Raw genomic sequence first — 47,231 nt, 5'->3', positions numbered from 1 at the left:
GCTCAAAATTTTCTGCTAACACACAAATATACGCAACTCAGCGATGATTACAAGGAAAAACAAAGAAAGCTAGGTTATTCTAGCTAAAATCTTTAAAATCAATGCTTTTAAAAGACATGTCAAATGCGTATTTTATGTATCTTTATATAGTTTTATTGCGAAAAATAATATTTAAATATTTAAAATGCGCAGTTATGGATGTATCACAATATCAATTTTCATTCGGCACGCATCAAGGTCGAAACATCATTTGGATTCAGTTTAAATATCAGCTTAGTTTGAAAGACGCACTCCGCGAACGCTTTCCGTCAGCCCGTTATAGTAGTACACATAAAGCATGGTATTTACCTGACTTAGCTACCGTTCGTAAGGAGCTAAAACTACCTCTTAAAACTTTGGAAGAGCAAACTTTTAGTCATATTTCAGAAAATAATCGCCTGGCTGTAACTCAATATTGCAACCATTTAGATTTGCTGGCCTACAGTCCCCACACTAAGCGTACCTATCTGCAAGAGTTTATGCAATTATTGTCACTACTGGGGAACGTTTCTGTAAATTCTCTAACACCAGATAGATTGAAAGATTACTTTTTGTACTGTTTGCAAAAAAATGAACTTAAGGAGCAAAGTATGAACTCTAAAATTAATGCAATCAAATTTTATTTTGAAAAAGTCTTGCATCGCGAGCAAATGTTTTTTGATATTCCCAGACCCAAAAGCCCTTTAACATTACCCAAAATGTTATCCAAAAATGAAATTGTGAAATTATTCTCAGTTTTGGAAAATAAAAAGCATCGGCTTATTTTAAAATTATGTTACGGGATGGGACTACGCGTGGGTGAAATTGTTAATCTAAAAATAGAACATATTGATAGTCAGTCTATGCGGGTTTTGATTACAAATGCAAAAGGAAAAAAAGATCGTTATACGAATCTTCCTGAATCGGTTTTAGAAGACCTCCGAGCCTATTATTTAGAATATCGTCCTAAGACATGGTTATTTGAAGGGGCTTACGGTGGCGCTTATTCGATTCGTAGTATTCAGGCTGTTTTTAAAAGTGCTATGAAAAAGGCTAAGATTACCAAAACTATTGGAATACATGGATTGCGACATAGTTATGCTACGCATTTAATTGAAGGAGGGGCAGATATTCGTTTTTTGCAAAAGCTTTTAGGACATAGTAATCTTAAAACAACTCAAATTTACACGCATGTCACCGATGTGACACTTTCTAAAATAAAAAGTCCTCTAGATGGATTATCTTTGTGATACCATTTGAAAACCTTGAATTTTCTGGATTTTTTAATATATATTGCTACTTTGTGGTTTAGAATTGGTCGGATATAACTTTTGCTAATACTGACAATTCTATCTGGAACGTTTTTGCTCGTTTTGATTCCTTTTTTCTCTTTTTTGAATATTTATTGTATTGCTTACACTAATCTAAATATTTAGTTCTTGGTAGTTTTGTACCATTTAAACTTAAAATATACTGGATTAAAAAGTAAAGTTCTCGATACGTTTTTTTTCATTTTAAAAACAACTCGAACAAATTGTTGAGTATATAATTGAAATCATCGTTCGTTCGAGCGCGAAGCGCATCGAGAACCAACGCTAATTTTTGTTGCTTTTGTAGGATAGTGTCTAAATCAATATACAGTTTGTTACTCCTACGTAAGGAGGAGTCTCATAATCAGCGTTATGTGATTTCTCCCTTTGATCGACAAGATTGCGAAATTTTTGGACAGTCTCAAGGTTAAAAAAATAGTATTATGAGGAAATTTCAAAGTTTGAATAGTATAAAAACCAAAATAAAATAACTTCAAAAAAAAGAGGCGTTAAATGCCTCTTGTATATCCTTAAATTTTTACTTCGATATTCCCATAGTGGGCGGAAGTGTAAGCGGTTCCGTTCAACACGAGTTTACTTCACTTTGTTTTTATTTGTTTTTTTTTGTTCAGTGATTACAATTCATTGTTCGTGCTCCGCACGCAACGAAACCTTAGCTGTTGGCAGTAGCACCTTATTATAGTTTGTTGATTTCTTCTTTGGTTAAGCCTGTTGCCTGCGTAATTATTTCTACTGAAACACCTAATTTTTTTAAGGATTTAGCCGTTTCAATCTTTCCTTCAATCTTTCCTTCAATCTTCCCTTTTATTTCTCCTTCAATTAATCCTTCAATTAATCCTTCCATCTTTCCTTCATCGAAAGCAGTGTCGATAACGCCTTTTAGATCTCGGTAAACTTTAAGACTGCTCTCGTATTTGTCTAAATCCAATTGCCCTAAATTTGCCAATTCTGCTTTTTCAAAGGCTTGGGTAAATACTTCGTCCTTGAAAATTGTGGGAATACTTTGAAAATCTTCCAAGTTTTTGATAAAATACAACCATTTATCCAAACGGGAGCTTAATTCGTTTTCCTGTTTGTTAAAATTGGGCATTTCCAAGTAGATATAGGTCAGTTTATCGTAAAATACTTTTCCGTTTTGGTTTTTCAGCTTGATGGTATGCACTACCTCGCTTCTTTCGGGTTCGCTTTCGTAATCGTCGAAAGTAAAATCTAAAACACCTACGCAATAAACCGCTTTCAAATTATAGTTCCATTCTCCTTTTTCGGCTTGTTCTCTAATGGGAAATGTGGAGTAATAGATGGTTCTTTCTTTGAAGTAGTTTTGCTTGGCTTTTTGGAGTTCTACGATGAATTTTTCGCCTTTTTCGTTTTCGCAATAGATGTCGTAGATGGCTTTTCTGTCGAGGTCGGTCTGCCCGAGTTGTTCGGTGTTTTTAAAAGAAAGTTCTTTGATCTGGTCATATTCTGGCAACAAGGCATTGAGGAAGTCGATAAGCAGGTTTTTACTGGCTTCTTCCCCAAATATCTTCTTAAACCCAAAATCGGTAAAGGGATTGATGTATTTTGCCTTCATATTCTCAACTTGTTTTCTTGGTCAAATTTACAAAAAATAATCTTTGATGTTGATCTTAAATTTCGGAGGATTCTCGGTGGCGGTATTACAGGCAACGTTTTTTTGGAGGAGTGCACAAGACGTTTTGCCTTGCATGTACTCCCCAGAAACTTTTTTTAAAATAGCATTACGGATTTTTGAGTAGTAGGGGGGGCATAAGTGAAGGAAATCACTATAAAAAACACCTAAAGTAGACTTCAAAAAAAAGAGGCGTTAAATGCCTCTTGTATATCCTTAAATTTTTAGTTTGAAATCCCCATAGTGGGCGGAAGTGTAAGCGGTTCCGTTCAACACGGGTTTACTTCACTTTGTTTTTATTTGTTTTTTTGTGTTCAGTGATTACAATTCATTGTTGGTTCTTCGAGCCCAACGAAACCTTAGCTGTTGGCAGTAGCACCTTATTATAGTTTGTTGATTTCTTCTTTGGTTAAGCCTGTTGCCTGCGTAATTATTTCTACTGAAACACCTAATTTTTTTAAGGATTTAGCCGTTTCAATCTTTCCTTCAATCTTCCCTTTTATTTCTCCTTCAATTAATCCTTCAATTAACCCTTCCATCTTTCCTTCATCGAAAGCAGTGTCGATAACGCCTTTTAGATCTCGGTAAACTTTAAGACTGCTCTCGTATTTGTCTAAATCCAATTGCCCTAAATTTGCCAACTCTGCTTTTTCAAAGGCTTGGGTAAATACTTCGTCTTTGAAAATTGTGGGAATACTTTGAAAGTCTTCCAAGTTTTTGATAAAATACAACCATTTGTCCAAACGGGAGCTTAATTCGTTTTCCTGTTTGTTAAAATTGGGCATTTCCAAGTAGATATAGGTCAGTTTATCGTAAAATATTTTTCCGTTTTGGTTTTTCAGCTTGATGGTATGCACTACCTCGCTTCTTTCGGGTTCGCTTTCGTAATCGTCGAAAGTAAAATCCAAAACACCTACGCAATAAACCGCTTTCAAATTATAGTTCCATTCTCCTTTTTCGGCTTGTTCTCTAATGGGAAATGTGGAGTAATAGATGGTTCTTTCTTTGAAGTAGTTTTGCTTGGCTTTTTGGAGTTCTACGATGAATTTTTCGCCTTTTTCGTTTTCGCAATAGATGTCGTAGATGGCTTTTCTGTCGAGGTCACTCTGCCCGAGTTGTTCGGTGTTTTTAAAAGAAAGTTCTTTGATCTGGTCATATTCTGGCAACAAGGCATTGAGGAAGTCGATAAGCAGGTTTTTGCTGGCTTCTTCCCCAAATATCTTCTTAAACCCAAAATCGGTAAAGGGATTGATGTATTTTGCCTTCATATTCTCAACTTGTTTTCTTGGTCAAATTTACAAAAAATAATCTTTGATGTTGATCTTAAATTTCGGAGGATTCTCGGTGGCGGTATTACAGGCAACGTTTTTTTGGAGGAGTGCACAAGGCGTTTTGCCTTGCATGTACTCCCCAGAAACTTTTTTTAAAATAGCATTACGGATTTTTGAGTAGTACCTGGAAACGCAGTAAGTTGCCTGCTTTGCAGACTAAATTATAAGTAATACCATTTAAACTTAAAATATACTGGATTAAAAAGTGAAATTCTCGATCTGTTTTTTTTATTTTAAAACAACTCGAACAAACGGTTGAGTATATAATTGAAATCATCATTAGTTCGAGCGCGAAGCGCATCGAGAATCAACACTAATTTTTATTGCTTTTGTAGGATAGTGTCTAAATCAACATACAGTTTGTTACTCCTACGTAAGGAGGAGTCTCATAATCAATAGTATGTGATTTCTCCCTTTGGTCGAAATACAAGATTGCGAACTTTTTGGACAGTCTCAAGGTTAAAAAAATAGTATTATGAGGAAATTTCAAAGTTTAAATGGTATAAATTTAAAATAATCCTCCTCCTTGTGATTCTTCTTGATTTCTTTGTTTTCTATCTAGGGTTTTATTTTTGCCACTGCCAAAACGATAATTGAAATTAATATTTATAGTTTGGCTCTCCCACCTAAAGTTTCCGTTAATTTGAGCAGGTTCGTTACTATAAAAACGCGCTCTCATTGTATTAAAAATGTCATTGTATCGAATGCTTAAAGATCCTTTTCCATTTAATAAACTCAATCGAGCACCTAAGTCTGTTTTCCACATATCTTTATTAGAAAATTGTAAACCGTTTTGACCTGCTCTGTACATGGTAAACCAAATTAAGCGAAAGTCTTTAGTTAGTTTAAAAGTGTGATTTATTCTGCTATTAAATAGAATTGCATTGATGCTTTGTGTATATAAGTTGCCCTCTCTCTTTTCTATAATACCTGTTGAATGAGTAAAATAACTATCAGAACCAAAGTTTACACTCCACCATTTTTTTAAATCTAGGTTACCAGATAATTCAATTCCATATTCTGTATTGCGGTCAAAATTAGTAAAGGTTAATTGTTGTTTTGTTGGTTCATCAGGATTTGTAGTAATAATTTGACTAATTTGGTTCTGAATAAAACGTACAAAGGAACCTGATGTAAAAGATCCTGTTTTTAATTTTCGAGTGTAATTCAATTCAATAGAATTGGTAAATTGAGGTCTTAATTTAGAGTTTCCTACCTGCTGCATAGTAATGCCATTCCATTGTCTGATTTCATTAATCTGATCCATATTAGGTCTGTCAACTCTTCTAGAATAGTTAAGGTTAAATGAATTGTTTTCGGATGAATTATACGTTAAAAAAGTAGAGGGATATAGCGTAAAAATGTAATCTGAAAAAATTTTGTCTGTAGTTCCTATTTTTTGAAAATTGCCTTTTGCTTCATAACTTTCTAATCTAAGACCTATCTGATAATTCCATTTACCTAATTCTTTGCTGTAATTTCCATAAGCAGAATAAATATTTCTTTTAAAATTAAAATGAGCATCAAAAACAGAATTAACCTGAATTTTATTATTGGTATCATCTAATCGGCTTTCTACCCCGAGTTCTGTTTTAGAAGTTTCGTTTATAGGATTTACAAAATCAATATTGCCTATAAAGTTTGTACCGTTTTTTTGAACATTGTTTGTAAATTTGATATTGTTATTGAGGTCTTTAAAAAGACTATTTTCGGGATCATCATTTGTATTGTAATTTAACTCAATATCTAGTGTTTTATTTTCCTTATCAAATTTGTGTTTGTAAGCAAGATTATAGGTCTGATTTCTTTCTAAACCATTAGCTTCTTGTGTTTGTAAATCTTTAAGATTACTATCTAAATAATGGATACCGTTTTTAAATTCAACGGCTGGGTTGTCAAAATTTTGAATAGAATAAAATGAAAGTGTATTTTTATCATTAATATAAAAATCAGTTCCTATTTTAGTAAAATTATTTTTTCGGAAATGAACCACATCAATAGCAAGATCATAATCTTTTGTACTATTGTATTTGTTCCAATTTATAAGACCGTAATTTGTGTTTTTTCCATGATTTAAGGAATAAGTAGTATAGAAATTAAATTTATTAACCCGGTAGTTTAAATCTATAGAACCATTAAATTTAGGTTTAATAGCAAAACTAACAGCTGTAGTTATAGTTCCGTTAAAACCTAAATTTGAGTTTTTGTTGAGTATAATGTTTATAATACCACTCATTCCTTCAGGATTGTATTTTGCAGATGGATTGGTAATCAGTTCAATTTGTTTTATAGCAGTAGAGGGTATTTGTTGTAAGGCTTGAGCAGCAGAAAGATTAGAGGGTTTACCATCAATGAAAATTTTAACATTTTCATTTCCTCTTAAACTCACGGTATTATTTTGTACATCAACACTTACGGTAGGAATGTTATTCATTAATTCAGCAGCGGTAGCACCTGCTGTTTGTAAATCTTTGCCAATTGTAATTACTTTTCTGTCAATTTTTTGTTCAATTGATGATTTTTCTTTTGTAATGCTTACTTCATTTAATTGTTTCGATTCCTCTTCTAATACAATGTTTTTTAGATTGATGTTTTTATTCTCTGGGGTTAGTATTATCGTATTAATGTATTTTTTATACCCCATATAAATAATCTCTAGGACTAGATTTTTAAGAGGGAGATTGGTAATAGTAAATAATCCATTGTCCTTTGTAATAGCTCCGGATATTGTTTTTCCTTCGCTTTTTATTGTTACAGAAACATAAGGGAGAGGAGAATTGTTTTTTTTGTCGATTATTTTACCCGATAAAGATCCCGTAGTATTTGCATTAATCGTGTTATTATTACTAGTAGAAACTACTGGAGTTTGTGCTTGCATACAGGCCATAGCAGCTAGTAAGCAAACTAAAATTGCTTTTCTTTTCATTTTGATTGATAATTTTGATTGATGATGATTGAAACAATTTAAAGTAAAAGTGATATCGTGTAATACAAGGTACTTTTAGAATTAAATTTGATTCTGTAGAGTAAGACGTAATATGATTTTTTTTGTTACAGTTTAGATAAAAAAAATCCCGAAAAATTTTCGGGATTAAAATATTATCTTTTTAAACTAAAATGGGATTTGAAAATTTTTGTACTATTTTTTTCATTGTATTCTACTGTAAACCAATAGTCATCGGCTGGTAAAGGAATGCCCTGATAGGTCCCATCCCAACCTTTTGAATTAGGAGAAAAGCGTTGAATTAGTTTTTCATAACGATCAAAAATTTGAATAGAGGCTGTTGGATTGGATTGGATTAAATCAGGAATATTCCAATAATCATTATAACCATCATTATTAGGAGTGAAATATTTTGGATGGTTAATAATTGATATTGTAATAGGAGCAGGGCTACAATGCCCTGAATTATCTTTTGATGCAATGGTATGTTCTCCTGGGCTTACATTATAGAATAGATGGCTCTCTTGATAGTTACCATTATCTAGTTGATAGCTATAATTGCCTGAACCATTCCCCATAACATTAACCTTAATATAAGATGGTATTTCAAAAGCATCACTATATTCTAAGAGAATGTAAGGTTTGTATTTAATTACCTTTGTGGTGTAATTTTTTGTACAATTAGTGGTAGTGTTGGTTACCATTACAGAATAATTACCATCTTGTGAAACCGTGATTGAAGGGGTTTTCTCTGCCAAAGGAGTATGGTTATAAAACCATTGAAATTGATAATTTTGTAAGGATAAACCTGTATCTAAAATTGCTTGATTGTATAAAGTACCCGTTGCATAATCTTCACAAATAATATATTCTGGTTGTAAATTAGATTTGGGCAATGGCTCAATGATTAATTTTATTTCATTGCTTACATCAAAACAAGAATTGAGCTTACGGCTTGATAATCTGGCCCAAATAGATTGGTTAAAAGGGATATTATTGATGTATTTTATAGTTAGAGGGGTTGCATTTAAATCATTTGCTTCATTAAAACTTCTGAAATAGTCTACTTTTAAATCATTGGATGAAGTTGTATTTCCTAAAACAAGAGTATTAATTGTGCTTAAATCAAATTGAAAGATACCATCAAAAGGATCTTGAAACTCATCGCATACAGGAAGTGTGCTTATATTTTTAGGAGCAACAGGTTGAGATATAATTGTTAGTTTAAAACTTTTTTCATCTATACACTTAAGTTTGTTATTAGTACTCGTATATACATAAATAGGACTTATGACATTGGAAGTGTTATAGGTAGTTCCTGCTGGAATAATTGTACCAGGATGAGGTAATTCAGGATGGGCAGGATCCATAGGACTATCATAATATAGCATATTAACAGGCAGAGTAGGAAGGGTGTAAGAATTACAAACTACTAGATCTGTTTGTGGAGGAACCTCTAAACTATCAAACGTTATGGTAAAAGAACTTTGGCTGTAACAGTTAGATACCACAGGGTTTTGTGCATATATATAAATAGTTTTTACTCTAGTTGATTGTTCTATTCCAGGTCTTAGATCACTACTGTCTATGCTTAAATTAGTTATAAGGTTTTGACCATTAGGGTCTTGGTAATAATTTCCATTAGCTAAAGGAGTCAGATCGTATTTAAAGCAGGTAATTTGGTCCCCTCGGACATCAATAATAGGTTTGTTAAAAATAGTTATTTTCCAAGGGACTTCGTTAAAACATTTAGGGGTTAGGTTTCCTGGGGCTGTACTAGACTCTTTATAAATCCAGAGAGTTGTAGAGGTTTTTATTTCATTGTTAGGGAATAATTCAGTATTGCCAGGTGTATTAGGACCTCCTTGTAATGTAAAATACCTTCCTCCTTGGTTTTCTATTGGTAAAATATAATTTATACAAGATTTAGCCTCTTCAGGACTTACTAAAGAAGGTTGGTGAAAATTTATACTAAAAGAACTATTGTAAGTACAACTAGCATTTTCAATATAATGATAAATGGTTGTGTTTTGGGTAATCGTTTTAGGTGTTTTTATCAGGTTCCCACCTCCATTAGGAGCATCTCTAAATTCACCTATAACAGGTTGGGGTAAAATATAAAAATTACTACAAGAATCAATATTTTTTAACCCAATATCTCCTATATAAACCCAAAAATCGTAAATATTTGAGCGACAATTATTGTTTATAGCATAAGCATATACATGAGTTGTTTTACTAATAGGAAAACTTAATATACTATAGATACCAGTAGCATTATCATAGGTGTAGTAATCTGCGGTTCCAAGATCTGTAATCAAGATTGGTAAATTGGTTATAGGAATACAACTAAATAAATTAGTAAAAGTATTCTTTATAGTGGGGCTTTTTGAGATATTTATCTTAAAAGAGGTCGTAATAGGAGGACAATTAGGATCAGAAAACACATAACTTACATATAAAGTTGTTTCTCCAATTGTACTGATGCTAGTACCAGGAAGTATTTGTTGAGTTAATGCACTATCTAAAAAAAACTTTGATCCAGGAATACGAGGGCCAGGAATAATATAACTGTCACAACTTGTTAGGGTAGTAGGAATTAATTGGGTTGATTTTACAACATGTACGGTAAAAGCACTTTCTATATAACAATCACTAAGATTTCCACTACTTATATATTGATACACTAATGTTCCATCTATTGTTATGTTAGTTCCTGCAGGCCAATTAATGCCTGTTTGATTAGGGCCAGACCAATATTGAGCTCCATTAGGCTGTTCTGGTAAGGTGTATTGAACACAAACATATTGATCTTTTATAACTTCCAATGCAGGTCGTGGAATTACGATAACGTTAAAGGATTCCGTAACAAAGCAGCTTGTTTCCGTTTTTACAAATAATTGAATATAAATAGTCTTATTACCTGTTAAAAAAGGTTTATTCGTATCTATAGGAGAATCACTAAAATCAGGTTGTAAATGATAATTTATTTGATAAATAGAACTCGATAATCCGTTCAGTAACTTATTCGTTAGAATTGAAAATTCTTGTGTAGAAATAAAGGTTTCCCCACTTCCAAAAGTATTTTCACATTTTGTAATGTCTGTAGGTTTAATTAATGAAGGAGAAGGGGTCAGTTGTAAATCAAAAGATTTTGTATTATAACAACCATTTGCATTTTGAATTCTTGTCCAAATAATTTTAGGAAGCGCACTCGCTACAACGTTATAATTATTGCTTATAGAATTAATATTTTGTTGAGCATCTAACAATGTATCATGAAAACTAATTGTTAGAGCACCTGTTGGATTTAATAAAGATTGATTCGAGCTGAGATCAAAATCATAACTAGTTGAATTCGTATTGCATTTATATAAAACTTTAGGATTTACGCTAGATGGAGCACTCTGGTAACCAATCTTAATTTCGTCTTGTCCAGCAATACAAGGAGTTGACTTTATATAATAAATCAGACGATAACTTCCCGCTTGATTTAGAACTAAATTAGGAGCATTTGTACCAATAGAATTGTTATTTTGATTTCTCCATTCAAAATCATATAAGGTGCTATCTAGTCCTGATTGTAATGTATATGTTTCGTTTATACCCTCGTTATTACATAGGGTTAGATCAGGTCCCAAAGGAGAGGTGTCCAAAGAAAAGTTGGCTCTACCTAAAAAAATAGCAGAATCATCACTGGTTACATTTCTATCTCCAATAACAATTTTAAGATGATAAGTAGCCCCTTTTATTAAATTATCTTTAGTAGCATATAATAAAACTGTTTGCCCATTATAGTTAATAGGAGAAGTACTAGTGCTAATTCCTCCATTAAAACTACCAAAAAAGGTTGGATTAGCTGAATTACAACTAGAGTTGTATAAATTATTACGGATTGTTTCCACAGAAATAGGAAGATTTGTATTAGGGACTAAAGCAAGATTTTCCACCTTTCCATCAGGATGCGTTAGTAAAATAGCAATTCCATCATAGGTATTGCATTGATAAGTGCCATATTCCTCAGAAGTAAAAATAAAAGGGAGCTGAATATGAGAACTCAAAGAGCTAAAGTCAAATTCTAATTTCGTTGCATTTAAAAAAATTGGCGGAAAAGCAGGATCAGTTGTAAATACAGAAGTCAAATCACTATCACCAGGCCATGTATTGGTTCCGTCCTGTAACCTTGTGGTATTGGGCCCCGCAGATTTTAGGGCATTTCCTGTACTCAAAATGATCCCTTCACTAATAGGAAAAGCAGGATTTGTATTTTTAAAAGAACCAATGCCATTTGTAGATCCAAAGTTCGTTCCTGTAGAACTCTTGACATTAGAGACGTTTATGCAGACAGATTGTGTTAATACGTTGCGTACTAAATCATCAGGAGTTCGATTTGTTTCAACAGAAATAAATTGCGCATTAGAATAAAAGTCTATAAAAAAGACCAATAAGAGTAGGTATCTTTTGAGCATGGTACAATTCTTTAAAAATGAGACGACAAACTTATATTAAATATAGGAAAAAACTGATAAAAATATAAATAGGTTTATTTTAGATCCTTCAATTTGTTTTGGGGAGTTTTTTTAAAAAAAACTCCGAATTCTACTTGCTATATAAATTTAGTGAATTTCTATTTAAATAGTATCTTTGTATACTTTAAAAAATAATTAAATTATGACATTACAACAAATTCTTACGGAAAAGATTAAGATTGCAGTAGAGCAATTGTTTGAGGTTTCACTTGATAAAGTAGAATTTCAGGCTACCCGTAGGGAATTTGAAGGAGATATCACCATGGTCGTTTTTCCTTTATTAAAACTTATAAAAGGGAATCCTGTGGAAATAGGAAGTAAGATAGGTGATTATTTAGTTCAAAACGTAGCCGAAATTGAAAAGTTTAATGTGGTACAAGGGTTCTTAAATCTAGTAGTTGCCGACCGTTATTATGTAGATTTTTTTAATGCAGCTAGAACAATTGAACAATTTGGTTTTAAAGCACCTATAGAAGGAGACAAGGCCGTGATGGTAGAATATTCTTCGCCTAATACCAATAAACCTTTGCATTTAGGACATATTCGTAATAATTTATTAGGCCATGCCGTGGCTGAAATAGTAAAAGCATCAGGGAAAAAAGTTTATAAAACACAAATTATAAACGATCGTGGTATTCATATTTGCAAATCTATGTTAGCGTGGCAAAAGGAAGGGAAGAATCAAACACCAGAATCCACAGGCTTAAAAGGCGATAAATTAGTGGGGCATTTTTATGTTGAATTTGATAAACAATATAAAAATGAAATAAAAGAGCTAATAGCAGCGGGGCACACTGAAGAAGAAGCAAAAAAAATAGCACCATCTATTTTAGAAGCACAGGAAATGCTTCGCAAATGGGAAGCTGGTGATGCCGAGGTAGTTGCTCTTTGGAAAAAAATGAATCAATGGGTATACGATGGGTTTAGTGTTACCTATAAAAATTTAGGAGTTGATTTTGATTCGTATTATTATGAAAGTAATACCTACTTGTTAGGAAAAGATGTTATAGAAGAAGGATTACAAAAAGGAGTTTTTTATAAAAAAGAAGACGGATCTGTTTGGATCGATCTAACGTCTGAAGGATTAGATGAAAAATTAGTTTTACGTGCAGACGGAACATCTGTATATATAACACAAGATATAGGAACAGCTATTCAACGTGTAAAAGATACTCCAGATGTAGGAGGAATGGTGTATACAGTAGGAAATGAACAAGATTATCATTTTAAAGTATTGTTCCTAATTCTAAAAAAATTAGGATTTGATTGGGCTGAGCAATTGTATCATCTTTCTTATGGTATGGTTGAATTACCTTCAGGTAAAATGAAATCACGTGAAGGAACTGTAGTAGATGCAGATGATTTAATGGCAGAAATGACATCTACAGCACAATCTATTTCAGAAGAATTAGGAAAATTAGATGGGTATACGGATCAGGAAAAAGCAGATTTATACAAAATAATAGGTCTAGGAGCTCTTAAATACTATATGCTAAAAGTAGATCCTAAAAAAACAATGATGTTTAATCCTGAAGAATCCGTTGATTTTAATGGAAATACAGGACCATTTATTCAATACACTTATGCGCGTATTCAGTCTATTTTAAGAAAAGCAGATTTTGATTGTTCAGAGAACATTCTTTTAAAAGAATTACACGAAAAGGAAAAAGAACTCATCAAACAAATTGCTTTGTTCCCTGAAGCTATTCAAAATGCAGCGGTTAACCATAGTCCTGCGTTAGTAGCTAATTATACGTATGATTTAGTTAAAGAATTTAATTCGTTTTACCAAAATGTATCTATTTTAGGTGAAGAAAATACAGATAAAAAGATTTTTAGAGTTCAATTGGCTAAATTAGTGGGAGAAACAATTCAACGAGCATTTAGTTTACTAGGAATTCAAGTTCCTGAAAGAATGTAATAAGATAAGGCTGTCCAAAAAGTAATAAATCAACATGCAGTTTGTCACTCCGACGAAGGAGGAGTTTCATAATCAGGATTATGTGATTTCTCCCTTTGATCGATGACAAGATTGCAAACTTTTAGGACAGCCTCCTTTTTTTAAAAGCAATAACGAGCACTTACCCCTACGTTCGGACCAAATCCTCTATCGGTTATGTCTTTGTATTCAGAACTTATATAAAGCTCGGGTCTTAGATCTACTGCTAATCTTAACGGGAAATCAAAATTATATTCAATTCCTCCATTCCCAGCAACAATTAAATAAATTCCCGTTTTGTCCTCATACCTACCATTATTTGAATTATAGTAAGAAGAAGCAGACCAAGAACCTATTCCCGCACCAGGTCCAACAAACCATTTAAAACCGTCTTTTATGTCAAAAACCCAGTGGTATAAAGCGGTAAGTTTTATTTCACGTTGATCATACTTATAGTTGCCATATCTTGTATATCCTTGATTTTTGAAGCCAAGATTAGCTTCTATTCTATTGTCATCAGAGAGATCTCTTTGAAAAGTGATTTCAGCACCAAAACCGTTGTTTTCGTTAAGACGTATCCCTATAGCATTATCTTGAGCTATGCCTGTAGCCGTAATGCCCAATAAAGTAATGAATGTTAAAAAAGTTTTTTTCATTTTGTAATTTTTAGTTAGTTAACGGTATTAAATTAATAAATATTGTTCAAAAACAGATAATAGACAAAAAAGGAGCGTAATACAACTATTAAATTGTAAATAAATAAAAAAGAAAGATAGTTCACACTTCTTTTTTAAAAAAAGAATCTTAAATTTTATTGAAAAAATTAGTTTAACTTTTCTTGTAAAACTTTTATTTCGTCACGTAATTTTGCTGCTTGCATAAAATCTAAATCTTTAGCAGCTTTTTCCATTGCCTTTCGTTTTTCACGAATACGTTTTTCTATTTCAGGTTTAGTTAGATATTCCGTTTCAGGTTCTGCAGCTTTAGAAATAGAATGTTCATGATGGGAACTATTTGTTGAACTTTTAGATAAATGATTTTCAATAGATTTATTCAAAGCTCTTGGTACTAAATTATGTGCGGTATTAAAATTAATTTGTTTTTCACGACGATAATTCGTTTCATCAATCGTACGTTGCATAGAATCCGTTATTTTATCAGCATACATAATAGCTTTACCATTAATATTACGAGCGGCACGTCCTACAGTTTGTGTTAAAGAACGATGACTGCGTAAAAAACCTTCTTTATCAGCATCTAGGATAGCTACTAAAGAAACTTCTGGTAAATCCAATCCTTCACGAAGTAAGTTAACACCAATTAACACATCAAATAAACCCTTGCGTAAATCCTGCATGATTTGTACCCGCTCTAGTGTATCTACATCAGAATGTATATAACGACAGCGAATGGAAACTTTGGTTAAATATTTAGTCAATTCTTCCGCCATACGCTTGGTTAAAGTAGTTACTAAAACACGTTCATCTACTTCACAGCGTTGTTGGATTTCTTCTATTAAATCGTCTATTTGGTTGGTACTTGGACGTACTTCAATAATCGGGTCTAACAATCCTGTTGGACGAATAATTTGTTCTACATAAATACCCTCAGATTTTTGTAATTCATAATCAGCGGGTGTTGCAGATACATAAATGACTTGATTTTGTAGGGCTTCAAATTCTTCAAACTTAAGAGGACGGTTATCTAAAGCAGCAGGCAATCTAAAACCATATTCAACCAAGTTTTCCTTTCTACTTCTATCGCCACCATACATTGCATGTACTTGAGAAATAGTTACGTGACTTTCATCTACAACCATTAAAAAATCATCTGGAAAATAATCTAATAAACAGAAAGGACGAGTACCAGCTTCCCGACCATCTAAATAGCGAGAATAATTTTCAATTCCTGAGCAATACCCCAATTCACGGATCATTTCGAGGTCAAAATTCGTTCGTTCTTCTAACCGTTTTGCTTCTAAATGTTTGCCTGTTTCTTTAAAATAATCTACTTGTTTCACCAAGTCTTGTTGAATATTCCAAATAGCATTTTGTAAAACATCAGGAGAGGTAACAAACATATTAGCTGGGTAAATGTTTAGTTTTTCATAACGCTCTATTACTCTGGACGTTTTTACATCAAAAGCCTCAATTTCCTCAATTTCTTCGCCAAAAAAATGTATTCTAAAGGGATCGTCTGCATAACCAGGAAAGACTTCAACAGTGTCTCCTTTTATTCTAAAGTTACCGGGATTAAAATCTGCTTCAGTACGAGCATATAAACTTTGAACCAAACGATGTAAAAACTTTGTTCTTGAAATTTCTTGATTTCTTTCAATAGAAATAACATTTTTTTGAAACTCGACAGGATTTCCAATACCATATAGGCATGAAACAGAAGCGACCACTAATACATCTCTTCGACCGGAAAGTAGGGCAGAGGTAGTGCTTAAACGAAGTTTTTCTAATTCGTCATTAATTGATAAATCTTTTTCTATATAAGTCCCCGTTACAGGTATATATGCTTCGGGTTGGTAATAATCATAGTAAGATACAAAGTATTGTACTGAATTATTAGGGAAAAATTGTTTGAACTCTGAATATAATTGAGCAGCTAATGTTTTGTTATGTGCTAGGACTAAAGTAGGACGTTGTACTTCTTGTATTACATTGGCTACTGTAAAAGTCTTACCTGATCCTGTTACACCTAATAAAGTTTGATACTTTTCATCATTTTGGATTCCTTCGGCTAATTTTTTAATAGCTTGAGGCTGGTCTCCCATAGGAGAAAAATTAGATACAACTTGAAATTTCATTTAATACTAAAATTGGAAATGTAAAGTTAAAGTTTTATTGATCATATTAGCTACGCTAGTTTTAAGTGTTTTCATCATTGAAATAGATCAATCAAAGGATTCTATTAATAATAAATGTCCTTCTTTATGTTCAATGGTTACAATACCATCTTGTGTTGCAAAGTTGCTACTGCCTGTTTTAAAACCTAAAGTTAAGATGTCATTGTTTAAAGGATAAAATAAATTTTTAGAATGAATACCTTTGACTTCTCCAATTGGAATAAGTGAAAGCATACTGTTTTTAGGGTACCATTTTTCAAATTTTTGAGGCAGTAAATAAATTTTTGAATAATCATCTAGAATTACAATTTTTAATTCTTTTTTATAGCGAGCGATACTAGTAATGTTATTCAGAGTATGATCCGCTCGTTTGCCTGTAGCCCAAATAACATTTACGGCTTTATGTCCTTTATTAATCAAATAATCAAACGCTTTTTCTAAATCTGTTTTATCTTGGTCTGGAGTATGAACAATTTCAAGAGGGTATTGTCTTTCTTTATAAGATTCAGCATCAAATCCTCTATCAAAGTCGCCTAATAAAACATCTACTTTTATGCCTAAATTAAGAACTCTTTCTATAGCTGAATCTAAAACAATTACAAATGGGGACCATTCGAGTAATTGATCTAATAATTCGCGTGAGCATTCCGCTCCATTGGCAATTATTAATGCGGGTTCTTGGTTATCTCTAACAACGGAGTGTGAAGACATTTTTTCTACAAAAAAAAGAGGGTTAATACTAGGCTAAGTTTAATAAAAAATAGAAACACCATTTTGTTATTAAAAGTGTAATGACTATTTTCTAGAGTTTTACTTTTATATTATTTTAGAAATTGTCCAAAAAGAGGTATTGACATGTTTAGTTTGTTGCTCTAACTCAAGAAAGAATTATAAGGGGAGCAGCATCATTGCCTGATTCGTTTCAATCTTTTTCTTATTAGCTGATTAAAACGACGAAGGAACTGAACAGAATTAATACAATTACGACCTTTTGGACATTTTTTTTGTTATTTTACGATATAATCCTCTGATGATACTTCGCTTAAATTAAAATAGCCAAAAGGGAAACGATCATTATGGGTTTGATTAATAATGTTTCCTCGTAAAGTTGCAGGAGGGGTACTAAAAGGACCTCCCCCATTTTGTCCTGAGATACTGAGCAATTTACTCATATAATAAAAATGTCTTTCAGTAATACTTTGTATGCTGATTTTTATTTTATCATTAGATTCTATTTCATCATAAAAAAGACCAAACATAACATTTCCTTGAGAAAATTTATCATCTAGTAATCTATATTCAGGAAAAGCAATTTTGCTATTATCTATTTTAAATAAATAATAATTTTTTTCATTTCCATCATCTTTAAAAAAACCTTTAATTCGTATTTGATCTTTTCCATTTACCCCTTTTTGATTTTCTTGTTTGATTTCAATTATTTTAGGGGTAGCAAGCAAGGTATTACTAGCAGTATAAACATCGCCTTGGTAAATTATTTTTAGAGTATAGGTTTGACCTACTAAGGGAACAAAGTGGTTACAAACATAATCAGTAGTACCAGACACTTGATTAAAAGTATAAGTTTGATTAGTTGTATCCTGTATAGTTACTATAGCATTATTGGCAGGTAAAATATCGTTAGAATAAAAAGGGTTAGTAAGACTAAGTTTAATCGTTTGGTTTTGTCCTGTTGTATTGGGCATCCATTTTAGATTTGCATCAATTACAAGTTTAGGAGTAGCTGTTTCTAAGGGTATATCTACCACGTCTTCGCAATTTGCAAACAATAAAACAAGGATACAGCTATATAGAAATAAAGATATTTTTTTCATGTGGTGTAAATTTATGGGGCGTATATAAATGACTCTTATTCAGGTAAGTTCATTTGTAATCAATACGCGTTGATAGCAATTTTATATTATTTATAATGTATTTACTTTAAAATTTAAAATTATACGATACAGACGGAATCATGCCAAAAATGGATAATCTAACGGCTTCGTTAATTCCAGTGTCTTTATTTTGTCTAAAACTAATAGAGGCAGCATTTTTTCTATTGTATAAGTTATAGATACTAAAAACCCATTCTGCTTGCCATTTTCTATTTACATTTTTTCTAGGTTTTAGCGTAGCAGATACATCCAAACGATGATAAGTAGGTAGTCTGTTTTCATTTCTTAACCCATAACTAGGTACCACTAGGTCCTGGTATACATATTGGGCATTAGGATACGTAACGGGTTGTCCTGATTGAAGAGTAAAATTAGCTCCAAAACTCCATTTTTCATTTAATTTATAGGCTCCTGTAAATACGATATTATGAGGTTTATCATAAGCAGATCGGTACCAGTTTCCATCATTAATTCCTGTTTCTTGGTTGTTTCTTCCAGGAGTTTGCTGTTCAGAACGAGATAACGTATAGGATAACCATCCCGTTAAGTTTCCGCTATTTTTTCGGAGTAAAAGTTCTAAACCATACGAATGCATTTGCCCATTTAAAACAACCTGTTCAATGGCTTCATTGGCTATCAAATCTGCACCATCAATATAATCCATTCTATTCTGTATTTTTTTATAAAATGTTTCAACTTCTAAGGTGTATATGTCATTTTTGAAATTATTAAAATATCCCATGGCTACTTGATCTGCAACTTGTGGTTTAATATAATTATCACTAGGAGTCCAAACATCAAGAGGAGTAGGAGAAGTTGTATTAGAAACCAGCTGTAAGTATTGTACCATACGATTATAGCTTAGTTTTAAGGACTGTTCAGGAGTTAACTCGTATGCCATGGCAAAACGAGGTTCTAAATAATCATGAAAAGCTATTTTTTGAAATGAACCAAAGGTTTTTTGACCAATAGGAGTCGCTTTCCCATAAATTTTTGATTCCGAATCAAAAATTACAGGATTATCATTATCGTAGTAATTAATAGTAGAATTTCCCAAACGATAAAATTGACTATAACGCAACCCGTAGGAAATACCTATTTTTGAACCTATTTTTTGTTCAACATCTAGATAAAGGGCCGGTTCAAAAGCATACTTTTGATCTAACTTCTTATAGGTTATGGGGGATTTTTGATCCGTTGGTTCAATAATTCCAGGATTAAAATCACTATAAATGGCATTTAAACCATAGTTTAGCTTTAATTTGTCTACTATGTAATGTTTGAAATCATATTTGATATTGTAATTTTTGATACCAGAGTTCCAATTAAAGCCCACAAAATCTAACCTCAAACCATAATAATAATCACTATAAATTAAGGATAGATTAGAAAAAAGTTTATCTGAATATAAATGATTCCATCTTAAATTGAGTGTTGTATTGCCGTAAGTATTATAGAAGGTATTGCTAAATTCAAATACATCACGACCAAAATAACTTGATAAATATAGGTTGTTGTTGTTGTTTAGTTTATAATTTAATTTAGCGTTTAAATCATAAAAATAAGCTGCATTTTTATTATCACTTAATTTAAGAAATAGATGAGCATAAGAAGATCTCCCTCCAATCAAAAAAGAACCTCGCTCTTTTACAATAGGACCTTCTGCTAAAAACCGACTTGTAATAAGCCCAATACCACCATTGGCTGAAAAACGATTGCTATTGCCATCTTTTTGATAAATATCTAAAACAGACGAAGCTCTACCACCATATTTTGCGGGAATTCCTCCTTTATACAGTTTTAGATCCTTAATAGCATCCGGATTGAATACCGAAAAGAACCCAAAAACATGTGATGCGTTATATACTGTAGCTTCATCTAATAAAACTAAGTTTTGATCTGCTCCACCGCCTCGAACATTAAAACCCGATTGTCCTTCTCCCGCGTTAGTAACACCAGGTAATGATAAAAGGGATTTGATTATATCTACTTCCCCCAATACCGCTGGAATTTGTTTGATTGTTTGAATGTTTAATTTATGAACACTCATCTCAGGTTTGCGTATATTAGCCTTTTGTTTCGTGTCTGTTATTACAATCTCTTTTAACTGCTTATTTTCTTCTTCTAATCGAAAATTTAATTTAACATCTCCTTTTAGTTCCAGTTTTTGGCGTTCTGTTTTAAAACCAAAAGAACTTACAACTAAAGTATACGTTCCTTCAGGTAAAGTAATAGAAAAGAAACCATATTCATTAGTTGAAGAGGTTATTGAAGTACCCTCAATTTGTAAGTTGGCACCGATTACAGTTTCATTTGTTTTAGATTCAGAAATAATACCACTTAAGGTAAATTTTTGTTGACTAAAAAGAAATGAACTGTATAGAGTAAGAAATAACAGTAATATATTTTTTAAATTCATTGTATGTTTGTTTTTTAATTTTTTAAAGGGTTCGTTTTTTTGAATCTCATAACTTTTAGCTTTGTTAATAACAATTTTTTGAGTTCTTTTATATGAAAAAAATGCTTGTTTTCATTGCCTTTATTCTATTTAATAGACTCTAAAAGCGGTTTGTTTATTGTTTTTGTTGTCTTTAATAGCCTAAAATATCCTCATCTATTTACACTGCAAAAATAGTTTGAAAATTAAGTTATTGGTTACGTGTTTAATAAATAAAAAACATTTTTTTAAATAAAAAAAAACAGAGCTAAATTTACATCAAAAATATAAATATTAAATAAGTAAAATACGGAGTTAATACGATAGTAAGATTACTGATAAAATGTTCTAAGTAGTTTAAAGTCAATTTTTTAAATAAAATAAAAAACAGAAATACAAGTCTATTGTTTTTATTTATAGAATACTTTTTATCATTTATTTCATAAATTACGAATTTATACATGATTAAAAAAATAGTATTACTAATTTTGTCTGCTAAGGCTAATTCCTGATTTACTTTTTTATGAAAAGTGTATTTAATCTAAAATATCAAAATTTATCAATTGACAATAAAATTGTGGCTGGTTTAGATAAACTAGCTACAGTGCATCGTTATTTAATCTGGGAGCAATCTAAAAAATGGGCTTTAAGCCCTATTCAAATACAAATACTTATTTTTATAAAACATCACAATGAAAAATATTCAACGGTTAGTTATTTAGCAAAAGAATTTGGCGTTACCAAACCTACAATAAGTGATGCTGTAAAAACATTAGAGCAAAAAGGACTAATTGAAAAAATACAAGATCCTAATGATTCTAGAAGTTATTGTATGAAGTTGACAGCTAACGGACTTGAAATTGTTTTAAAATCAGAAGACTTTACTCAGCCTTTGCAAGTTTTTTTTGAAAAGCAAGAGATTTCAGATAAAGAAGTGATTTGGGAATTATTATCAAAATTGATTTTTAAATTATCTCAATCAAATATTGTTTCCGTACAACGGATGTGTTTTAGCTGCAAATTTTATTCAGACAAAAAAGATACCCATTTTTGTAATCTTATGCAAACACGTTTAGAAAAAACAGAGATTAGAATGGATTGTCCTGAACATATAAAAGCGTAAGAAAAAAGGACCAATAAAGAATATAGGCTAAAACTCTTTTACAGAATTAAAAGAGTTTTACTCAAAATAAAAGAAGAATCTCATATTGTGCATGAAATTCTTCCTTATGTTTAGAGTAATAAATAATCGGCGGACGATTCGTTTATATTCTGTATTCCAATTTTATTTTTTAGTATAATCTCCCGCTAAACTAGCACCACCACCACAGAAATGCATCAAATCAAAACGTTCATCAAATTTAGAAGTAAATACTTCTGCAATTTTAGTATCATCCTTAAATTGAATGGTCATGGTAGCTTTTAAGTTTTTTTTGATTTTATTTAAATCAAGATCAATCTGGTTATTCACCAACTGACCTTTGCCCTCAAAAGTACATCCCTTAGTTGCTCCAGTAAAAGTGATTTTTACATTGTAAATACTATCATTATCTGCTTTTAATTCTAAAATTTGATTATATCCTTTACCATCAATACTGGTTTGGTACGTTCCGTTTAACATTTTAGAGGTATAGCTTTCTGTTTTTTCAAAAATATATTTTTTGCTTAATTCGCCAGAAACTTCTTTTTTATCAGCATTTAATCTAACCAAGAGGTGATCTGGTTTTATAGCATAGTATTCTTTAGGCGAATTAGGGATTGTAACCTCAATAATATTGTTTTCTTTGCTCCATACCCCATACTCAGTTAATGACGTATCATCACTATCTAAATACAGTGTACTTTTGGCAACATTTCCATTCTTTTTAAACGTAATATTCGTGTATATACCAGGACAATCTGCACATGGTGTCGTGCCGCTATACATTCCTGTGAAATCGGTTTCAGAAGCGGTTTCCGTAGAGTCTAGAACTCCCGTTTCGTTTTTTTTGCAATGAGTTAATAATAAAGCACTAGATGCTAAAAGAATAAATGTGATCTTTTTCATGATTTTATATTGATATGTAATTATCAATAACCAAGAATCTTGCCAAATTTTGTTTTTATTTTAAAAAAGATTTCAGAATAAAAAGGTTGTTGTTTAGTACTGATTTAGGAACAACCTAATATGTCCTAAAATAGCACTAGTAATCACCGCTTCCAAGACGCAAATGCAAAAAGCGTAACTTTTAGCTATAAGGATTGCAATAGGTAAGGCATTAAAAAACAAATGATATTTTTTTGGAGGAGTTTACAAGACGTTTTGTTTTGCATATACTCCCCAAAACTTTGTCAAAATAAGGCATTATGCTTTTTGAGTAATACTATAAAAAGCAGCATGTTACCTGCTTAACAGACAAAATTACAAGTAGAGCTAATACAAAAAAATCCTAAATCAAAAGTAGTACCTAAATATCCCTTTTGTAAAAATGAAAATTTGCATACCCTAGCTTTTTTGACAAAAGAGGTCCACAGGATTGGTATCCTGAGGATAGCCAAAAATCCAATTTCTGTAAAAGTTAATTTTGTGGACAATGTATTTCATGTTCAAAAGCGACAAAAAACACTCATAAATCCTTAAAAATAGATTTCAAAAAAACCGTCAATTACCTATTATATAGACTTATAATCTCTCCATAGTGGACGGCACGTAATCGGTTTTGTTTAGCAAGGATTTCATTGTTGGCTCTTTGATGTCCAACGAAACCTTGGTTGTTATGCGTTCGTTGTTATTCTTCGTCCTCTTCGTCAGTGTAGTTAAATTCTACTTTACTCTGCACTACAATTTCGTCAAGTATATTGTTTAAATATCCTTGTTTTACTGCTTCATTAAATCTTATGTTAAGCATTGGGATATTAATTACCTCCTCAATGCAAGCCATATATTTTTCAACTATTGCTCTTATTGTATACGTTTTATCGGCATTGTCTTGGATTTTCTTTTTCAAAGGATCAACGTCCTCGTCTGATTTGATAACAAAAGTTATTGGATATTTTTGGATTTTGTCAATGTCAAGAAAGTATTTTTTGAAGTCCAATGTTTCTGTTACTTGAAAAAACCTACCTAATGGTTTCATTACAAAATCAATACCTCCATCATTTGCATTGGTTCGTCCTGTTTTGTATAGTTTTAAATTTTCTGTATTAAGTTTGTCCATCTCATAACCCCAAATAATAGTTTGGTCGTGGTAATAAAATTTGAGAATAGAATAACTTACAATTTCAAAAAGTCGTGCATCAACATTTGGTGCAAGTAAACCAATAATAAACTCTTCAACCTTTTCGGGTGTAGTATTTTCAATGTCTTGAAGTGCTTCACATTGTTTTACAAAACGCTGAAAAGCGTCTTGTTTTGTCTTTGTGTATTCATTAATTATTTCAATGATAGTAGTTGCTATATTGAAGTTACCTTTGCCAACTTTTATATTCAACAAATTTTCGTTTATCCAATATCTGTTTGTCGCTTGGTCTCTTAAAATTGGCTTGTATTCAGAAGTCGGAAAATACTTTTCAAACTCTGAATTCATACGATTATTCAAGGCGTGATTTTGCAATTTATTTCCAAAAGGCAACTCTCTTTGTCTTGCAAAAAGGTTATTGAATAAAGCACCATCATATTTTGAATAATCGCCTTTTGTATTAAACCCATTGGTTATATAATCCTCAATAATTACATAAATAGCGTAAAAATTAGCAAAACTACCTCTTGCTTTTGAACCTCTTCCTGTTGAACGAGTTTTCTCGTTTATGTATTGAATGAGTTGGCTTTTATCAAAAATATCATCTGCATTTTTATCAAAGTTTTTTGTGAAATCTCTTTAATATTAGCCGTGAATATATGTTCCATTGGGTTCAAATAAGGTTAAATTTTGTTGTGTTGCAATTTTTTCGGTTTCAAAAGTCCGTATTTCTTTTTCTAATTTTTCGCCTTTGAATTCTTCGGCTAATTGTAATCTTCTCAAACCGATTTTAACATATTCGTCTTGCAACTCGATACCAATGGAATTTCTATTTAATTCTTTTGCTACATAACAAGTTGTAAAAGTTCCCGAAAAAGGGTCTAAAACTAAATCGCCTTCGTTTGAACTTGCTTTTATTATTCTTTCAAGTAACGAAATTGGCTTTTGAGTTGGGTGATTTTCGTACTCGCCCATTCTGTAACGAACTCTTGAAAATTCCCATACATTTCCTGGTACTTTCTCTGAATTATAAACAGTTGGTACAGCCTTTCGATAATCAATAAGTTTTCTTTTTGCTCCTGTTTTTGCTTCTACTAAAATGTCGTTTGTGTTGAAAGTATAATTATTTTTGTCCTTTACGCAAAACAAAATAGGTTCATACATAGAACCATAATATTTTTTAGCTTGAACTCCTGAACTGTCATAAGACCAAACGATTCTTGAAAGTATAGTTAGTTTTTTGCGTAAATGAATGTCAAAATAAGGCATAAATTGAGTGGCTGTCATAACATAAAAACTTCCATTTGGTTTTAGTTTTTGAATACACAAGTCAAGCCATTCATAGCACCATTCTAAATAACTTTCTTCCGTGTCCCATTTTTCAATTTTTCCATTGAAATTTTTCCCAATATTGTAAGGTGGGTCTGCAAAAATCAAGTTCACAGAATTGTCTGGAAGCGTTTTTAATGCTTCCAAAGCGTCTGCATATATTATTTTATGTTTGTCGTTACCTAATATTTCCATTTAGTAAAAAATATTACTACAAATTTACGTCTTTTTTCTGAAATATGTTTAAGTTTCTGTGGTTCGGTACAATGACACCTAACACACAAATATATAAAGTTTTTTATAAAATACTAAATACCATAAATTTGATGTAGTGTATTGTTAATCAATATTTTTTAAATATATTTGTTTTCGTTTTTCGTGTAGATTTTTATGCTGTTTGTTCTGCTCTATTTTTTAAAATTTATATAAAATACGAAATAAAAAAAGGATTAATGGATGTTCGTTTATATCAATTTAGTTTCGGAGAGCATAGAGGTGAAAAAGTAATTTGGATTACTTTTATAAAGGATTTTGTGCTTATCCAACAACTTAGAGAACGGTTTCCTTCTGTAAAATGGAGTAATTCTAATAAAGCATGGTATTTGCCCGACTTGCCCTCGCTTAGACAAGCACTTGAACTTGATGATAATGCCGTGGGTGAGAAATTATTGGGACTAATTGCTCCTGAGAATAAGCAAGCATTTGAAAATTTTATTGATCAACTAAAACTAAAGGCTTATAGCAGCAATACCATCAGGGTATATACTACAGAATTTGCACATTTACTCAGAACTATTAAACATTATCCAGTAAATGAACTTTCGCAAGAAAGATTGAAGGATTATTTTTTGTACTGTATAAAGAAAGAAAAAGTTAAAGAAAATCATTTGAACAGTCGTATAAACGCTGTTAAGTTTTATTTTGAAAAGGTATTACACCGTGAGAAAATGTTTTTTGACATTCCACGTCCTAAAACACCTAAGCTTTTACCTAAAATGCTTACAAAACCTGAGATTAAAAAAATATTTAAACAAACAACAAATCCTAAACATCTTCTTATGTTAAAACTTTCGTATGGTATGGGGTTAAGGGTTTCTGAGATTGTAAATTTAAAGATTTTGCATATCAATTCTGATGATATGCTTGTATTAATTGCTGGTGCAAAAGGTAAAAAGGATAGATATACTAATTTGTCCAAGTCAATTTTATCGCTCTTAAGGAGTTATTGCGAAGAATATAAGCCAAAAGAATATCTTTTTGAAGGGCAGTATGGTAGTGCTTATTGCGTGAGAAGTGTACAATTGATTTTTAAGAATGCTATCAAAAAGGCAAACATAAACAAATCTATTGGTATTCATGGCTTAAGACATAGTTACGCGACCCAGCTTATTGAAAACGGTGCAGATATTAGGTTTTTGCAAAAGTTATTGTGACATAGTACCATTAAAACTACTCAAATTTATACAAATATTATAGATGTTTCTAAGACTAAAATTAAAAGTCCTCTGGATTTGTTATAGTTAAACATTGTAACTAAAAAACAGCGATTTTAGCTATAAAGATCTAATTTTTGTGTCCTTTATTGGCGGGATATCAAGAAATGTATGCTTTTTTAGATTCAAAGTTATCTTATCTGTATTTTTTTAATGTGTAATTTGAGTTTAAGGTAATACAAGCAATAATAGAGGATTAGGGGGACTTTAATAAAAAAGGAGAAATATTATATTAACGAGTATAATATTTCTCCTTATGTTAGAAATCAATAAAATTTGATTCTTAATGTTAGCTTAATTTAGCTAAAATGCTATTAAAAGTATCACTTGGACGCATGGCCTTGTCGGTCAATTCGAACGAAGGTAAATAGTACCCTTTAATTTCTTGTGCTTTTCCTTGCGCAGCAATTAACTCAGCGTCAATTTTAGCTTCATTAGTGGTCATTTCCTCAGCGATAGGCGCAAAAGTAGCTTGCAAATCGGTATCTTTTGTTTGTTTTGCTAATGCCTGTGCCCAGTATGAAGCTAAATAGAAGTGAGACCCTCTGTTGTCAATTTCACCCACTTTACGTGCTGGTGATTTGTCATTTGCTAAGAATAAAGCGTTGGCTTCATCTAAAGTGTCTGCTAAAACTTGTGCTTTAGTATTGTTTTGTGTTTGTGCTAAATGCTCTAAAGAAGCTTGTAATGCTAAAAATTCACCTAAAGAATCCCAACGCAAATACCCTTCTTCTACAAATTGCTCCACGTGTTTAGGCGCTGAACCTCCTGCACCTGTTTCAAATAAACCACCACCATTCATTAATGGAACGATAGATAACATTTTAGCAGAAGTTCCTAATTCTAAAATAGGGAATAAATCGGTTAAATAGTCACGTAATACGTTACCAGAAACTGAAATGGTATCTTTACCTTCACGGATTCTTCTTAGTGTTTCAGTCATGGCATCTTTTACATCCATAATACGAATGTCAAGACCAGTAGTATCGTGATTTTGTAAATAGTTCTCAACTTTTTGAATCATTTGACTATCGTGTGCACGCCCTTTATCCAACCAGAAAATAGCAGGAGTGTCAGATAAACGCGCTCTAGTAACCGCTAATTTAACCCAGTCTTGAATAGGCGCATCTTTTGTTTGACACATTCTGAAAATGTCACCAGTTTCAACTGTTTGAGTTAATAAAACCGTTCCGTTTTCATCTTCTACATTTACAGTTCCGTTAGCATCGATTTGGAAAGTTTTGTCGTGCGAACCGTATTCTTCTGCTTTTTGAGCCATTAAACCTACGTTAGGAACTGTTCCCATTGTTTTAGGATCTAAAGCACCGTTAGCAATCATATCATCTACCACCGCTTGGTAAAAACCAGCATAAGTACGGTCTGGGATAATACAAACTGTATCTTCTTCTTTTCCTTCCTTGTTCCACATTTTACCACCACTACGCGCTAATGCTGCCATAGAAGCATCTACAATAACATCAGAAGAAACGTGGAAATTCGTAATCCCTTTGTCTGAATTTACCATAGCCACACGAGGACCATTTGCTAAAGCCGTATCTAAAGCCGATTTGATTTCAGCTTCTTGCGCGTGACCTGCAATTTTAGCGTATAAATCTTGTAAACCATTGTTAGGGTTAATATCTAACGATTTAAAAGTAGTAGCATAGGTCGTAAATACATCAGCAAAGAAAGTTTCTACAATAGCTCCAAAAATAATTGGGTCAGACACTTTCATCATCGTCGCTTTTAAGTGCGCTGATAACAATACGTTTTTCTCTTTCGCTTCTGCGATAGCTTCCTTAACAAAAGCTTTTAAAGCTGAAAGATTCATAACCGAAGAGTCGATAACTTCTCCTGCTTTTAAAGGTGAAAAATCCTTTAAAACTTTTGAAGAACCATCAGCACCATTGAAAACAATACGGAATTTACCGTCGTTAGCTACCGTAGTAGAAGTTTCAGTACCATAAAAATCGCCAGTATTCATGTGTGCTACCGAAGTTTTGCTATCGGATGCCCAAACGCCCATACGGTGCGGATTCGCTTTTGCGTAGTTTTTAACCGCTTTAGGAGCACGTCGGTCCGAGTTTCCTTCACGTAAAACAGGGTTAACCGCAGAACCTAATACTTTAGCATATTTAGCTTTGATGTTTTTTTCTTCTTCGGTTTGTGGTTCTTCTGGGTAATTAGGAACCGCAAAACCATGGGCTTGTAACTCGTTAATTGCTTCTTTTAATTGAACGATAGAAGCGGAGATATTAGGTAATTTGATGATGTTAGCTTCAGGCGTAGTGGCTAGTTGCCCTAGTTCGGTAAGTGCATCAGCCACACGTTGTTCTTCGTTTAAAAACTCAGGAAAGTTCGCTAAAATACGACTTGCCAACGAGATATCACGAATTTGGATATCAATGTTAGCGGGTTGAGTAAACGCTTGTACTATAGGTAAAAACGAATGCGTAGCCAGCATGGGAGCTTCATCCGTTAGAGTGTAATGAATCGTTGATTTGTTTGACATTATATGGTATGTTTTATTTTCGAACACAAATATAAGAAAATCAGCCCGAAATCTTTTTTGAAATTAGGGACTGTCTTTCATTTTTATGAAATTGAAAATTAAGAGCGGGGGAAAATGGGATTTTAGGAATTTAGCGGTTAGGGTTTTGAGAGATGTTCTTTTTGCAGTAGTAATTTATTTATTGAAAAACAGATTGTTTAGGAGAATTAGTGAAAAGTATTTTTTCTTTCAAAGCAGAAGTTTCTTAGAGGATGATTTTTTTTCTCACAACGCTGTGTGGGTTTTTATTTTTTTAAAAAAAACTCAAGGGTTTTATGAAGGAGAGGTCTTAATGAGTTATTGAAATAAAGAAGAGTTATTGAGTTTTTATGCCAAGGTTGGTGGGAGAGGTCCTCCTTGTTCTTATTGGGGGTAGGGTGGTCTATTACAGATTAGTTGTTTACCCTTCTTGTTTGTATGTTTTTATCTGTTCATTTTTTGTCTGTTTTGTTGGTTTGATATCACTTTTATATTTTTGATTGGTTTTGTGCGTTTTCCATAAATACAAATGTGCTATCAAATACATTGGCTAGATTCTTGTCATTCGTTGCGATTCGATTTTGTTAATGTTTTGAATAGTTATACAATTATCAGTTACTAAATTTTCAAGATGTCCACGGTTTAGTAATGTTATGTCGTTAGACTTTGCTAATAATGTTGCTGATGAACTGTAATCATTATTCGTTATTGTTAGCAGTTGGAATTGTTCTTTAAATCTGTCTTCGTAATATTTTTTTGCTGTACAAATTTCTTGTATAGCATCATTTCCAACTAATGATTTTGTCTGTTTAGCTTGAATAAGATAATTTTCTCCATTTTTTAAAACTACAACATCAACTCCTTTGTCATTGGAATACGGAGTTAGATAAACTTCAAAACCTTGTTTATTATATAATGCTCCAATTGTTGCTTCAAACAAGTTGGGGGTCAAACGGTCTATGTCTGTAAGAGTTTGAATCTTCGGTTTACTTTCGGTTTTTATTCCAAAAATATTTCCAAATAGTTCATCAGGTGTGATTTCTGCTTGTTCTGTTGGGAATAATGTACTACTTGCTAATGCTTTTTTATTGTTCAATAATATATCAAGAATTTCATCAAAAGATTTCAACCTGCTTCCCCCCTCATCTTTCATATCATCTGGGAAAACAGCCATTGGATAATATACAAATACATCTTTCTGCTGTCCAATCCGATACGCTCTATCAGTTGCTTGTTCTTCTTTTGCAGGATTCCAATGTCGTGTGTAATGAACGATATGATTGGCTTTTGTTACATTCAAGCCAACACCTGCTGCAATGGGCGACATAATGATTACATTGAATCCTTCTTCTTCTTGAAAACGGTCAATGGTTTGTTGTCGGCTTAGTTTGGATTTTCCTTCAAGTTGTTTTGTTGTAGGTGTATCTCCGTTTATTATGCTTGTGAAAATTCCAAAAGCATCGTAAACAACTTTCTGCAACATCTTTTGAGTTTCTCGTCTGTCAGCAAATAAAATTACTTTTTCATTTTTAGATTTTATATTTGCTAAAATCCCAATGGTAGTTTGCAGTTTAGACGAACTGTTTATAAGTTCATCGCTCGAAAACTTCAATATTTGACTTTCCAATAAATAAGGATGGTCTGAAATGTCTCTAACTGCCCAAAGTGATTTTAATTTTTGATTTCTTCTTTCTACCCCTTCCAATTCTGAATCATTTGCCATTTCAATTTCCTGCTTGTATCGTTCTAATTGAACGGACGGCATAACCTTTTTTATTCTTGATTTTTCGTTGTCGTGTTTGTTGGGTAAATCAACAACATCTTTCTTGTATCTTCTTAATATAAAGTCACCTATACTATTTCGAAGTTGTTCCGTTAATGCTTTTATATCTGTATTCTCATTACTCAAAGGTTTTTGGTATTCTTTCGCAAAATCTTTTGCGTTGCCTAAAAGTCCCGGAACTGCAAAATCCATTAAGCACCAAATATCAACCAAGGTGTTTTCTACTGGCGTTCCTGTCATTGCAATCTTAAAATCGGCTTTTAATGCTTTACATGCATTTGTTATAAGTGTTCCTGGCGTTTTTATTTTTTGTGCTTCGTCTAATGCAATAATGGCAAAATCAACCAAACCTAAACTGATTTGGTACGATCTCAGTGTTTCATAATTAGTTAAAATAATTTGTTTGAATTGTAGCCGTTTTGCATCTTGTTGGTTTTGAATTGGGTTATTTTCTTTTGTTAACGATACGCCGCCATACAGTTTACACAATGGTAAATTCTGTGGACTAAAAAACTTTTGATACTCATTCTCCCAATTTTCAAGTAAGCTGACTGGTGCTACAATCAAATAAGGTTTATTGTCATCATAATTTTGGCAATGCCATTCAATGAGATATAGTAGTTGTAATGTTTTCCCCAATCCCATATCATCAGCGAGTAAACCTCCGGGCTGCTTTTCTTTTATTAATGTTTGAAGCCAAGCAACACCACCCATTTGATGTTTTTTTAATTCCAAACCATCCGACAAATTATTAATAGCTGAGTATTTAAGATTGAATTTATTAAAAAGCTCTCCGCTTTGGATAAACTCAGTTAGTTCTGCATTTTCTTTGATAATCAGAACTTCGTGGTCGGTTTTCTTCTCTTGTTTTATTGGTCTGTTTGGATTTTCAAATTGCTGTTCTGCAGTCTTGATAAATTTTTCAGCATCTTCTATTCGAATTTCAGCGTTTTCCCATTCAACGGTTTGCTTTTTTTCTTTTATAGCTTTTTCCTTTTGCTCAATAAAGTCATTTAGTTTTTCAGGTGTTTTGAAATAAATTTTCTTTTCTCCGTGAACTTTATCTTTTAGTACAATGCCCGGAATCCATTGTGATTTATATGGACTTGCAAAAGGGTAGAACTTTGGACTATAAACGCCAATTTCTTTTACTCTTTCGCTGTAAAAAACAGTAAAGTCAATTACATCATCATCAAAAAACAATTCGGGATGTTCAATAATTTTTTGAATGTCGTTAAGGTCTGAAACTTTTCTATTCGCTTTTACTTTTTGAAGTTCATTCTTTTGATTTTCAGAAATCACAACTCTCGTTGTTTCGCCATTATTTCCCGATACTGGATAAACATCCCGAATCATGGGCAATTTATCAAACGTATTTGTAAAACCTATTGCATTGTCAATTTCTAACGTAGGTAAAATTTCAAGAACTCCGTTATTGAAATCAATGTCTAATTTTATTTTTTCAGGAATAAACAGCTCTTGATTGTTAAGAAAATGCTCTAATGTTGTACCACTTTCTTTTGATAACGATTTTAGTTCCGAAAGCTTTTTCAGATTGGTTACATTTCCTTTTTCGCTTTCTGATAAACTATTAAATTCATCAATTGCTTGGCAGAGTGAAAATTGGTTTTCTGATAGTAAATATTCGTTTTCTTCAACTTTTATAATTGCTCCGTTACGGTTAGTTTTTAATCTTGTGCCGTTAGGTGCAAAATCATAAAATCCATATTTGAATTTAAAAGAATTGTGAGTTAAAGTTCCGTTTGATTCTACAAAAATCTCATACGGATAACCGTTTGGCAAATCCAATATTTGCTTATCTATATCGTTTAACCTTAAAAGATTAATACTTTCAATTTCACAAGTGTTGTCCGTATAATCTGCTAAACCATTGTCGTGTAATTCCGTAAGAATTGCAAGTTGTGATAAAAATTCTGTTTGTAATTTTTCCCATCCTGAAACAGGAACTTGGCTTCCTGATTCGTTTAGGAAGTAAAAAGAAAACTTACTGTCGTCTTGTAAATATTTTAAGATCATTCGAATACTTTTTTGTTCATCCAGCTATTAAATCTTGTTTCCCAAATTTGATTACCATCTCTGTGCGTCAATCTCCCTTCATCGTTAAAGTAATCGTAGTAATTATCACTGTGAACTGCCATTGGCATTGAACCATTACGCAAATCGTCTACACTATTTAGTTGGTAGTTTAGACTTGGTCTTAACGAGCTGTTGATTTTATAAGCATAGAAGGCGTAGCCTTCGTTGCTAAATTCAATCAACATATAATCGCCAATGTACAATATGAATGCAGAAACATCTCTTTTGCTGGAAACTGTTTCAAATCTTGCATCTACATATTCGGCAATCCTTTCATCTCGTTTTAGAAGATTCTTTGTGTGAAGCGGACCGTAAACTTTGAAAGATGAAATTTTAGAAGCAAAACGAAGCCAAAACTTTTTGCGTCTTTCGTTGTTGATACAGACATTGAAAAACACATTAATAAACTGTTGTGTAATCCATTCATTGAGAATATTTCTCGCTTCAATAATTTCTCTTCGCTCCATTTCTGTCGCATTGTCAAACGCAGTCCAATTGGAAACATTGCTTGGGTCGCCTATTTGAGTAAAGGCAATCTTTTTTATGCTGTCTTGTAGGTTAGAAAATTCAGGCTTATTGGCTTGAATAATTATTTTGCTGATTAATCTTTTGCTTGTAGTTGAACTATTATGTTTAATTAAGACTTGATTCAAATTATCAATTTCATTTGATATATTATTTTTGTTTCTTTCGTAATAAGTTACAATAACTTTAGAGAAGTAGGCATAATCAAACCACGATTCAGGAACACCTAGTATTTTTGTAGCTTCTTGAATTGGCTTATTAAGTTTTGCTACAGTGTCCCCTAAAATCAAATCTCCATTTTTTGTGTTGAAAAATCTTTTGTTGTTTTTGAATGAAGCTAATGCACTTCGATTTCCTGAATAATTTTCTAATTTTTGACTGATAAAATGCTCTAATTGTTCTAATGATTTCGGATATTTTGTTTCCCAATTCTTCAAAAAGCAATCTATCAAACCAACTAAAAATGAATCACGCCAGTTTGATTCTAATAAAGTCAAAGCATATTTCAACTCATTTTCATTGCTGAAAATGGAAGTTAAATTTTGTTCTGAATAATTTAAGGAATAAGTAAGCGTTCTTAATTCTCTCCGTTCAAAACTTTTATCTTTACTAATGATAGATTTTTTGAATTTTCTAAAAACTTGTGGAATAAGATTGTTTGCTGAAAACGAAAAAGAATTTACCCCAACTTCTTGTGTAATTTTTTGAAGTTTGTCAATTCTATGTTCATTCAAAGATGTAAGTGTAATTGGAATAATCTTTTGTGCCGAGTGCTGAAATGTAGTCGGTGAAAAATGAAATTGTAATATGTCTTGCGTTGTCGGCATATTAGTTTCTTCGTCCGTTTAATTTACTAAGCTGTTCGGTTAGTTCTTCCAAAATATCTTCTTGTTTTGATGAAGCCCCTGCAAGTGATTCCGCTGTCTTGGTCAAAGCATCGGTGTATTTGCCCAAATAAGTTTCAAGGCTTCCTCCAACAGTAGCTTGATAATCTTTCAATCCAGTTGTTATTTTTCCAAAAATGTCTTGCAATCCTTTTTCTATAATTTCAAATTTCTGTGCGTAATCGGCAGAAACAGCTTTTGCTATTTCTAAAGATTTTTGAATTTCTGTAATTGTGTTGGAATTATTTTGTAAGAACTGGTTTGAGTGTTTTGAAAATTCATTTTGCGATTCCCCAAATTTGCTTGATGATGTGTTTATTTCCTGCGAAACATTTCTGAAAGTTGAAATAACCTTTTCCAATTCTGATTGAGCTTGATTAAGTTTTGAAATGCTACCGTTTACTTCTGTTGAAAGTCCGTTCATTTTTTCAATACTTGTATTGAAAGCACTCAAAAGATTTTCAGAAACTTGTAGGTTTTTAGATTGTTCGGTTAACAGTGTTTGTTGTCCAGTTTGTAACCCTCCGACTTGTTCTCTCAATATCTTACTCATATCTTCAACCTGCATTTTCATTTGGTTGGTAGATTCTTCGGATTGAGAAAGTGTTTGTTTAGAAATTTGCTGAACCACTTCTTGTAAACCTCTGAAATTTTCATTGAGGTTATCGGTCATATTTTGCAATTTCAAAGGGAAGTCTGTTAATGAACCACCTGCTTGACTAAGTAATCCTGCCAATCGTTCCATTTCATTTTTGGTGTCGCCACTCATTGAAGTTTTAAATTCTTCAATCATTTTACCCATTGATTCCTGCAATTCTTTTACAATATTTTGGGTCATATCGGTTGCAGGGTCTTTGAGTTTGTTGCCTAAACTCTCAATTTCGGCTTTCACTAATTTTAATTCAGCTACCACACCCTCTGTTGGATTATTCAAAATTTGTTCAAATCCCGCTGAAATTGTAAGTGCTAAATCAGATGAAAAAGTTTGCAAAGCATTTGATTGCTTTTGGGATTCTTTGTAAATATCTCGGAAAACATTGCCTGGTTTAATAGTGTTTCCATTTTCATCACTCGAAACAAAATCGTTTCTCAATTCTTTAATTGCGTTAATTAGATTGTTGATTGCTTGTGTTTCTTCGCTTAAAACACCTTCTTCTAATTTTTTCTTTTTTATGGTTGTCCAAAATGAGAATCCAACCAATAAAGCAACTCCAAATATCGAAACAAGAAATGCGGTCTTTAACCCATTCATCAATTCTGGAATACTTTTTTCAATATTGTTGCTGTCAAAATTCCACAAACCGATTGCGATACCTAAAAATGTAAATAGTATCCCAAGCGTAGGGAATAGATGAGGTATAAAATCAAACAAATGTTCATTGTTGTTTTCTTTTGTTCGCTTATTAATATAGTTAGCTGCCCAAATGGCAACCATGAGGATTACTCCAATTCCAAATATTATTTCAAAACTCATTATTTATTTATGTTTTTAAGTGCTTCGTTTATGATTGCTTCACTTGTGGTTACTATTCTAAATTCTACTCTTCTTGACTTATCGTTGTCGATTGGCTGTTTACTGTCGAAGGAAATTTTATAATCTTTATCAACTGTACGACCATAAGAAAGTCCATTAGCTGTAAGCCAAAATTGCAATCTTTCTTTTTCGGTCTGCTGTAAGTTGATAAAACAGTTTTGGGAACGTAAAAAAGCTAAAACATTTCTTCCTCTGTCTTGCGAAAGTTTCATATTGTCAATGTAAGGATCGCCAGAAAGTCCGATTGGTTTTGTATCTGTATGACCTTCAATTCTGATTTCAGCAATCTTGTCTTTGTATTTTTTCTGCAATACAACTGATAAATATTTTGGAAGGAAATCCGTTAAGATAGTTTGAAAATGTGGTGTAATGTCAGATTTTCCAGTCTGAAATAATACTTGAGGATTAGTAAACTTAATTGATAAATCATTATCAAGCTTTAAGTCCCATTTCGCAAAATCGGCTTTAAATGCTTGATTTAATTCATTATATAATACAACTTTTGATTCTTCGTAATCCTTGAATATTTGGTTTTGTTCTTTTTGTCGTTTTTCTACCAATGCCATATAAGAAATTGACATAAATAGAAAAATTATCATTAAAACCGTCATAAGGTCGGCTAAGGGAATCCAATGACTTTCTTTCTTTGTTCCTGACATTTATCTTTCTCTACTAATTTCGGTTGTTAAATAGTTGTTGTGCGGGTTGGGGCATAAGAAAATGAGCTGTAAAGTGTTGGCTTTGTTTGTTGGGTTGTCTGGTCATTTTTTATCTGTTTAATTTAACACTTTTTCTGGTTTAGGGTGACATCTAACTCACAAATACACGCAACTATATATTTCTTTTGCGCATCTTGTGTTCAACCCGAGCTTCTTCAGAAGTTCCGTAGCTTTTAGTTTGTTTACCGCTAAACTATAAAAATAAATAATACCTCGCTTACGGGAAACCGTAAAAATGATGTTTTTGCATTTTCGTTAGAATCGTGTTTTAGACACTTCGTGTCTCAGCGTGACCTACTGTTGTGTATAAGGTTCAAAAGTTTGTTAAATGGTGGTTGGTTTTGAAAATCTGTGTTACTAGGTTTTTTTTTGCTTCAGATTTATCTGAGAGTCATTCGTACGCATTCGTGAAATTAGTGTTATCACATGGTTCATCTGTGAGATCAGTGATAATTTGTGTTATTATAGTTCATCTTTGACAACGGTGTTTATCTCTGTGTTGTCCTAAAAATAGAAAAGCCCCGAAATCCGGAGCTTTTCTATGGGTTAAAGAAAGATTATTTACGGCTTTCTTTGATTTTAGCTTTCTTACCAGTAAGGTTTCTGAAGTAGAAGATACGAGCTCTACGAACTTTACCTTTTTGGTTAACTTCGATTTTTTGTAACGCTGGCATGTTGATAGGGAAGATACGCTCAACACCTACAGCACCTGACATTTTACGGATTGTAAAAGTTTCAGTTGCACCAGTACCTCTTCTTTGGATTACTACTCCTTTGAAGAACTGAGTTCTTGTTTTTTCACCCTCTTTAATTTCATAGTACACAGTGATAGTATCCCCCGCTTTGAATGAAGGAAAATCATTTTTTGCAACTAATTCGTTGTTTACGAAATCTAATAAACTTGACATTTTTATAAAAATTATTAAGTTAAAACCTGAGCAACATGCACGATTCTCGCCAGAGGTTGATCAAACTAAGCCGCAAAGATAATTATTCCGTTTTAAAAAGACAATTCAATTTGTGTAGAATTTATTTTAGTATCTCTTGTTTTATAAGTATGGCAGTGTTTTTTGAATTTAACCCAGATTACGCATTAGAAATTTATTACAGATAAAAACGACTTTGAAATTAAAAAACCACTTCATTTTTTGTTCTCAAGGTGATAAAACTACAGTTTTGGTAAAAAAAGCTGTTTATTCTTAACTTCTTTGTCTTTTTCATCTTGATCCGAAAGGCTAACGCATAATTTGGGTTTAAATAGATATAAAATAATTGATTTGAGAAGTTTTTTAGTGTATTTTATTTTTGACAACAAGTTTAAATTTAAGTTTTTTCCTATGTTTTATTTGTTTTTTTATGGTAACTGGTTGTTTTCTAGTGTTTTATTTTTTTATTTGTGTGTTTGTGTATTTAAACAGTAATTTTGCCGAGTATTAAAAACAATTACAATATGTATAGAAAATTACTTAAAACATTATTTTTTTTCTTTGTTTCGTCTTATTCTTTTGGTCAAGTAGGGATTGGAACAGACCAACCTAGAGGAGCATTAGAAATAAACTCTTCAACAAATGGTTTTGTTCCTCCTCAAGTAGCTCTAACATCTTCAAATGCGTCAGCTCCAGTAGTAAATCCACAAGGAGGAGGAGCACCCGTAACGGGAACCATTGTGTACAATACAGCTACGGCAGGAACAGCACCTAATAATGTGGTGCCTGGATTTTATTATTGGAACGGTTCAAGTTGGTTGTTATTAACAAGCCAAGCTAGTTCAGGGGCCTCGCAATGGGCCTTAACAGGAAATATGGGGACTTCTGCCTCAACTAACTTTGTAGGAACTACAGATGCGGCTGATTTTGTAACTCGTACGAATAATACGGAAAGAATGAGGTTGTTAAGTAACGGGAATTTAGGTATCGGAACGGCTTCTCCTACAGCTAAACTTGATGTAGCAGCTGGAGTTACGGGGAGGCAAACGCTTGTAAATGCAACAGGAAATATTAATGATTTTCTTCAATTTAATGTTCAAAATACAAGTTCAGGGCTTCAAGCCCAAAGCGGATATTCAGCCACAGCTAATAACGGGACTGCTACTTCTGGTTTTGCTTGGATGGGAATTAATAATTCAGGGTTTAACTTTCCCACAGCGTATAATATAGGAGGAGCAAATGATGTGTCTTATGTAGGAAGCGGACAAGATATGCACATTGCTAATGCAAATAATACAAAATCAATAATCTTTTCTACAGGAACTGCCTTGACTCCTTTTTTTAATGAAAGAATGAGGATTACTAATGCAGGAAATGTTGGAATAGGAACTACTAATCCTACAACAAAATTACACATTAACAGTACAGGTTCTCCCGCATTAAGAATTGTAGACGGTAGTGAAGGGAGTGGTAAAATGTTAGTTTCCGATGCAAATGGAAATGCTACTTGGCAATCGAGTAATTTACCCTTAATTTCTGCTTTTCAGGGGATGATAATACCTATATGTGCTAATGTGTCGGTAAATTCAACGGGTTCTTTTGTAACAACCATAAGTGGTGTAAATACCACAGTAACTTGGACCGTATTATCAAAACAAACCTCTAATGCGAGTTTTCCAATAAGTGCAGAAAGATTACAGGTTAGATATAATTTTTCACCACAATTACCATTCAACCCTAAAGGAATCATATTTAATGCCCTTAATAATAGTGGATATCCTGATACCTTTTCTTTAAATTATGCGGCAAAATCGCAATCTTCTATTACCGTTAATATTACTAGGAATGATACGCTTGGGAATGGAACAGTATCTTGCTGGGCAGGGCAATTCTATTTTGATGTTATGGTTATGAATTAAAGAAAAGGGAATAGGTTTTTTAGATCTATTTAAAGTAGTTTTTTTATTTAAATATTTTAGAATAAGAAAAGAAAACAAAATAGGGCGAAAATAGAGAAGTATCCCTAAAATAATTTTTATAGAATGGAGCCGTAGTTAGGTCTTTTTAGTTGTGCTTTTAGATACGAAATGTAAATAAATTTAGGGAATATTAGATGTTGTAGAAAATTTGTATATTTCGCAAACTTTAAAAGGTATTTTTAATAAAATATTAAAACGATAAGTATATGGGTACGAGATTACTTAAAACATTATTTTTTTTCTTTGTTTCGTCTTATTCTTTTGGTCAAGTAGGGATTGGAACAGATCAGCCTAGGGGGGCGTTAGAGATAAACTCTTCAACAAATGGTTTTGTTCCTCCTCAAGTAGCTCTAACATCTTCAAATGCGTCAGCTCCAGTAGTAAATCCACAAGGAGGAGGAGCACCCGTAACGGGAACCATTGTGTACAATACAGCTACGGCAGGAACAGCACCTAATAATGTGGTTCCTGGATTTTATTATTGGAACGGTTCAAGTTGGTTGTTATTAACAAGCCAAGCTAGTTCAGGTCCTTCACAATGGGCCTTAACAGGAAATACGGGGACTTCTGCCTCAACTAATTTTGTAGGAACTACAGATGCGGCTGATTTTGTAACTCGTACGAATAATACGGAAAGAATGAGGTTGTTAAGTAACGGGAATTTAGGTATCGGAACGGCATCTCCTGCGAGCAAACTTGATGTAGCGGCTGGAACGACAGGGGTTCAAACGGTTGTAAATGCAACAGGAAATATTAATGATTTTTTTCAATTTAATGTTCAAAATACAAGTTCAGGGCTTCAAGCTCAAAGCGGGTATTCAGCTACAGCTAATAACGGGACTGCTACTTCTGGTTTTGCTTGGATGGGAATTAATAATTCAGGGTTTAACTTTCCCACAGCGTATAATATAGGAGGAGCAAATGATGTGTCTTATGTAGGAAGCGGACAAGATATGCACATTGCTAATGCAAATAATACAAAATCAATAATCTTTTCTACAGGAACTGCCTTGACTCCTTTTTTTAATGAAAGAATGAGAATTACTAATGCAGGAAATGTTGGAATAGGAACTAGTACTCCTTCAAGAAGAGTAGAAATTAATTCAGGTGTTTTAGGAACCCCTCCAATTCGTTTAACACAACAAAGGGCTAACGTTGCCGCAACATCTACAACGGGAGATGGAACTAAGAATTTAGTGGTAGACAATAATGGTGATTTGGTAACAAAGATAAACGAAAAAAGATATATGCCTAATAGCTGTTCTTGTACAGGAGCGTTTCCGTATACATTACCTGCTGATTTAACTACTTATGAAGAGTATGATGGTAATTGGTCGGGTAATCTTCAAACGAATACTACTTTAGCAGATTTTATACTTCCGACAGCTGCTAATGCTATTGCGGCAGGACATAAATACGGTGATGTGGTAGTAATTCATAGAGGGTCATCTTATAATGTAGTTATGGGGACTACTAATACAAATCTTACAGGAGTAATTAGTTTACCAGCAAATACTTCTGTGGGCTTTGCGTTAGGATTGGATAAATGGTATAGAGTTTTTTAAAGTAAATTCTTTCGGGATTTTAGGATAAATAGTTCTTTGTTTAATGAACTATTATTTTAGAGTGATTTCTTATGATTCTTCGATAAAGAGATTCAAAAGGAATCACTTTTTTTTAAGAAGAAAATATTTTACCGAGATTGAATCCGTATTACATACACATTAGAAATTTATTATAAATAAAAATGATTCTATTTTCTTTAATTTATTAAAATTACATTTATAAGAAAATATATCTATATTTTTATCTTATTTGAGCTGTTCGTTTTCATCGGAAAACTCAATACAATAAGGGGTAAATATTAAAAAAAGAAGTATTAATGTCAAGAATAACATTAGAAAATAAAAAAGTACTTATTACCGGAGGAGCTTCGGGAATAGGAAAAATAATGGTTCGGAAAGCCTTAGAACGAGGTGTATCAGAAATAATTATTTGGGATATAGATAAAGAAGGCTTAGAAAAATTAAAAAAAGATTTTGCTATTTTCGAATCAAAAATAAAGATTTATACTGTTGATCTATCAAATATAGAAGAGATAGTAACATTGGCGAATCAAATAAAAAAAGAAATAGGGGTAATAGATATTTTAATAAATAATGCCGGAATTGTAGTTGGGAAACACTTTTTAGATCATACAACTAGTGAAATATCTCGTACGCTGTTGATTAATGCTGAGGCTCTGATGCAGACAACACGGGTGTTTTTACCAGGTATGTTAGCTCAAAATTATGGTGCTATTTGTAATATTGCTTCATCGGCTGGATTGGTATCCAGTCCTAAAATGTCAGTTTATGTAGCTTCTAAATGGGCAGTTGTGGGGTGGAGTGATAGTCTTAGGTTAGAGTTGCTAGAACAAACAAAAGACGTTTCTGTAACCACTATTATGCCGTATTATATTAATACAGGTATGTTTGATGGAGTTCAGTCAAAAGTATTGCCCATATTAGAACCCGAAAAAACAGCCGAAAAAATTATTTGCGCTATAGAAAAAAGAACTCGAATCTTAGCAATGCCTTTACCATACTGGTTTATTCGTTTAGCACAAGGGATATTTCCCTTATCTGTTTATGAGTGGATTATGGATAATGTATTGGGTATTTATGATGCGATGAATGATTTTAAAGGACGTAAATAAAAAGTGGGGCTTTGTGAAACTTATTTTTTTGGTTTCACAAAGCCTATTATAAATTATCTAAAAGATCAGGTCTTCTGTTTTTAGTGTGTTCGTATGCTTTTTCTTCACGCCATTTGTCAATATTGGCTTGGTGTCCACTAAGTAAGACATCAGGTACTTTCATTCCTTTGTATTCGGCAGGGCGTGTATAGATGGGGGGAGAAAGTAGATTGTCTTGGAAGCTGTCAGTGAGTGCTGAAGTTTCATCACTTAAAACACCTGGTATTAGACGTATAAGGGCATCGCACAAAACAATAGCTCCAATTTCGCCGCCACTCAAAACATAATCTCCTATAGATATTTCTTTTGTAATATGTAAATCGCGTATTCTTTGATCGACTCCTTTGTAGTGTCCACAAAGAATGATAATATTTTTATACATAGACATTTTGTTGGCTAATGGCTGACGTAATGTTTCACCATCAGGAGTCATGTAAATAACTTCATCATAAGTACGCTCTTCTTTTAGTTTAGAAATACACTTATCAATAGGTTCTATCATCATAACCATACCAGCACCGCCTCCAAATTGATAATCGTCTACGCTACGACGTTTATCAGAGGTGTAATCTCTTAAATTATGAAAATGAACTTCTACTAATCCCTTTTGGATCGCTCTTTTCATAATAGAACCTTCAAAAGGGCTTTGCATGAGCTCGGGTAAAACGGTTATGATATCAATACGCATTTTTTAAGTCAAAAAGTTAAAAGCTGCAAAGTTACAAACTTTCTGTTAACTTTAAATAATTGTTGCTTCTTGAATTATACACCAAACTGTCTTAGATGGTGATCTAAGTGATTCCATTGGAGTTTGTTCCAGTCTTCACTTGTTAATTTGCCCCAAAAAGGATGAAAGGCGAGTTTGATAACTTCGGTTCCGTTTTGAAAATTTCGTGTTTTTTCAATTAATTCTGATTTTACTTTTTCAAAATCATATTTTTCTTTAAAAATAAATTGAGGCGCGGTAGGACTATTGTGTTTAAACTTGTTATTTAGGACTTTATTTTTCATTAATTTGCCTAATAAACTCATTAAAAAAGGGATTTTTAAAACTAAATCACCTGTAGCAACATCTATTGGAGCAATACAGTGTTTCATCATCTGATCTACGGTCATTTTCCCCCATAAGGGTTGCGTTTCGGGTGTTAGTTTTGCAATACGATTTATTAATTCTTCATTGTCTGAAGGAATAAATATATTTTTCATTGGATGTTGTATTTTTATAATGTTTGTATAGAGTTTTGTCTTAAGTTCTATTTTTTACTAGCTGTTAGACTGAATATCATAGGGATTTTATTTTTTAAATGTTTAATTCTAAACTTCCCTTTTTCAAATTCTTCTGTTTGATTAAAACAATTATAAGGAGAATAATCGTATTCCTCAAAAGAATTAATCTGGAGGCCATTTTTAATTAACGCGTTTAATACTTCTGACGTTGGATGATTCCACGATATTGTTTTTGTCTTTATATCAGAATCTCGATCGCCATAAGTTCCTTTCTCCTCTTCTATTATGGTTTCTATATTGAAATAATTATAGGATATTTTTTTAAAATCATTATCAAACATCCAAACAACAGGATGGAATTCTACAAAAATAAATTGACCATTAGGTTTTAAAAAATGAGAAACTACTTGAGCCCATTTATCTAAATTGGGCAACCAACCAATAGTTCCGTAGCTAGTAAAAACAAGGTCAAATTTTTCTTGAATATGATTAGGACTGTCGTATACATCACAACAAAAGAAACGTGTGTTTAATCCTAATTGAGCATTGAAAGATTGAGCGGTTTCTATTGCTTTATCAGATAAATCAATTGCTGTTACTTGTGCTCCCATTCGTTGTAAAGACATAGAGTCTTGACCAAAATGGCATTGTAAGTGCAAAATACTCTTGTTTTGAATATTTCCTAAGAGCTTTAATTCAATATCATTTAATGTAGATTTCCCTTTTAAAAAGGAAGTCGTGTCATAAAAATCAGAATTGATGTGAATGGCTGTTTTTTCGTTCCAAGTTTTTCTGTTTATTTCTAAATAATTTAAGTCTTCCATGATTTATAACTTTAGTTCCATTTGTATATCAGCCCTTACATAATCGGTTTCATCTAATGGTACCTCAATAAAATTGAATTTACGGTATAAATTAAGAGCAGGAATTAGTTTCGTACTTGATAAAAGAAATATTTTTTTCGCTTTTTGAGAAACAGCATAATCAATACAAGCATTCATTAATAATGGGCTTAATTTCATTCCTTGAAAATTCTTATCTACTGCCATTTTTGCTAATTCATAAGTCAAAGGGTTTGTTTTGATCATTGCAACAGTACCCACAACGGCATTGTCAATCAAACAAAAAAAGATCATCCCTTCTTTTTGAATAATATCTTGTTCTACATTTTCAAAAGTAGCAATATCATGTGGTTCTATATAAAAATACTCTTCCAGCCATGCTTTGTTGAGTCTGACGAAATCTTCTTTATATTTAGAGTTATAGCTAATTATTTTGATGTTCATTTGAATATAAAATCGTAATTTTGTTCCTCAAATTTAATAAAATAAAGTGATGCAAGACGGTATTTACGCAAAATTTAATACTTCTAAAGGAGCTATTTTGGTGAAGCTAACACATGATTTAACTCCTGGAACTGTTGGTAACTTTGTAGGTTTAGCAGAAGGAAATTTAGAGAATTCAGTTAAGTCTCAAGGGCAAAAATATTATGACGGACTAAAATTTCACCGTGTTATTCCCGATTTTATGATCCAAGGAGGATGTCCTCTAGGTACAGGAACAGGCGATGCAGGGTATAAATTTGATGATGAATTTCATCCTTCCTTAAAGCATGATCGTCCTGGGGTATTATCTATGGCTAATGCGGGTCCAGGGACTAATGGATCTCAGTTTTTTATTACACATGTCGCAACGCCTTGGTTAGATGGTAAGCATACTGTTTTTGGTCATGTTGTAGAAGGGCAAGAGGTAGTAGATGCAGTGGTACAAGAAGATTTAATTGAGTCAATTGAAATTATTCGTGTAGGTGCCGAAGCTGAAAAATGGAATGCTATTGAAGCTTTTCGTACATTTGAGGGGTCACGTGTAAAGAGATTAGAAGAAGCAAAACGTTTGGCAGAAGAAGCGGTAGACAAATTATCTGCAGGTTTTGAAAAAACAGAAAGCGGATTACGTTATAAAATTATTCAAAAAGGGGAAGGGAAGAAAGCAGAAAAAGGGAAAACAGTTTCTGTACATTACCAAGGGTCTTTAGAAAATGGTCAAGTTTTTGATTCATCTTACAAAAGAAAACAACCTATCGATTTTCCATTAGGAAAGGGGCACGTGATTGAAGGATGGGACGAAGGAATAGCTTTGTTGCAAGTGGGGGATAAAGCCCGTTTTGTAATTCCATCGTATTTAGGATATGGCGATAGAGGAGCAGGAGGAGTAATTCCACCAAATGCTACTTTAGTATTCGACGTTGAATTAATGGATGTGAAATAAGAACTAAATTTTATATTTGTATAATTTAAAAATCCCACCTTTAAAAAAAGGGGGATTTTTTATATTTACCAAAATCAAAAAAACAGATTATGTTAGATAAAAAAATACTAGGAGCTATTGTTTTAGGAGGCGTTCTTTTTTCATGTTCCAAAAAAGCAATCTACCCTATTTCCTCTGTAGAAAGTAAAAAGGACGTTGTTAAAGAATTGCCTACTGAAATTACAGAAGGAAAAATGATGTATGAAAACAATTGTGCAAAGTGTCATAAATTGTTTCCCGCATCTAAGCATGATAAGACAGGTTGGGTAAAAACAGTAAATCGTATGGCTCCTAAAGCAAAAATTACGGAGGAACAAAAAAATTTAGTGTATAATTATTTGACCTACGGAATGTAATATGACTTAAAGAGGGGAATCAAAAAAACAATCTTTTTGTTTCAAATTCCCCTGTTTTCTTATTTTTTTGCGGTAAATCCTACCGGTATCATCAATTCGCCTTTTTCATATTTGTTTAAATAAACTAAAACTGGTTTGTTTTGTCCAGGGTAGGTTATTTCATAAATATCTAACATACCTGCGCCTATATCCGCTCTATTAGTAGGGAAAGGGCAACAAGATTCTATTAATTTATAAGAAATAGTTTCTCCTTTCGGACCGGCCAAAGCATTTAAAAAACGTTTCTGGTTGTTTTCCCCATCTTCTATTGAGGTAAAGCCTACATTTACAGGGTAAAACTCAGTAAAAGCATATTTTTTATCAGAGGCATTCTTTGTAATAATAAAACTATTGTGTTTCTCATCGAGTGAGGGACCAGCTATGTTATTATCTATGTTTCGAATAGTGTTTCGTGTACTGATACAACTGCTTAATACGACAAAGCTTGTTAGTAAGAAAAGGTGGAATTTTTTCATTATTTCGATTTTTTTTACAAATATAAAAACAAAACTTTGTAACAAAATATTCCTTTTTAGTTAAAAGCTTTGTTTTTTTGATAAAAATAATAGTAACTTTGTACTCGAAATTTTAATTCAAGCTTTTGCTTGGGTCTAGATATTTCTTTTTCATTATATTGGTTGGG

General features: G+C 32.5%; 32 protein-coding genes and 1 pseudogene. 10 read left to right on the top strand and 23 right to left on the bottom strand.

Features of this window, described 5'->3' with window-relative positions:
• Positions 1-101: 101 nt before the first annotated feature.
• Entirely contained in the window at positions 102-1,268 is a 1,167-nt protein-coding gene (locus B0A78_RS05660; RefSeq protein WP_205727444.1) for a tyrosine-type recombinase/integrase, read from the top strand.
• Positions 1,269-2,025: 757 nt separating this feature from the next.
• Here the strand turns inward: B0A78_RS05660 and B0A78_RS05655 are convergent.
• Both B0A78_RS05655 and B0A78_RS05650 read right to left on the bottom strand, forming a co-directional pair.
• Positions 2,026-2,922: an Rpn family recombination-promoting nuclease/putative transposase gene (locus B0A78_RS05655; RefSeq protein ID WP_065213184.1), complete on the bottom strand. Its 897-nt coding sequence runs from the start codon at positions 2,920-2,922 to the stop codon at positions 2,026-2,028.
• A gap of 440 nt (positions 2,923-3,362) precedes the next feature.
• Positions 3,363-4,247, bottom strand: a complete 885-nt coding sequence (locus B0A78_RS05650) for an Rpn family recombination-promoting nuclease/putative transposase (RefSeq protein ID WP_065213185.1) — start codon at positions 4,245-4,247, stop codon at positions 3,363-3,365.
• A 105-nt stretch (positions 4,248-4,352) separates the two neighbouring features.
• Here B0A78_RS05650 and B0A78_RS14830 point away from each other — a divergent pair.
• Positions 4,353-4,474: pseudogene (locus B0A78_RS14830) on the top strand (transposase); the annotation flags it as partial.
• Positions 4,475-4,818: 344 nt separating this feature from the next.
• Here B0A78_RS14830 and B0A78_RS05645 read toward each other — a convergent pair.
• Both B0A78_RS05645 and B0A78_RS05640 read right to left on the bottom strand, forming a co-directional pair.
• Positions 4,819-7,236: an outer membrane beta-barrel family protein gene (locus B0A78_RS05645; RefSeq protein WP_065213186.1), complete on the bottom strand. Its 2,418-nt coding sequence runs from the start codon at positions 7,234-7,236 to the stop codon at positions 4,819-4,821.
• 173 nt (positions 7,237-7,409) lie between these two features.
• On the bottom strand, positions 7,410-11,723 hold the full coding sequence (locus B0A78_RS05640; protein ID WP_097609456.1) for a T9SS type B sorting domain-containing protein: 4,314 nt from the start codon (positions 11,721-11,723) through the stop codon (positions 7,410-7,412).
• A gap of 202 nt (positions 11,724-11,925) precedes the next feature.
• Here B0A78_RS05640 and argS point away from each other — a divergent pair, with 202 nt between their 5' ends.
• Complete coding sequence (gene argS, locus B0A78_RS05635) at positions 11,926-13,704, top strand: arginine--tRNA ligase (RefSeq protein WP_014165227.1); 1,779 nt, start codon at positions 11,926-11,928, stop codon at positions 13,702-13,704.
• Positions 13,705-13,844: 140 nt separating this feature from the next.
• Here the strand turns inward: argS and B0A78_RS05630 are convergent, their stop codons facing one another.
• From B0A78_RS05630 to B0A78_RS05610, 5 genes are all read right to left on the bottom strand, one after another.
• Positions 13,845-14,378 (bottom strand): hypothetical protein, encoded by a 534-nt coding sequence (locus B0A78_RS05630; RefSeq protein WP_014165228.1) that lies wholly within the window; start codon positions 14,376-14,378, stop codon positions 13,845-13,847.
• Between the two features lie 167 nt (positions 14,379-14,545).
• The gene (uvrB, locus tag B0A78_RS05625; RefSeq protein ID WP_097609455.1) at positions 14,546-16,537 is read right to left on the bottom strand and encodes an excinuclease ABC subunit UvrB; all 1,992 of its coding nucleotides are present in this window, start codon (positions 16,535-16,537) and stop codon (positions 14,546-14,548) included.
• Between the two features lie 87 nt (positions 16,538-16,624).
• On the bottom strand, positions 16,625-17,287 hold the full coding sequence (locus tag B0A78_RS05620; protein WP_014165230.1) for a thiamine diphosphokinase: 663 nt from the start codon (positions 17,285-17,287) through the stop codon (positions 16,625-16,627).
• Positions 17,288-17,583: 296 nt separating this feature from the next.
• Positions 17,584-18,408, bottom strand: coding sequence for a DUF4249 domain-containing protein (locus tag B0A78_RS05615; RefSeq protein WP_014165231.1), 825 nt, complete (start codon positions 18,406-18,408; stop codon positions 17,584-17,586).
• A gap of 106 nt (positions 18,409-18,514) precedes the next feature.
• Positions 18,515-20,887, bottom strand: a complete 2,373-nt coding sequence (locus tag B0A78_RS05610; RefSeq protein WP_077225676.1) for a TonB-dependent receptor — start codon at positions 20,885-20,887, stop codon at positions 18,515-18,517.
• A 541-nt stretch (positions 20,888-21,428) separates the two neighbouring features.
• Here B0A78_RS05610 and B0A78_RS05605 point away from each other — a divergent pair.
• The gene (locus B0A78_RS05605; RefSeq protein ID WP_014165233.1) at positions 21,429-22,028 is read left to right on the top strand and encodes a MarR family winged helix-turn-helix transcriptional regulator; all 600 of its coding nucleotides are present in this window, start codon (positions 21,429-21,431) and stop codon (positions 22,026-22,028) included.
• A gap of 162 nt (positions 22,029-22,190) precedes the next feature.
• Here B0A78_RS05605 and B0A78_RS05600 read toward each other — a convergent pair whose 3' ends face one another.
• The 3 genes from B0A78_RS05600 to yhdJ all read right to left on the bottom strand — a co-directional run bounded on the left by B0A78_RS05600 (position 22,191) and on the right by yhdJ (position 25,647).
• Entirely contained in the window at positions 22,191-22,952 is a 762-nt protein-coding gene (locus B0A78_RS05600) for a copper resistance protein NlpE (protein ID WP_014165234.1), read from the bottom strand.
• Positions 22,953-23,673: 721 nt separating this feature from the next.
• Positions 23,674-24,498, bottom strand: coding sequence for a hypothetical protein (locus B0A78_RS05595; RefSeq protein WP_205727434.1), 825 nt, complete (start codon positions 24,496-24,498; stop codon positions 23,674-23,676).
• A gap of 270 nt (positions 24,499-24,768) precedes the next feature.
• Positions 24,769-25,647, bottom strand: a complete 879-nt coding sequence (gene yhdJ / locus B0A78_RS05590) for an adenine-specific DNA-methyltransferase (protein WP_097609454.1) — start codon at positions 25,645-25,647, stop codon at positions 24,769-24,771.
• A gap of 257 nt (positions 25,648-25,904) precedes the next feature.
• On the opposite strand from yhdJ, the gene B0A78_RS05585 reads away from it, so the two are divergent.
• On the top strand, positions 25,905-26,885 hold the full coding sequence (locus tag B0A78_RS05585; RefSeq protein ID WP_014166554.1) for a tyrosine-type recombinase/integrase: 981 nt from the start codon (positions 25,905-25,907) through the stop codon (positions 26,883-26,885).
• Positions 26,886-27,234: 349 nt separating this feature from the next.
• Here B0A78_RS05585 and B0A78_RS05580 read toward each other — a convergent pair whose 3' ends face one another.
• From B0A78_RS05580 to rplS, 6 genes are all read right to left on the bottom strand, one after another.
• On the bottom strand, positions 27,235-29,457 hold the full coding sequence (locus tag B0A78_RS05580) for an NADP-dependent isocitrate dehydrogenase (protein ID WP_097609453.1): 2,223 nt from the start codon (positions 29,455-29,457) through the stop codon (positions 27,235-27,237).
• A 568-nt stretch (positions 29,458-30,025) separates the two neighbouring features.
• Positions 30,026-33,295, bottom strand: a complete 3,270-nt coding sequence (locus B0A78_RS05570; protein ID WP_065213195.1) for an SNF2-related protein — start codon at positions 33,293-33,295, stop codon at positions 30,026-30,028.
• On the bottom strand, positions 33,292-34,707 hold the full coding sequence (locus B0A78_RS05565; protein ID WP_065213196.1) for an EH signature domain-containing protein: 1,416 nt from the start codon (positions 34,705-34,707) through the stop codon (positions 33,292-33,294). The genes B0A78_RS05570 and B0A78_RS05565 overlap by 4 nt, the downstream gene beginning before the upstream one ends.
• 1 nt (position 34,708) lies before the next feature.
• Entirely contained in the window at positions 34,709-36,238 is a 1,530-nt protein-coding gene (locus tag B0A78_RS05560; RefSeq protein ID WP_065213197.1) for a hypothetical protein, read from the bottom strand.
• Positions 36,238-36,957 (bottom strand): OmpA/MotB family protein, encoded by a 720-nt coding sequence (locus tag B0A78_RS05555; protein ID WP_065213198.1) that lies wholly within the window; start codon positions 36,955-36,957, stop codon positions 36,238-36,240. The genes B0A78_RS05560 and B0A78_RS05555 overlap by 1 nt, the downstream gene beginning before the upstream one ends.
• A 617-nt stretch (positions 36,958-37,574) precedes the next feature.
• Positions 37,575-37,925, bottom strand: a complete 351-nt coding sequence (gene rplS / locus B0A78_RS05550) for a 50S ribosomal protein L19 (RefSeq protein WP_014166550.1) — start codon at positions 37,923-37,925, stop codon at positions 37,575-37,577.
• Between the two features lie 542 nt (positions 37,926-38,467).
• Here rplS and B0A78_RS05545 point away from each other — a divergent pair.
• The 3 genes from B0A78_RS05545 (at position 38,468) to B0A78_RS05535 (ending at position 42,620) form a co-directional block, all read left to right on the top strand.
• Positions 38,468-39,862, top strand: a complete 1,395-nt coding sequence (locus tag B0A78_RS05545; protein ID WP_065213199.1) for a hypothetical protein — start codon at positions 38,468-38,470, stop codon at positions 39,860-39,862.
• A gap of 266 nt (positions 39,863-40,128) precedes the next feature.
• The gene (locus B0A78_RS05540; protein WP_065213200.1) at positions 40,129-41,487 is read left to right on the top strand and encodes a hypothetical protein; all 1,359 of its coding nucleotides are present in this window, start codon (positions 40,129-40,131) and stop codon (positions 41,485-41,487) included.
• 317 nt (positions 41,488-41,804) lie between these two features.
• Positions 41,805-42,620 (top strand): SDR family oxidoreductase, encoded by an 816-nt coding sequence (locus B0A78_RS05535; RefSeq protein WP_014166546.1) that lies wholly within the window; start codon positions 41,805-41,807, stop codon positions 42,618-42,620.
• A gap of 46 nt (positions 42,621-42,666) precedes the next feature.
• Here the strand turns inward: B0A78_RS05535 and trmD are convergent, their stop codons facing one another.
• From trmD to B0A78_RS05515, 4 genes are all read right to left on the bottom strand, one after another.
• Positions 42,667-43,347 (bottom strand): tRNA (guanosine(37)-N1)-methyltransferase TrmD, encoded by a 681-nt coding sequence (gene trmD / locus B0A78_RS05530; RefSeq protein WP_014166545.1) that lies wholly within the window; start codon positions 43,345-43,347, stop codon positions 42,667-42,669.
• A 74-nt stretch (positions 43,348-43,421) separates the two neighbouring features.
• The gene (locus B0A78_RS05525; RefSeq protein ID WP_014166544.1) at positions 43,422-43,865 is read right to left on the bottom strand and encodes a DUF1569 domain-containing protein; all 444 of its coding nucleotides are present in this window, start codon (positions 43,863-43,865) and stop codon (positions 43,422-43,424) included.
• Positions 43,866-43,912: 47 nt separating this feature from the next.
• On the bottom strand, positions 43,913-44,710 hold the full coding sequence (locus B0A78_RS05520; protein WP_014166543.1) for a class I SAM-dependent methyltransferase: 798 nt from the start codon (positions 44,708-44,710) through the stop codon (positions 43,913-43,915).
• 3 nt (positions 44,711-44,713) lie between these two features.
• A complete protein-coding gene (locus B0A78_RS05515) occupies positions 44,714-45,172 on the bottom strand; it encodes a GNAT family N-acetyltransferase (RefSeq protein ID WP_014166542.1) in 459 nt (152 codons plus the stop codon).
• A 49-nt stretch (positions 45,173-45,221) separates the two neighbouring features.
• On the opposite strand from B0A78_RS05515, the gene B0A78_RS05510 reads away from it, so the two are divergent.
• Both B0A78_RS05510 and B0A78_RS05505 read left to right on the top strand, forming a co-directional pair.
• On the top strand, positions 45,222-46,154 hold the full coding sequence (locus B0A78_RS05510; RefSeq protein ID WP_014166541.1) for a peptidylprolyl isomerase: 933 nt from the start codon (positions 45,222-45,224) through the stop codon (positions 46,152-46,154).
• A gap of 89 nt (positions 46,155-46,243) precedes the next feature.
• Positions 46,244-46,549, top strand: a complete 306-nt coding sequence (locus B0A78_RS05505) for a c-type cytochrome (protein ID WP_065213201.1) — start codon at positions 46,244-46,246, stop codon at positions 46,547-46,549.
• A gap of 59 nt (positions 46,550-46,608) precedes the next feature.
• Here the strand turns inward: B0A78_RS05505 and B0A78_RS05500 are convergent, their stop codons facing one another.
• Complete coding sequence (locus B0A78_RS05500) at positions 46,609-47,064, bottom strand: hypothetical protein (protein WP_014166539.1); 456 nt, start codon at positions 47,062-47,064, stop codon at positions 46,609-46,611.
• Positions 47,065-47,231: the final 167 nt, after the last annotated feature.

It is taken from the genome of Flavobacterium columnare NBRC 100251 = ATCC 23463 (assembly GCF_002530675.1).
Taxonomy (GTDB): domain Bacteria; phylum Bacteroidota; class Bacteroidia; order Flavobacteriales; family Flavobacteriaceae; genus Flavobacterium; species Flavobacterium columnare.
Note: the sequence above shows the minus strand (reverse complement) of the source record. Positions and strands in the feature narration are given on the sequence as shown.

What these genes read in the sequence shown, in the direction of transcription:
- B0A78_RS05660 (WP_205727444.1), top strand. Translation starts at nt 102, where the DNA reads ATGCTTTTAAAAGACATGTCAAATGCGTATTTTATGTATCTTTATATA.
- B0A78_RS05655 (WP_065213184.1), bottom strand. Translation starts at nt 2,922, where the DNA reads ATGAAGGCAAAATACATCAATCCCTTTACCGATTTTGGGTTTAAGAAG.
- B0A78_RS05650 (WP_065213185.1), bottom strand. Translation starts at nt 4,247, where the DNA reads ATGAAGGCAAAATACATCAATCCCTTTACCGATTTTGGGTTTAAGAAG.
- B0A78_RS05645 (WP_065213186.1), bottom strand. Translation starts at nt 7,236, where the DNA reads ATGAAAAGAAAAGCAATTTTAGTTTGCTTACTAGCTGCTATGGCCTGT.
- B0A78_RS05640 (WP_097609456.1), bottom strand. Translation starts at nt 11,723, where the DNA reads ATGCTCAAAAGATACCTACTCTTATTGGTCTTTTTTATAGACTTTTAT.
- argS (WP_014165227.1), top strand. Translation starts at nt 11,926, where the DNA reads ATGACATTACAACAAATTCTTACGGAAAAGATTAAGATTGCAGTAGAG.
- B0A78_RS05630 (WP_014165228.1), bottom strand. Translation starts at nt 14,378, where the DNA reads ATGAAAAAAACTTTTTTAACATTCATTACTTTATTGGGCATTACGGCT.
- uvrB (WP_097609455.1), bottom strand. Translation starts at nt 16,537, where the DNA reads ATGAAATTTCAAGTTGTATCTAATTTTTCTCCTATGGGAGACCAGCCT.
- B0A78_RS05620 (WP_014165230.1), bottom strand. Translation starts at nt 17,287, where the DNA reads ATGTCTTCACACTCCGTTGTTAGAGATAACCAAGAACCCGCATTAATA.
- B0A78_RS05615 (WP_014165231.1), bottom strand. Translation starts at nt 18,408, where the DNA reads ATGAAAAAAATATCTTTATTTCTATATAGCTGTATCCTTGTTTTATTG.
- B0A78_RS05610 (WP_077225676.1), bottom strand. Translation starts at nt 20,887, where the DNA reads ATGAATTTAAAAAATATATTACTGTTATTTCTTACTCTATACAGTTCA.
- B0A78_RS05605 (WP_014165233.1), top strand. Translation starts at nt 21,429, where the DNA reads ATGAAAAGTGTATTTAATCTAAAATATCAAAATTTATCAATTGACAAT.
- B0A78_RS05600 (WP_014165234.1), bottom strand. Translation starts at nt 22,952, where the DNA reads ATGAAAAAGATCACATTTATTCTTTTAGCATCTAGTGCTTTATTATTA.
- yhdJ (WP_097609454.1), bottom strand. Translation starts at nt 25,647, where the DNA reads ATGGAAATATTAGGTAACGACAAACATAAAATAATATATGCAGACGCT.
- B0A78_RS05585 (WP_014166554.1), top strand. Translation starts at nt 25,905, where the DNA reads ATGGATGTTCGTTTATATCAATTTAGTTTCGGAGAGCATAGAGGTGAA.
- B0A78_RS05580 (WP_097609453.1), bottom strand. Translation starts at nt 29,457, where the DNA reads ATGTCAAACAAATCAACGATTCATTACACTCTAACGGATGAAGCTCCC.
- B0A78_RS05570 (WP_065213195.1), bottom strand. Translation starts at nt 33,295, where the DNA reads ATGATCTTAAAATATTTACAAGACGACAGTAAGTTTTCTTTTTACTTC.
- B0A78_RS05565 (WP_065213196.1), bottom strand. Translation starts at nt 34,707, where the DNA reads ATGCCGACAACGCAAGACATATTACAATTTCATTTTTCACCGACTACA.
- B0A78_RS05560 (WP_065213197.1), bottom strand. Translation starts at nt 36,238, where the DNA reads ATGAGTTTTGAAATAATATTTGGAATTGGAGTAATCCTCATGGTTGCC.
- B0A78_RS05555 (WP_065213198.1), bottom strand. Translation starts at nt 36,957, where the DNA reads ATGTCAGGAACAAAGAAAGAAAGTCATTGGATTCCCTTAGCCGACCTT.
- rplS (WP_014166550.1), bottom strand. Translation starts at nt 37,925, where the DNA reads ATGTCAAGTTTATTAGATTTCGTAAACAACGAATTAGTTGCAAAAAAT.
- B0A78_RS05545 (WP_065213199.1), top strand. Translation starts at nt 38,468, where the DNA reads ATGTATAGAAAATTACTTAAAACATTATTTTTTTTCTTTGTTTCGTCT.
- B0A78_RS05540 (WP_065213200.1), top strand. Translation starts at nt 40,129, where the DNA reads ATGGGTACGAGATTACTTAAAACATTATTTTTTTTCTTTGTTTCGTCT.
- B0A78_RS05535 (WP_014166546.1), top strand. Translation starts at nt 41,805, where the DNA reads ATGTCAAGAATAACATTAGAAAATAAAAAAGTACTTATTACCGGAGGA.
- trmD (WP_014166545.1), bottom strand. Translation starts at nt 43,347, where the DNA reads ATGCGTATTGATATCATAACCGTTTTACCCGAGCTCATGCAAAGCCCT.
- B0A78_RS05525 (WP_014166544.1), bottom strand. Translation starts at nt 43,865, where the DNA reads ATGAAAAATATATTTATTCCTTCAGACAATGAAGAATTAATAAATCGT.
- B0A78_RS05520 (WP_014166543.1), bottom strand. Translation starts at nt 44,710, where the DNA reads ATGGAAGACTTAAATTATTTAGAAATAAACAGAAAAACTTGGAACGAA.
- B0A78_RS05515 (WP_014166542.1), bottom strand. Translation starts at nt 45,172, where the DNA reads ATGAACATCAAAATAATTAGCTATAACTCTAAATATAAAGAAGATTTC.
- B0A78_RS05510 (WP_014166541.1), top strand. Translation starts at nt 45,222, where the DNA reads ATGCAAGACGGTATTTACGCAAAATTTAATACTTCTAAAGGAGCTATT.
- B0A78_RS05505 (WP_065213201.1), top strand. Translation starts at nt 46,244, where the DNA reads ATGTTAGATAAAAAAATACTAGGAGCTATTGTTTTAGGAGGCGTTCTT.
- B0A78_RS05500 (WP_014166539.1), bottom strand. Translation starts at nt 47,064, where the DNA reads ATGAAAAAATTCCACCTTTTCTTACTAACAAGCTTTGTCGTATTAAGC.